55 protein-coding genes (1 of these 55 only partly in view) are annotated in these 55,416 nt (G+C 72.1%); 24 read left to right on the top strand and 31 right to left on the bottom strand.

The window, feature by feature from the left end; translation table 11 throughout:
• The 3 genes in view from AMY39116_RS0329630 to AMY39116_RS47650 are tightly spaced (at most 60 nt apart) and all read left to right on the top strand, a layout consistent with a single transcriptional unit that may run on beyond the window.
• Positions 1-64, top strand: the end of a protein-coding gene (locus AMY39116_RS0329630) for an McrC family protein (protein WP_235716246.1). Its footprint begins 1,085 nt before the window's first position; 64 of the gene's 1,149 nt are visible here — the last part of the coding sequence; the start codon falls outside the window, past its left edge; it ends in the stop codon at positions 62-64.
• A gap of 9 nt (positions 65-73) precedes the next feature.
• On the top strand, positions 74-1,144 hold the full coding sequence (locus AMY39116_RS47655) for a UvrD-helicase domain-containing protein (protein WP_020421236.1): 1,071 nt from the start codon (positions 74-76) through the stop codon (positions 1,142-1,144).
• 60 nt (positions 1,145-1,204) lie between these two features.
• Positions 1,205-2,203 carry a 3'-5' exonuclease gene (locus AMY39116_RS47650; RefSeq protein WP_235716245.1) on the top strand — a complete coding sequence of 333 codons (999 nt, stop codon included), beginning with the start codon at positions 1,205-1,207 and terminating at the stop codon, positions 2,201-2,203.
• Here the strand turns inward: AMY39116_RS47650 and AMY39116_RS0329620 are convergent.
• Positions 2,200-3,816, bottom strand: a complete 1,617-nt coding sequence (locus AMY39116_RS0329620; RefSeq protein ID WP_020421234.1) for an N-6 DNA methylase — start codon at positions 3,814-3,816, stop codon at positions 2,200-2,202. The two genes, AMY39116_RS47650 and AMY39116_RS0329620, sit on opposite strands and share 4 nt — an antisense overlap.
• 122 nt (positions 3,817-3,938) lie before the next feature.
• Entirely contained in the window at positions 3,939-4,601 is a 663-nt protein-coding gene (locus AMY39116_RS0329615) for a TetR/AcrR family transcriptional regulator (protein WP_020421233.1), read from the bottom strand.
• Positions 4,602-4,665: 64 nt separating this feature from the next.
• Here AMY39116_RS0329615 and AMY39116_RS0329610 point away from each other — a divergent pair, with 64 nt between their 5' ends.
• Positions 4,666-5,784 carry an NAD(P)/FAD-dependent oxidoreductase gene (locus AMY39116_RS0329610; RefSeq protein WP_020421232.1) on the top strand — a complete coding sequence of 373 codons (1,119 nt, stop codon included), beginning with the start codon at positions 4,666-4,668 and terminating at the stop codon, positions 5,782-5,784.
• A 3-nt stretch (positions 5,785-5,787) separates the two neighbouring features.
• On the opposite strand, the gene AMY39116_RS0329605 is transcribed toward AMY39116_RS0329610, so the two are convergent.
• Positions 5,788-6,162, bottom strand: coding sequence for a helix-turn-helix domain-containing protein (locus tag AMY39116_RS0329605; RefSeq protein ID WP_027936321.1), 375 nt, complete (start codon positions 6,160-6,162; stop codon positions 5,788-5,790).
• 80 nt (positions 6,163-6,242) lie between these two features.
• Here AMY39116_RS0329605 and AMY39116_RS0329600 point away from each other — a divergent pair, with 80 nt between their 5' ends.
• Both AMY39116_RS0329600 and AMY39116_RS0329595 read left to right on the top strand, forming a co-directional pair.
• On the top strand, positions 6,243-7,061 hold the full coding sequence (locus AMY39116_RS0329600) for an NAD(P)H-binding protein (RefSeq protein ID WP_020421230.1): 819 nt from the start codon (positions 6,243-6,245) through the stop codon (positions 7,059-7,061).
• Positions 7,058-7,873, top strand: a complete 816-nt coding sequence (locus AMY39116_RS0329595) for a haloalkane dehalogenase (RefSeq protein ID WP_020421229.1) — start codon at positions 7,058-7,060, stop codon at positions 7,871-7,873. Before AMY39116_RS0329600 ends, AMY39116_RS0329595 begins: the two co-directional genes overlap by 4 nt.
• A 38-nt stretch (positions 7,874-7,911) precedes the next feature.
• On the opposite strand, the gene AMY39116_RS0329590 is transcribed toward AMY39116_RS0329595, so the two are convergent.
• From AMY39116_RS0329590 to AMY39116_RS0329560, 7 genes are read right to left on the bottom strand one after another with little or no spacing between them, the layout of a single operon-like run.
• Positions 7,912-9,768: a sialidase family protein gene (locus AMY39116_RS0329590; protein ID WP_020421228.1), complete on the bottom strand. Its 1,857-nt coding sequence runs from the start codon at positions 9,766-9,768 to the stop codon at positions 7,912-7,914.
• 15 nt (positions 9,769-9,783) lie between these two features.
• Positions 9,784-11,757 (bottom strand): beta-galactosidase, encoded by a 1,974-nt coding sequence (locus AMY39116_RS0329585; protein ID WP_020421227.1) that lies wholly within the window; start codon positions 11,755-11,757, stop codon positions 9,784-9,786.
• Positions 11,754-12,677, bottom strand: a complete 924-nt coding sequence (locus tag AMY39116_RS0329580) for a dihydrodipicolinate synthase family protein (RefSeq protein ID WP_020421226.1) — start codon at positions 12,675-12,677, stop codon at positions 11,754-11,756. The genes AMY39116_RS0329585 and AMY39116_RS0329580 overlap by 4 nt, the downstream gene beginning before the upstream one ends.
• A complete protein-coding gene (locus AMY39116_RS0329575; RefSeq protein ID WP_020421225.1) occupies positions 12,674-13,630 on the bottom strand; it encodes an ABC transporter ATP-binding protein in 957 nt (318 codons plus the stop codon). Before AMY39116_RS0329575 ends, AMY39116_RS0329580 begins: the two co-directional genes overlap by 4 nt.
• Positions 13,627-15,603, bottom strand: coding sequence for a dipeptide/oligopeptide/nickel ABC transporter permease/ATP-binding protein (locus AMY39116_RS0329570; RefSeq protein ID WP_027936320.1), 1,977 nt, complete (start codon positions 15,601-15,603; stop codon positions 13,627-13,629). The genes AMY39116_RS0329575 and AMY39116_RS0329570 overlap by 4 nt, the downstream gene beginning before the upstream one ends.
• Positions 15,603-16,562, bottom strand: a complete 960-nt coding sequence (locus AMY39116_RS0329565) for an ABC transporter permease (RefSeq protein ID WP_020421223.1) — start codon at positions 16,560-16,562, stop codon at positions 15,603-15,605. The genes AMY39116_RS0329570 and AMY39116_RS0329565 overlap by 1 nt, the downstream gene beginning before the upstream one ends.
• A gap of 11 nt (positions 16,563-16,573) precedes the next feature.
• Entirely contained in the window at positions 16,574-18,175 is a 1,602-nt protein-coding gene (locus AMY39116_RS0329560) for an ABC transporter substrate-binding protein (protein ID WP_020421222.1), read from the bottom strand.
• A gap of 160 nt (positions 18,176-18,335) precedes the next feature.
• On the opposite strand from AMY39116_RS0329560, the gene AMY39116_RS0329555 reads away from it, so the two are divergent.
• Positions 18,336-19,046, top strand: a complete 711-nt coding sequence (locus tag AMY39116_RS0329555; RefSeq protein ID WP_020421221.1) for a FadR/GntR family transcriptional regulator — start codon at positions 18,336-18,338, stop codon at positions 19,044-19,046.
• Positions 19,047-19,328: 282 nt separating this feature from the next.
• On the opposite strand, the gene AMY39116_RS0329550 is transcribed toward AMY39116_RS0329555, so the two are convergent.
• Positions 19,329-20,294, bottom strand: a complete 966-nt coding sequence (locus tag AMY39116_RS0329550; protein ID WP_020421220.1) for an acetylxylan esterase — start codon at positions 20,292-20,294, stop codon at positions 19,329-19,331.
• A gap of 74 nt (positions 20,295-20,368) precedes the next feature.
• Positions 20,369-21,031, bottom strand: a complete 663-nt coding sequence (locus tag AMY39116_RS0329545; protein ID WP_020421219.1) for a TetR/AcrR family transcriptional regulator — start codon at positions 21,029-21,031, stop codon at positions 20,369-20,371.
• Positions 21,032-21,127: 96 nt separating this feature from the next.
• Here AMY39116_RS0329545 and AMY39116_RS0329540 point away from each other — a divergent pair, with 96 nt between their 5' ends.
• The 3 genes from AMY39116_RS0329540 to AMY39116_RS0329530 are packed head-to-tail and all read left to right on the top strand — an operon-like array spanning position 21,128 to position 24,761.
• Positions 21,128-21,613 carry a (2Fe-2S)-binding protein gene (locus AMY39116_RS0329540; RefSeq protein WP_020421218.1) on the top strand — a complete coding sequence of 162 codons (486 nt, stop codon included), beginning with the start codon at positions 21,128-21,130 and terminating at the stop codon, positions 21,611-21,613.
• The gene (locus AMY39116_RS0329535) at positions 21,610-22,602 is read left to right on the top strand and encodes a xanthine dehydrogenase family protein subunit M (RefSeq protein ID WP_020421217.1); all 993 of its coding nucleotides are present in this window, start codon (positions 21,610-21,612) and stop codon (positions 22,600-22,602) included. Before AMY39116_RS0329540 ends, AMY39116_RS0329535 begins: the two co-directional genes overlap by 4 nt.
• Positions 22,599-24,761, top strand: coding sequence for a xanthine dehydrogenase family protein molybdopterin-binding subunit (locus AMY39116_RS0329530; RefSeq protein ID WP_020421216.1), 2,163 nt, complete (start codon positions 22,599-22,601; stop codon positions 24,759-24,761). The genes AMY39116_RS0329535 and AMY39116_RS0329530 overlap by 4 nt, the downstream gene beginning before the upstream one ends.
• A gap of 50 nt (positions 24,762-24,811) precedes the next feature.
• Here the strand turns inward: AMY39116_RS0329530 and AMY39116_RS0329525 are convergent, their stop codons facing one another.
• On the bottom strand, positions 24,812-25,426 hold the full coding sequence (locus AMY39116_RS0329525; protein WP_020421215.1) for an RICIN domain-containing protein: 615 nt from the start codon (positions 25,424-25,426) through the stop codon (positions 24,812-24,814).
• Between the two features lie 191 nt (positions 25,427-25,617).
• Between AMY39116_RS0329525 and AMY39116_RS0329520 the strand changes: the two genes are divergently transcribed.
• A complete protein-coding gene (locus AMY39116_RS0329520; RefSeq protein WP_020421214.1) occupies positions 25,618-26,565 on the top strand; it encodes a helix-turn-helix transcriptional regulator in 948 nt (315 codons plus the stop codon).
• Between the two features lie 475 nt (positions 26,566-27,040).
• On the opposite strand, the gene AMY39116_RS0329515 is transcribed toward AMY39116_RS0329520, so the two are convergent.
• The 7 genes from AMY39116_RS0329515 to AMY39116_RS0329490 form a co-directional block, all read right to left on the bottom strand.
• Positions 27,041-28,639 carry a cation acetate symporter gene (locus AMY39116_RS0329515; RefSeq protein WP_020421213.1) on the bottom strand — a complete coding sequence of 533 codons (1,599 nt, stop codon included), beginning with the start codon at positions 28,637-28,639 and terminating at the stop codon, positions 27,041-27,043.
• Entirely contained in the window at positions 28,636-28,971 is a 336-nt protein-coding gene (locus tag AMY39116_RS0329510) for a DUF485 domain-containing protein (RefSeq protein ID WP_020421212.1), read from the bottom strand. The genes AMY39116_RS0329515 and AMY39116_RS0329510 overlap by 4 nt, the downstream gene beginning before the upstream one ends.
• A gap of 77 nt (positions 28,972-29,048) precedes the next feature.
• Positions 29,049-29,273 carry a hypothetical protein gene (locus AMY39116_RS48175; protein WP_020421211.1) on the bottom strand — a complete coding sequence of 75 codons (225 nt, stop codon included), beginning with the start codon at positions 29,271-29,273 and terminating at the stop codon, positions 29,049-29,051.
• 96 nt (positions 29,274-29,369) lie between these two features.
• On the bottom strand, positions 29,370-30,788 hold the full coding sequence (locus AMY39116_RS43830; protein ID WP_020421210.1) for a hypothetical protein: 1,419 nt from the start codon (positions 30,786-30,788) through the stop codon (positions 29,370-29,372).
• A gap of 600 nt (positions 30,789-31,388) precedes the next feature.
• Positions 31,389-31,733: a hypothetical protein gene (locus AMY39116_RS0329500; protein ID WP_020421209.1), complete on the bottom strand. Its 345-nt coding sequence runs from the start codon at positions 31,731-31,733 to the stop codon at positions 31,389-31,391.
• Positions 31,734-31,977: 244 nt separating this feature from the next.
• A complete protein-coding gene (locus AMY39116_RS0329495) occupies positions 31,978-32,742 on the bottom strand; it encodes a LytTR family DNA-binding domain-containing protein (protein WP_020421208.1) in 765 nt (254 codons plus the stop codon).
• Complete coding sequence (locus tag AMY39116_RS0329490) at positions 32,739-33,818, bottom strand: sensor histidine kinase (protein WP_369794356.1); 1,080 nt, start codon at positions 33,816-33,818, stop codon at positions 32,739-32,741. Before AMY39116_RS0329490 ends, AMY39116_RS0329495 begins: the two co-directional genes overlap by 4 nt.
• A gap of 227 nt (positions 33,819-34,045) precedes the next feature.
• Between AMY39116_RS0329490 and AMY39116_RS44840 the strand changes: the two genes are divergently transcribed.
• Both AMY39116_RS44840 and AMY39116_RS43820 read left to right on the top strand, forming a co-directional pair.
• Entirely contained in the window at positions 34,046-34,549 is a 504-nt protein-coding gene (locus tag AMY39116_RS44840; protein WP_020421206.1) for a hypothetical protein, read from the top strand.
• The gene (locus AMY39116_RS43820; RefSeq protein WP_020421205.1) at positions 34,546-35,373 is read left to right on the top strand and encodes an SAM-dependent methyltransferase; all 828 of its coding nucleotides are present in this window, start codon (positions 34,546-34,548) and stop codon (positions 35,371-35,373) included. Before AMY39116_RS44840 ends, AMY39116_RS43820 begins: the two co-directional genes overlap by 4 nt.
• Here AMY39116_RS43820 and AMY39116_RS0329475 read toward each other — a convergent pair.
• From AMY39116_RS0329475 to AMY39116_RS0329460, 4 genes are all read right to left on the bottom strand, one after another.
• On the bottom strand, positions 35,370-36,476 hold the full coding sequence (locus tag AMY39116_RS0329475) for a hypothetical protein (RefSeq protein WP_020421204.1): 1,107 nt from the start codon (positions 36,474-36,476) through the stop codon (positions 35,370-35,372). The two genes, AMY39116_RS43820 and AMY39116_RS0329475, sit on opposite strands and share 4 nt — an antisense overlap.
• A 63-nt stretch (positions 36,477-36,539) precedes the next feature.
• Positions 36,540-36,905 carry a hypothetical protein gene (locus AMY39116_RS0329470; RefSeq protein ID WP_157358742.1) on the bottom strand — a complete coding sequence of 122 codons (366 nt, stop codon included), beginning with the start codon at positions 36,903-36,905 and terminating at the stop codon, positions 36,540-36,542.
• Positions 36,906-36,940: 35 nt separating this feature from the next.
• Positions 36,941-38,125: an MFS transporter gene (locus AMY39116_RS0329465; protein ID WP_020421202.1), complete on the bottom strand. Its 1,185-nt coding sequence runs from the start codon at positions 38,123-38,125 to the stop codon at positions 36,941-36,943.
• A gap of 49 nt (positions 38,126-38,174) precedes the next feature.
• The gene (locus AMY39116_RS0329460) at positions 38,175-38,522 is read right to left on the bottom strand and encodes a helix-turn-helix domain-containing protein (protein ID WP_027936319.1); all 348 of its coding nucleotides are present in this window, start codon (positions 38,520-38,522) and stop codon (positions 38,175-38,177) included.
• 72 nt (positions 38,523-38,594) lie between these two features.
• Here AMY39116_RS0329460 and AMY39116_RS47015 point away from each other — a divergent pair, with 72 nt between their 5' ends.
• On the top strand, positions 38,595-39,596 hold the full coding sequence (locus AMY39116_RS47015; RefSeq protein WP_020421200.1) for a zinc-binding alcohol dehydrogenase family protein: 1,002 nt from the start codon (positions 38,595-38,597) through the stop codon (positions 39,594-39,596).
• 18 nt (positions 39,597-39,614) lie between these two features.
• Positions 39,615-40,154 (top strand): NADAR family protein, encoded by a 540-nt coding sequence (locus AMY39116_RS47010; protein ID WP_020421199.1) that lies wholly within the window; start codon positions 39,615-39,617, stop codon positions 40,152-40,154.
• A gap of 94 nt (positions 40,155-40,248) precedes the next feature.
• Here AMY39116_RS47010 and AMY39116_RS0329445 read toward each other — a convergent pair whose 3' ends face one another.
• From AMY39116_RS0329445 to AMY39116_RS0329420, 6 genes are read right to left on the bottom strand one after another with little or no spacing between them, the layout of a single operon-like run.
• A complete protein-coding gene (locus AMY39116_RS0329445; protein WP_020421198.1) occupies positions 40,249-41,388 on the bottom strand; it encodes a S9 family peptidase in 1,140 nt (379 codons plus the stop codon).
• A complete protein-coding gene (locus AMY39116_RS0329440) occupies positions 41,388-42,128 on the bottom strand; it encodes an SDR family NAD(P)-dependent oxidoreductase (protein WP_020421197.1) in 741 nt (246 codons plus the stop codon). The genes AMY39116_RS0329445 and AMY39116_RS0329440 overlap by 1 nt, the downstream gene beginning before the upstream one ends.
• Entirely contained in the window at positions 42,125-43,075 is a 951-nt protein-coding gene (locus AMY39116_RS0329435; RefSeq protein WP_020421196.1) for a fumarylacetoacetate hydrolase family protein, read from the bottom strand. Before AMY39116_RS0329435 ends, AMY39116_RS0329440 begins: the two co-directional genes overlap by 4 nt.
• Positions 43,076-43,085: 10 nt before the next feature.
• Positions 43,086-44,024, bottom strand: a complete 939-nt coding sequence (locus tag AMY39116_RS0329430; RefSeq protein WP_020421195.1) for a VOC family protein — start codon at positions 44,022-44,024, stop codon at positions 43,086-43,088.
• 13 nt (positions 44,025-44,037) lie between these two features.
• The gene (locus AMY39116_RS0329425) at positions 44,038-45,159 is read right to left on the bottom strand and encodes an FAD-dependent oxidoreductase (RefSeq protein WP_020421194.1); all 1,122 of its coding nucleotides are present in this window, start codon (positions 45,157-45,159) and stop codon (positions 44,038-44,040) included.
• Positions 45,160-45,167: 8 nt separating this feature from the next.
• The gene (locus tag AMY39116_RS0329420; protein WP_020421193.1) at positions 45,168-46,133 is read right to left on the bottom strand and encodes a cyclase family protein; all 966 of its coding nucleotides are present in this window, start codon (positions 46,131-46,133) and stop codon (positions 45,168-45,170) included.
• 107 nt (positions 46,134-46,240) lie between these two features.
• On the opposite strand from AMY39116_RS0329420, the gene AMY39116_RS0329415 reads away from it, so the two are divergent.
• The 7 genes from AMY39116_RS0329415 to AMY39116_RS0329385 all read left to right on the top strand — a co-directional run bounded on the left by AMY39116_RS0329415 (position 46,241) and on the right by AMY39116_RS0329385 (position 52,908).
• Positions 46,241-47,158, top strand: a complete 918-nt coding sequence (locus AMY39116_RS0329415; protein ID WP_020421192.1) for a LysR family transcriptional regulator — start codon at positions 46,241-46,243, stop codon at positions 47,156-47,158.
• Positions 47,159-47,172: 14 nt separating this feature from the next.
• Positions 47,173-47,655: a DUF3237 domain-containing protein gene (locus tag AMY39116_RS0329410; protein WP_020421191.1), complete on the top strand. Its 483-nt coding sequence runs from the start codon at positions 47,173-47,175 to the stop codon at positions 47,653-47,655.
• A 57-nt stretch (positions 47,656-47,712) separates the two neighbouring features.
• The gene (locus AMY39116_RS43815; RefSeq protein ID WP_020421190.1) at positions 47,713-48,024 is read left to right on the top strand and encodes a hypothetical protein; all 312 of its coding nucleotides are present in this window, start codon (positions 47,713-47,715) and stop codon (positions 48,022-48,024) included.
• A gap of 106 nt (positions 48,025-48,130) precedes the next feature.
• Positions 48,131-49,582 carry a CYTH and CHAD domain-containing protein gene (locus tag AMY39116_RS0329400; RefSeq protein WP_020421189.1) on the top strand — a complete coding sequence of 484 codons (1,452 nt, stop codon included), beginning with the start codon at positions 48,131-48,133 and terminating at the stop codon, positions 49,580-49,582.
• Between the two features lie 18 nt (positions 49,583-49,600).
• A complete protein-coding gene (locus AMY39116_RS0329395; protein WP_020421188.1) occupies positions 49,601-50,014 on the top strand; it encodes an MmcQ/YjbR family DNA-binding protein in 414 nt (137 codons plus the stop codon).
• A 7-nt stretch (positions 50,015-50,021) separates the two neighbouring features.
• Positions 50,022-51,632, top strand: a complete 1,611-nt coding sequence (locus AMY39116_RS0329390; RefSeq protein ID WP_020421187.1) for a LuxR C-terminal-related transcriptional regulator — start codon at positions 50,022-50,024, stop codon at positions 51,630-51,632.
• A 106-nt stretch (positions 51,633-51,738) separates the two neighbouring features.
• Positions 51,739-52,908 (top strand): NAD(P)/FAD-dependent oxidoreductase, encoded by a 1,170-nt coding sequence (locus AMY39116_RS0329385; protein ID WP_020421186.1) that lies wholly within the window; start codon positions 51,739-51,741, stop codon positions 52,906-52,908.
• Positions 52,909-52,988: 80 nt separating this feature from the next.
• Here AMY39116_RS0329385 and AMY39116_RS0329380 read toward each other — a convergent pair whose 3' ends face one another.
• Positions 52,989-53,765, bottom strand: coding sequence for an IclR family transcriptional regulator (locus tag AMY39116_RS0329380; RefSeq protein WP_027936316.1), 777 nt, complete (start codon positions 53,763-53,765; stop codon positions 52,989-52,991).
• A gap of 147 nt (positions 53,766-53,912) precedes the next feature.
• Between AMY39116_RS0329380 and AMY39116_RS0329375 the strand changes: the two genes are divergently transcribed.
• Together AMY39116_RS0329375 and AMY39116_RS0329370 are read left to right on the top strand one after the other, a co-directional pair.
• On the top strand, positions 53,913-54,629 hold the full coding sequence (locus AMY39116_RS0329375; RefSeq protein WP_020421184.1) for a CoA transferase subunit A: 717 nt from the start codon (positions 53,913-53,915) through the stop codon (positions 54,627-54,629).
• A gap of 2 nt (positions 54,630-54,631) precedes the next feature.
• Positions 54,632-55,273, top strand: coding sequence for a CoA transferase subunit B (locus tag AMY39116_RS0329370; RefSeq protein ID WP_037323002.1), 642 nt, complete (start codon positions 54,632-54,634; stop codon positions 55,271-55,273).
• Positions 55,274-55,416 lie beyond the last annotated feature (143 nt).

Genomic DNA, 55,416 nt, shown 5'->3' with positions numbered 1-55,416 from the left:
CCAGCCACCCGGTGACCTGCTGAGCAGCGTCGCACACCTGGCCCGCCGACTCATCGGGAAGTGAAGGACCACCATGCCGCAACTCGCCTTCGCCCACAGCTTCTGGGAGACGTACGACCTGCTGGACAAGCAGGTCAAAGCTGGAGTCCGCAAAGCGATGGGCAAATTCCAGCAGCTGTCCATCGCCGAGCTGTACGCGGACAAGGGCCTGCACCTGGAGTCGGTGGACAACGCACGCGACCCGCGCATGCGAACCATCCGCATCACCGACTTCTGGCGCGGCGTCGTCCTCGCCCCGGACGACGGAAGTGACATCTTCCTGCTGCTCAACGTCGTCCCGCACGACGACGCCTACTCCTGGGCGGCCAAGCGGCTCTACACCGTCAACACCGCGACCCGTGGGCTGGAGGTCCGAAACGTGGTCGCGATCGAACAGCTGACGCCCTCTCTGGAGGAGGTGGCCGCGAAGGCATCGGACCTCCTGTTCGCCCGCCACTCCGACACGGTCCTGCGTGCGCTCGGCATCGACGACCAGGTCCTCCGCGCGGCGCGAGCCATCGTCGACCAGGCCCAGCTGGAGGCCTTCGCCGGCGTGTTGCCCGAGGATCAGTTCGAGGTCCTGCAGTTCCTCGCCGAGGGCTTCACCCCCGAGGACGTCTACCGGGACGTCGTCGCGGAGCGCCTGGCAGCCACCAGCGGCGACAGCACGAGCGACAGCCTGGCGATCGCGATCGTCAACACGCCGAACCGGATCAAGCTTGTCACCGGCCCGGATGAACTCGCCGAGGCACTGGACAAGCCGTTCGCCGCGTGGCGAGTGTTCCTGCACCGGTCCCAGCGGCGCGTCGCCTACCGCACTTCCTACAGCGGGCCGGCCCAGGTCACCGGAGGACCGGGGACTGGAAAGACGGTCGTCGCCCTGCACCGCGTGAAGCACCTGCTGTCCCGCGCGTCCGACACCCGTGTGCTGCTCACTACCTACACCAACGCGTTGGCCGGAATGCTGCGGGAGAACCTGGCACTGTTGCTGGAGGACGACGAGCAGTTGGCCCGGGTTAACATCACGACGGTCGACGCGTTCGCGAACCGGGTGGTGCGTGAAGCTAACGGGCGGGCGCCGTCGCCGATCGGTGATGCGGACTAGCGGCAGATCTGGCGACGTCTCGTGCGCCGCCTTGACCTGCCGTGGACCGAGCAGTTCCTGATGCAGGAGTTCCGGCACGTGGTGTTGGCCCAAGGCATCGAGGACAAGGCCGGCTACCTCCGGGCCGAGCGACGCGGCCGTGGCTCCGCGCTGCGCATTTCGCAACGGGAGCGCCTGTGGCAGGCAATGAGCGCCTTCTTCACTGAACTCGCGGGGCGGACCACACATCTGCTGGTCTGCGCGGAAGCCGCGAAGCTCTTGTCGAGCCGGGACGTTACTGGACACCGGTACGACCACGTGGTGGTCGATGAAGCGCAGGACCTGCACCCTGCGCAGTGGCGGGTGCTGCGGGCGGCCGTGTCCGAAGGACCGGACGACCTGTTCATCACTGGCGATCCACATCAGCGGATCTACGACTCGCGGGTGTCGTTGCGGGCACTGGGAATCCCGGTCACCGGACGGAGCAGCAGGCTGCGTGTCAACTACCGCAGCACGGCTGAGATCCTCGGCTGGTCCACCGGCGTGATGGCCGACGTCCAGGTCGACCAGCTCAGCGGGGAGGGCGATGACAGCCTGATCGGCTACCGTTCGTTGCTGCACGGCACCCGGCCGCACATCGCGGGATACCCCGACGAGAACTCGGAGATCGACGCACTCGCCGAATGCGTGCGGGAATGGCTGGGGCAAGGCGTGCTGCCCCACGAGATCGCGGTGTGCACTCGGTTCAACATCCTCCTGGACAAGGTGCGTGACCGGCTGCGGGCCGATGACATCCCGGCGGTTCTGGTCAAGGATCGTCCGGCGGCCGGGACCGAGGGCGTGCGGCTGGCGACCATGCACGCGATGAAGGGGCTCGAGTTCCGCTGTGTCGCGGTCGTGGGCGTCACAGCCCGCGCGGTCCCTTTCGCCAAGGAGGTCACGCCCGTGGAAGTGGACCCGCAGCAGCATGCGAGCGACCTGCTCAAGGAGCGTTGCCTGCTGTTCGTCGCTTGCACCCGGGCCCGCGAACGCCTGTCCGTGTCGTGGAGTGGCGCGCCCAGCCCTTTCCTGCCCGCTTAATTCCCTGGTTCTGGGCGCAGCGCACCGAGGGTGAGACCGTCCCGGCCCAGAGATGTAGCGCGCTGCCCCAGTTTCGCCAGTTCCGCGAGCAACCGGTCGAACTCCTCGAACGCGCGGAACGCCGCGCCGTAACGACGTTGTTCGTCGACGCTCAGCTGGGGGATCCGGGAGCCGGTGACGTCGGTGCGGAAACTGCCGCTGCCACTGGTCGCGCGCTTGACGTTCGCGGCGCTGCTCAGAAAGCCGCGCAGGAAGTCGGTGTCCAGCCGGTCACTCGTCGAGGTCGCTCCGTCATCGGTCAGCGAGACCAGCCCGGCGCGCACGAGATCCGCCACCTTGATCGACGGGCCGTCGAGGGTACCCAGGCCCTTGCCGAGTTCGGGGAGCAGCTCACGCAGCTCGTGCAGCGTGGTCGCCACCGCCGCGCAGGCGGCTGCGTACTCGGCCAGGTGGTCGACATGCTGTGCGGCGACGTAGCGAGCCGGTGTGAGATCGACGTCCTCGTCCAGGAGGTCGATCAGTGGTACGTCCGTGATCTGGCTCGCGATGGGCTCGAGCGTCTCGTCCGGGTCGTTCGCCGAAAGATCCACCATCCGCACCGTGTCGCGCCCTGACTCGGCGTCGATCGGCCTGTCCAGCAGCCACAGCTGCACTGGCTGTGCATGAAGCGCCGCCATCCCCGGTGGCAAGGCGATGACCTCGGAAAGCGCGCCGCGGCGTATGAGCTCCGCTCGGATCCGACGGCCGGCCTTGCGATAAGCGACCGAGGGTGGCATCACCACCACTGCCCGGCCGCCTGGGGCAACGTGGGAATAGCAGTGCTGGAGCCAGGCCAGCTCGCCCTCGGCGCGGGTGGGAACGCCGAATTCCCAGCGGGCGTCCAGGAGCAGATCTTCGCGGCCCCAGTCCGCAGCGTTGACCGGCGGGTCGCAGACGACCAGTTCGGCGCGCAGCCGATCCCATTGGTCGTGCCGCAGTGAGTCACCGACTCGCACGGCGGCGTCCGGGTCGACGAGCTTCAGGCGCGCTCCGGCCAGGCGTGCTGCGGCCTTGTGGCATTCCTGCCCCGCCAGGGACGTGCCGGGAGTCGCGAACGCCAGGAGGAGCGAACCGATGCCACAGGCCGGATCGTAGACGGTTCCGGTCACCGGACCGGCGAAGTGGCTGATTGCGCGCACCAGGCGAGGTGTCGAGGTGTACTCGCCCGCGGACATCCGCTCGACGAGGGCTGTGAGGACTTCAGCCGGTGCGCGTTCTTCGAGCAGATCGTGGATGAGCGGGATGAGGTCCGGTTCGAGATCCTGGGCTGATCCGGTGGTCAGCAGTATCGAAACGTCTGCCAAGCCACGGACTATCTCACTGCCGTACCGGGTGCGCAGCGCGTGCCACAGCACCACTTCCGGCGAGGGATCGTCGCCCTTCCGGTGCCGGTCCAGCCAGGATCGGACCTCGGCAAGGTCGAACAGGGCGGTGCGGCCGGTACCACGCACAGGAGCCGGGAAGTCCTCGTATCGTTTGCGCCAGTTGGACACCGCAGCCCGTGTCACCTTCGCCAGCCGCGCGATCTCGGCAGGAGTGACCAGCGAAGCGGCGCTGGCCCGGGCGGCACTCATAAGCCGACAGTACACGCTCCAGGGCTTCAATGAGCGGATCTGCATGTTGACGGTGCAAACGAACGCTCAGGCTGCGAAGCAGACTGATGCGCGGCTCACGCCCGCTCGCGGTGCAAGGGTTTCTACGACGAGTGGCGGGTGGTGACGCCGGCCAGCACCAGATCGATTCCGGCGAGGAACTGTTCCCGGTCGTCGTGGTTGCGCATCTGCTTCGCGACGCCGCGGGTGAACGGGTAGGCCTCCGGGTCGAGGTTCTCCCAGCTCCTCGCCACCGTGTCGAGGAAGGCCTCCCGCGTCGTGCTGACTTCGGCTGTCGCGGTTTGGCCCGCGGTGCCGAGGATGTAGTGCACCAGCACCGACGTCGCGGTGAACCAGCTGTGTTCGGGGACCCCCAGTGCGCCGATCTGGCGTCCGATGGCCTCGAAGATCCGCGGCGCCACCGGGCCCCCGGGGTTGCGGGTCAGCTGCATCAACAGCTGCGTCGCGAGCCACGGGTGCTGCTCGATCGCGTCGAACAGGCCCAGCGCGACGGCGCGGATCTCCTCCTGGGGCGAACCCGCGGACGCGGCGGGGAGCGCCTCGGCGACGACCGCGTCCGTCGCCGTGGTCAGCAGCTCATCCTTGTTCGCCACGTGCCAGTAGATCGCGCCCGCGCCGGTGGCGAGCCGTTCGGTCAGCGTCCGGAACGTCAGCCCGGCCTCACCCGCCGCGTCCAGCAGCTCGACGGCCGCTTCGACGATCCGCTCCCGGGAGAGCGCCTCCGTGCGCCGGGTCCGTGGTGGCATGCCCCCATCTTGACATATCTGGAATGCCATTCCACGATGGAATGGCATTCCAAAAGGAGGGGACATGAACAACCATGTCACGATCGTGGGCGCGGGGCTGGGCGGTCTCACGCTCGCTCGCGTGCTGCACGTCCACGGCATCCCGGTGACGGTCTACGAAGCGGAGGCGTCCGCGGGGGCCCGCGCCCAAGGTGGGATGCTCGACATCCACGAGCACGACGGCCAGCCCGCCCTCCGCGCGGCGAACCTGTTCGACGAGTTCCGCGGCATCATCCTGGAGGGCCGCGAGGCGACCAGGGTCCTCGCGCCGGACGGTGCGGTCCTGCTCGACCAGCCCGACGACGGCACCGCCGGGCGCCCGGAGGTCCAGCGCGGCGAGCTGCGGCGGATCCTGCTCGACTCGCTCCCGGAAGGCACCGTCCGCTGGGGGCACAAGGTCACCGGCGTCCGCGCCCTCGGCGACGGCCACCACGAGGTCGCTTTCGCCAACGGTGGCACCGTCGTCACGAGCCTGCTGGTCGGCGCAGACGGCGCGTGGTCACGCGTGCGGCCGCTGGTCTCCGGCGCGGTGCCGCGGTATGTGGGCCGGTCGTTCGTCGAGACCTATCTGTTCGACGCTGACAGCCGGCACCCCGCCGCCGCGCGGGCCGTCGGCGGTGGGGCGCTGATGGCGCTCGTGCCGGGCAAGGGGATCACGGCGCACCGCGAAACGGGCGGGACGCTGCACACCTACGTGGCGCTCACCAAACCACAGGAGTGGTTCGCGGAGATCGATTTCAGTGATTCCGCCGCCGCCCTCGCGCGGGTCGCGCGGGAGTTCGACGGCTGGGCGCCGGAACTCACCTCACTGATCACCGACAGCGACACCGCGCCGGTCCTGCGCCCGCTCAACGCCCTGCCGATCGGGCACAAGTGGGACCGGGTGCCGGGCGTGACCTTGCTCGGCGACGCGGCCCACCTGTCGGCCCCGTCCGGCGACGGCGCGAACCTGGCCATGTTCGATGGCGCCGAGCTCGGCAAGGCCATCGCCGCCCATCCCGGCGACCCCGAGGCGGCACTGGCGGAATACGAGCAGGCGCTGTTCCCGCGCAGCACGGCGGCGGCTCTCGAAGGCAGCCACACGCACGAAATGCTCTTCGACGAAAACGCGCCGCACAGCGTGATCAGCTTCCTGACGGCCTGAGGCTCAGGGGCGCTTCTTCTGCTGCGCGTCGTACTCGGCGCGGGCCTGCTCGACCTTCTCCAGGTTCGGCGACCACTCCGCGAGGGTGGCGAACAGCGGCGCCAGGCTGCGGCCCAGGTCGCTGATCTCGTACTCCACCCGCGGCGGGACCTCGGCGTGGTAGGTGCGCACCACGAGCCCGTCGCGCTCCAGTTGGCGCAGCCGCTGTGTCAGGACCTTCGGGGTGATCGTCGTGATGCGGCGGGACAGCTCCACGAAACGTTGCCTGCCGTGCTCGTTCAGCGTCCACAGGATCGGCGTGGTCCACCGGCTGAACACGAGGTCGACCACGGGCGCGATCGGGCAGGCCAGCTCGGGACTGACTGTGGTTTCGGTCACCGGACCCACTACTTTCCTCTAGGTACCTACTAGCCCCACGACAGTAGCGTCGCTCCCACACGAAGAGAACGGGAGCGAAAATGTTCGTGGTGACCGGAGCTACCGGCAACGTCGGGCGGCCGCTGGTGCAAGCGCTCGTCAAGACCGGCGAGGCCGTGACGGCGGTGTCGCGCAAGGAAGAACACCTGCCCGGGGTGCGGCACGTGCGGGCGGACCTGACCGAACCGGAGACGCTCAAGCCCGCGCTCGACGGGGCGTCGACACTGTTCCTGCTCACCTCGCCGGACTTCCTCGCGGCCGGCGGGGACCTCGCCGGCGTCCTGGGAACAGCGAAGGCCGGCGGCGTGCGACGGGTCGTGTTGTTGTCGTCCCAGGGGGTGGCGACCGGGCGGCACGCGCCAGAACTGGAGGACGCGGTCGTCGGCTCCGGCCTGGAGTGGACCCTACTGCGGCCCGGCGGCTTCCACTCCAACGCGTTCGCCTGGGCGGAAACGGTGCGCACCCGGCGGACGGTCGAGGCGCCGTTCGGGGACGTCGCCCTGCCGACCGTCGATCCGGTGGACATCGCCGAGGTGGCCGCCGCGGCGATGCGTGAGGACGGGCACGCCGGCCGGGCCTACACGATCACCGGGCCCGAGCCCGTCACGCCGCGGCAGCAGGCGGCAGCGATCGCCGACGCGCTGGGCGAGCCGGTGCGCTTCGCCGAGCTGAGCCGGGCGGAGGCGCGGACGCGGATGCTGCGGGCCATGCCCGAGCCGGTCGTGGAGTCCACACTGGACATCCTCGGCGCGCCGAAACCGGAGGAGCAGCGGGTCAGCGAGGACGTCGAGCGCGTCCTGCGGCGCCCGGCGCGCAGCTTCGCCGAGTGGGCCGGCGCGAACGCGGCGGTGTTCAAGTGATCCTGCACCACCGCGAGACCGGCGACGGCCAGCCGATCGTCTTCCTGCACGGCAACCCCGCCTCGTCCCACCTGTGGCGGCACATCATGCCGGCGGTCGGCCCGGGCCGGAAACTGGCGCCCGACCTGATCGGCATGGGCGAATCCGCGAAACCGGACATCGGCTACACCTTCGACGACCATGCCCGCTACCTCGACGCCTGGTTCGAGCACCTCGGGCTGGACGACGTGGTCCTGGTCGGCCACGACTGGGGCGGCGCGCTCGCCTTCGACTGGGCCGCCCGCCACCCCGGCCGGGTGCGGGGCATCGCGGTCACCGAGACGATCGTGAAACCCATGTCCTGGGACGAGTTCCCGGACGCGGGCGCCGAGATATTCCGGGCGCTCAAAACCCCGGGCGTCGGGGAGAAGATGATGCTGGACGACAACATCTTCCTGGAGTCGATGACGCTCGGCGCGGAGGACCGCGTGGCCTACCTACGGCCCTACCCGACCCGCGAGAGCCGCGTGCCGCTGTTGCGGTGGGCTCGGTCGATGCCGCTGGGCGGGGAGCCTGCCGACGTCGTCGCCCGTGTCGAGCACTACGACAAGTGGCTCGCGGCCAGCGCGGACGTGCCGAAGCTGCTCGTGACGTTCCGGCCCGGCTTCGACACGATGATGGACGACCGGATGATCGCGTGGTGCGCGGAGAACATCGCGGCTCTCGACATCGTCCACCACGATCTCCCCGCCGGGCACCACACCCCGGAGGACCAGCCCGCGGCGATCGCCGCGACGTTGTCCGCCTGGCTGGACCGGCACGGGCTGCGGTGAAGTCCCGGCCCCGTCGCACGGGGCCGGGACTCCGCGACTCAGAACGGCAGCCGCAGCACCAGGGCGTCCCGCACCGGGGCGTTCGCCCGGACGGCGTCCAGTTCGGACGGTGACAGTGCCTTGCGGTAGAGCCGGACGTCGTCCAGCGCGCCGTTCAGTCCCATGCCGCCGTCGAGGCGGCGGCCGAGCCAGAACTGGAACGACACCCGCTCCGTCACCGAACCGGCCGCCGCCGGGCCGGCCGCCACCTGCACGCCGTCGACGAACAGCAGCAACTGGCCGCCGGTGCGCTGCAGCGCCACGTGGTGCCACTGCTGATCGTTGAACGCGCCCGCCGACGTCACCTGCTTGGTGCCCGCAGTGGTGGTCATTGACCCGATCAGCCGGTTCGCCCCCGGCTCACCGCGCAGCCAGATCTGCGGCGCGGTCGAGCCCATGCCGCCCATCCAGAAGAACACCTGGTTGCTCGTCGACGCGCCGTACCGCACCCAGCCGGTCCACGTGAAGTCACCGTCGCCGACCACCTGCGCGCTGTCGTAGGGCACGCGCACGAAGTCGTCCACGCCGTCCAGCGAGAGCGCGCTGCCGTAGCGGCCTGCCGTGGACACCGGGCCGCCCACGAGGTAGGCGTCCGACCGTTCGCCGGACACGTCCCGCGTGGTCGGGCCGGCCGAGTTGCGCCAGCCCAGCACGTCCTCGGTGAAGCGGGCGAAGCGGATCTCGTCGCGCGCGTCGACCGGGCCGCCCTCGTACATCAGGCCGATCTCGGTGGTGCGCGCGGACCGGTCGCTGATCTGGACCATGTCCGAGTAGCCGGACCACTCGTCGGTCACCCGGCTGCCCTGCTCGGCGTTCTCCCAGCTCCGGCCGCCGTCGTAGGAGGAGCGGATCATCATCCACCGGCGCCGGTCGGTGTCCGACGGCGACGCGAACAGGATCCGGTCCGGCCCCGGCCGGTCCAGCCGCAGCAGCGAGCCCTGCACGATCGGCGTGACCAGGTCGGGGATCGTCCGGAACGGCTGGCTGAACGTCTCCCCGCCGTCGCGGCTGATCGCGTAGTCGCGGTTGCCGATGTCGGTGCCGCCCTGTTCGCGGCCGCCGGCGTAGATCGAGCCGTCGGCCAGTTCGACGACGCTGATCTCCTGGGGCCGTTGCGAGTATGCGCTCTTCGGCGGGAACGAATAGGTGTCCACCGCGCCGATGTGCCAGGTCTGGCCGTGGTCGTCGCTGTAGACGAGCGCGCCGTGGTTGGCCACCACGTCGGTGCCCTCGGCGGTTTCGGCGTTCACGCCGAACACCAGCCGCCCGCGGTGCGGCCCCTTGGTGAGCTGGATGCCGTGCACCGGGCCGGAGGCGTACCAGGCGTTCCACTCCGGCCTGCTGGCCTGGGCGCTGATGTCCACCGGCGTGGACCAGGTGAGCCCGTCGTCGTCGCTGTACTGCACGTGCGGGGTCCGCGCGCACGGCACCTCGCAGTTCTTGCCGCCGGTGAGACCCGCGTTGTAGGTGGAGATCAGCACGATCCGGCCGGTCTGCTGGTCGACGATCGGGACCGGGTTGCCGTGTGTGTCGCCGTCGCCGGAGTTGATGACTTCCAGCGGCGACCAGGTCCGGCCGCCGTCGGTGGAGCGCTTGAGGACGAGGTCGATGTCACCGGCGTCGCCGCAGTCGTTGACCCGGCCCTCGGCGAACGCGAGGAGGGTGCCGGCGGTGCTCTTGACGATCGCGGGGATGCGGAAGCAGAAGTAGCCCTGCTCCTGCTTGGGGTTGAACAGCGACTGCTGGTCGAAGCCCGGTCTGGCGGTGTCGGCGGAGGCGGTGACCCCGCCGCCGAGCAGACTGGCGAACAGCACCGCCACGAGCGGGACCGCGCGCCACGCTGCGAACGATCTCATGTGCCTTCCCTTCGGTCAGTGAATCCGGAGGACTGCGACGCCGCGCGGTGGCAACGTGTGCCGGGCCGAGGGCGCCGAACCGGTGAGCAGGTCGGGGGCCGGTTCTCCCAGGTCCACCGCGACCGCATCCGTGTTGTGGTTGAGCAGGAACAGGAACTGCCGGTCCGCGGCTTCCCGTCGGACCGCCTGGACCCCGGCGGGCAGCCCGGGCAGGACCGGTCGCACGCCCGCTTCCGCGGCCACCCGGTCGGCCAGCTCGCGCATCCCGGCCGGGTCCAGCCGCGTGCCGAGGTACCAGGCGACACCCGCGCCGTAGGCGTGGCGGGTCACCGCGGGGAAACCGGCCAGGTCACCGCCGTCGAAGGTCACGACAGCCTCCGCGCCGCGCAGCTCCACGGCTTCCGACCACAGGCTGCCGGTCCACTCCGGACTCAGCGGCACCGAGGTGCCCGGCGCCAGCGGCCAGAACTCCTCCACCGCCACCCCGAGCGCCTCCCGCAGCGGGGCAACCGGGTAGCCGCCGAGGTGGGCCCGGTCGCACGAGTCGACGATGCCGGAGAAGAACGACACCACCAGGTGCCCGCCGCCCTCGACGTAGCGGCGCAGGCCCTCGGCGGTGTCCGCATCGAGCAGGTACAGGTTCGGCACCACGACCAGCCGGTACCCGGACAGGCGATCGGGGCGCACCACGTCGCAGGAGATGCCGGCGTCGAAGAACGGCGCGTAGTGCGCCAGGTGCGCGTCGAGCTGCGCCACGTCCGCCGACGGGTGCGCGTCCAGCTCCAGTGCCCACCAGCTGTTCCAGTCGTGCAGGAACGCCACGTCCGATCGCACCCGGGTGCCCTCGACGTCGGCCAGCGCCGCGAGGTCCTGCCCGAGCGCCCGCGCCTCGGCGAACACCCGGGTGTCCGCGCCGGCGTGCGGCACCATCGCCGAGTGGAACTTCTCCGCGCCACCCCGGCTCTGCCGCCACTGGAAGAACATCGCGGCGTCCGCGCCGCGCGCCACGGCCTGCAGCACGCCCTGCCGCATCACGCCGGGGGCCTTGGCGCCGTTGTGCTTGCGCCAGTTCACCGCGCTCGGCGCGTGCTCCAGCAGCATCCACGGCTGCCCGTTCTTCAGCGACCGCACGACGTCGTACCCGAACGCCGCCTCGACGTGCCCCCGCGGGTCGTAGGGCTCGGGGTAGGAGTCCAGCGACACCACGTCCTCGTGCGGCTCCCACGCGTGCCAGTCCAGCGCCTTCTGCACCAGCCCGACGAAGTTGGTGGTGAGCGGGACCTCCGGCGTGACCCGGCGCAGGACCTCCGCCTCCACGCGGTAGCACGCCAGCGACGCGTCCGAGGAGAACCGCTGGTAGTCCAGCTGCTGCGCGGGGTTGCGGAACGACGGCGCCACCCGCGGCGGCTGGATCTCCGCCCAGTCCGAGTAGCCCTGCGACCAGAACGTCGTCGACCACGCCGCGTTCAGGGCGTCCAGCGTGCCGTACCGCTCGCGCAACCAGGACCGGAAGTCCTCGGCGGAGGTGTCGCAGTAGCACGCCCGGATGTGGCAGCCGTACTCGTTGCCGACGTGCCAGATGTGCAGCGCCGGGTGGTCGCCGTACCGGTTCGCGAGCTGCTCCACCAGCCGCGCGGCGTGCTCGCGGAACACCCGGCTGGACGGGCAGAACTGCTGCCGCGAACCCGGCGAGAGCCGTGTCCCGTCCTCGCGCACAGGCAGCACCTCGGGGTGGCGGTGGGTCAGCCACGGCGGTGGTGAGGCGGTCATCGTCGCCAGCGCGACCTGGATGCCGGCGGCCGCGAGCTTGTCCATCACCGTGTCGACCCAGCCGAAGTCGTACTCGCCCGGCCGCGGCTCGACCTTCGCCCAGGAGAAGACGCCGAGCGTCACCAGCGTGACCCCGGCCTCGGTCATCAGCTTGACGTCCTCGTCCCAGACGTCCTCGGCCCAGTGCTCGGGGTTGTAGTCCGCGCCGTAGTGGATCACAGCAGGCCCGCCTCCGTGAGCGCGCCCTTGATGCGCAACAGCTCCTCGTCGTTGAGCGGCAGCTGCGGCGGCGCCATCACCGAGTTGTCGATGAACCCGCGCATCTTCATCGCCGCCTTGAACGCGCCGAGCCCGGCCGAGCCACGGCCCATCCGCTCCGGCGGCGCGGCATGCGTGATGTCGTACAGCCGCATGAGCCGGTCCTGTTCCCGCCGTGCCGTGGCGAGATCGCCCGCCCGCACGCGGTCCCAGATCGTCACGTACCCGGCGGGGTCCACATTGGCCAGTCCGGGCACCGCGCCGTCCGCGCCCATCTGCAGCGCGAGGTCCACCACCAGCTCGGACCCGGTGAACACGGCGAACTCCGACAGCCCGCGCTCCCGGCGGCCCAGCAGCAGCGCGCCGAACCCGGCCTCGTCGCCGCTGGAGTCCTTCAGCCCGGCCAGCACGCCGTCCTCGGCCAGCCGCAGGACCATCTCCCGGTCCAGCTTCGAGTGCACCGCGACCGGAATGTCGTAGGCGAAGATCGGCAGCGAGGCCTGCGCGTGCAGCAGCCGGAAGTGCTGTTCGATCTCCGCCGTGTGCGTGCGGGTGTAGTAGGGCGCGGTGATGACCAGCGCGTCCGCGCCCGCATCCTCGGCGACCCGGATGTGCTCGGCGACCCGCAGCGTCGTCATGTCGATGCACCCGGCGAGCACCGGGACCCGGCCGCCGACGTGCGCCACCGCCGTCTCGATCACCACCCGGCGCTGCCGGTCCGGCAGGAACGCCACCTCGCTGGACGAGCCCAGCACGAACACCCCGTGCACACCGGCGTCCAGCTGGACGTCCAGGTGCCGGCGCAGCGAGTCCACGTCGATGGTGAAGTCGTCCCGGAACGGGGTGCACAACGGGGGGATGATGCCGGTGAATCGAGTCATCGCACGCTCACTTCGAGTTCGGGGTGGATGCAGTGGTAGGTGTGCCCGTCGCCGGCGTCGGCGGCCGGGGGCACCGCCCCGGCGCACTCGTCCGTCGCTTTCGGACAGCGGGTGCGGAAGGCGCACCCGCTCGGCGGGCTGACCGCGGACGGCACCGGCCCGGTCAGGACTATCGGTTCGATCGGGTTCAGCAGGCTCGGCGTGGCGGAGAACAGCGCCCGCGTGTACGGGTGCCGCGCGTCGCCGGGGATCGCCGTTGCCGGGGCGTCCTCGACGATGCGGCCCAGGTACATCGTGACGATGCGGTCGCTCATCTTGCGCACGGTCTGGATGTCGTGCGACACGAAGATCATCGCCAGGCCCAGCCGGTCCCGCAGGTCGAGCAGCAGGTTGAGGATCTGCGCGCGCACCGACACGTCCAGCGCCGAGGTCGGCTCGTCGGCGACCAGCAGCGACGGCTCCAGCGCCAGCGCACGCGCGATCGCCACGCGCTGCCGCTGGCCGCCGGACAGCTGCCCGGGCACCGCGTCCGCGACGCTGGGCGGCAGGCCGACCAGCTCCATCAGCTCGCGCACCCGCTCGGCCCGCTGCGCCGGGGTGCCGACGCGGTGCACGTCGAGCGGGTCCCGCACGATGCGGGCGATCGACATCCGGCGGTTCAGCGCGGTCGACGGGTCCTGGAAGATCATGCCGATGTCGCGGCCGAACTCGCGCTGGTCGGCCACCGGTTCGCCGTGGTAACGCACGACGCCCCTGGTCGGCTTCTGCAGCCCGACGACCACCTTCGCCAGCGTGGTCTTGCCGCACCCGGACTCGCCGACCACGCCGATCGTCTCGCCGGGCCGCACGGTCAGCGTCGCGTCCGTCAGCGCGTGCACGGAGTCGTGCCCGAACAGCCCGGACGAGCGGATCTTGTGCACCACGTGCACCCGGTCCAGTTCCAGCAGGGTCATGCCGGCGCTCCCTTCACCAGGACCTCCGGTTCCGCCACCGGTTCGGCGGGGTGGTGGCACGCGACGAGGTGGTCCATCCCGGTGCCCTCGACCACCGGCGGGTCGGTGCGGCAGTGCGCTCGCGCCGCCGGGCAGCGGTCGGAAAACCGGCAGCCGGGCGCGAAGTCCGCCGGGGCCGGGACGACGCCCTTGATCTGGGTGAGCCGGGCGTCGTTCTCCTCCAGCGACAACACCGCGCTGAGCAGGCCGCGCGTGTAGTGGTGCCGCGGCGCGCCGACGACCTGCGCGGTCGTGCCCGCCTCGGCGACCTGCCCGCCATACATCACTACCACGCGATCGGCCACATCGGACACCAGCGCCAGGTCGTGCGACACCAGCACCAGCGCGAAGCCCAGCTCCTCCTGCAGGCGCAGCAGCAGCGAGATGACCTGCGCCTGCACGGTCACGTCCAGCGCGGTGGTCGGCTCGTCGGCCACGATCAGCTTGGGGCTGCGGGACAACGCCATCGCGATCAGCACCCGCTGCCGCTGCCCGCCGGACAGCTCGTGCGGGTAGGCGCGCAGCGTGCGGTCCGGGTCGAGGTTGACCAGCTCCACCAGCTCGCGCGGGGTGCGGGTGCCGCCGCGGCGGGTGAACTGCTTGAGCTGCGCCTGGATCGTCATCGCCGGGTTCAGCGAGCTGAGCGCGTCCTGGTAGATCATCGCGATGTCGTGCCCGAGGTGCCGGCGCCGCGCGGACGGTTTCATCGTGAGCAGGTCTTCGCCGTCGAAGCGGATCCGGCCGGACAGCCGCGCGGTCCGCGGCTGCAGCCCGACGATCGACAGCGCGGTCAGCGACTTGCCGCAGCCCGATTCCCCGATCAGGCCGAGCACCTCGCCCGAGCGCACGGTGAACGAGACGTCGTCGACGACGTTGACGCCGTTGTGCCGCTCCGGGAACGCGATCGTCAGCCCCTCGACGGAGAGCAGGGTGTCGCGCCCGGTCAGCGCGCGGGCGCGGCGGGACAACCGTTCGCCCACCTCGCGCAGACCGCGGATCGGCAGCACCGGCGCGACGTTCTCGGCCGCCTCCTCGGCGACGACCGCCTTGGCGACCTCCGCCGCCTTCGCGGTGCGGGACGACGGCGCCGCCCACGCGTCCGAGATCCCTTCGGACAGCACGTTCAGCGCCAGCACCGTGAACAGGATCATCAGGCCCGGGAACAACGTGGCCCACCAGCCGTCGTTGAGCACCATGTCCTTGCCGTCGGCGAGCACCGAGCCCCACGACGGGTCGGGCGGCTGGATGCCGGCGCCGATGAACGACAGCGACGCCTCGAACACGATCGCGTCGGCCACCATCACCGTGCAGAACACCAGGATCGGCGCGGCGCAGTTCACCGCGACGTGCTTGACCAGGATGAAGAACCGGCGCGCGCCGATGATGTGCTCGGCCGCGACGTAGTCCTCGCTGTACTGCGCCAGCACGTTCGCCCGCACCACGCGCGCCACCGGCGGCACGTTGACGAACGCGATCGCCAGGATCAGCACCCCGATGCCGCGGCCGAACACCGCGACGAGCACGGCCGCGAGCGCGATGCCGGGGAAGGCCATCAGCACGTCCAGCACGCGCATGACCACCGAGTCCACCCCGCGCCGGGAGGTGGCCGCGAGCGCCCCGATCAGCGCGCCGCAGACCAGCGCCAGCGCGGCGGCGCCGAGCCCGATCGCGAGCGACCAGCGGGCGCCGTGCACCACGCGGGAGAGGATGTCGCGGCCGGACTGGTCGGTGCCGAACCAGTGCGCGGCGTTCGGCCCGGTGACCTCGGTGCCCAGCGCGTAGGGGTCCTTGACCAGCAGCGGGCCGATGAGCGCCACCAGCGCGAGCACGGCCAGCACCCCGATCGAGATCCACGACGCGGTGTTGAACCGGCGGAACCGGATGCCGGGCCGGGACAGGCGCTGCGTGAGCCCGGGCCGGTACAGCTGCCGCATCACGACCGGCTCCGCAGGCGCGGGTTCACGATCAGGTACAGCACGTCGACGATCAGGTTGACCAGGACGAACCCGACCGCGATGGTGATCACGAAGCCCTGGACCTTCGCGGTGTCGCCGTCCTTGACGGCCTGGATCATGTTCTGTCCCATCCCGGGCAGCGCGAACATCGTCTCGATCACGACGGCGCCGCCCAGCAGGTAGCCGACCCGCAGGCCGAGCACGGTGAGGGGGTTGATCAGCGCGTTGCGCAGCACGTTGCGGCCGACGACCACCACCGGCGGCAGGCCGCCGCCGCGCGCGGTGCGGACGTAGTCCTTGTCCAGCTCCTCGACCATCGAGGTGCGGATGATGCGCGTCAGCTGCGCGGCGACCGGCAGCGCGAGCGAGATCGCGGGCAGCGCCAGCGAGTTGAGCCAGCCGCCGAACGAGTCGGCCGGGCTGACGTACCCGCTGGTGGGGAACAGGCCCTCGCCCACCGCGAGCCACTGGACGAGCAGCACCGCGATCCAGAACGCGGGCGCGGCGACGCCGGCCAGCGTGACGATCCGGATCAGCTGGTCCGGCCAGCGGTCGCGGAACAGCGCCGAGGTCACGCCGAGCACGAGCCCGGCGACGATCGCGATCAGCAGGCCCAGCAGGGTGAGCTGCACGGTCAGCGGCAGCGCGGTGGCGATGACCTGCCCGACCGGCTCCTTCGTGATCACGCTGGTGCCGAAGTCGCCCTGCAGCAGGTGCCAGACGAAGTGCACATACTGCAGCGGGAGCGGGTCGAGCAGGCCGTTCTCCTGCCGGAACTGCTGGAGCTGTTCCGGCGTGGGGTTGGCGTCGCCGAGCGCGGCCACCGCCGTGTCCACGGGGGAGAACTGCATGACGATGAAGACGAACAGGACCACCCCGAGCACCAGCGGGATCAGGGCGAGGATGCGGGCGAGCAGCATCCGCACGACGACGGCCATGGCAGCGCCCCTCAGACCGGCTTGGCCTGGTTGAGGTAGATGCCCGGGTAGCCCTGCGCCCGCACGCCGGTGATCTTCTGCGCGTTCCACGCCGTGCCGAGCTGGGTGAACACCACGGGGTAGATGACGGCGTGCTCGGAGATCAGGTCCAGCAGCTGCTTGGTGAGCTGCGCGCGGCGCGTCTCGTCGGTCTCCGCGGCGGCCTGGTTCTGCAGGTCCAGCAGGGCCTGCGACTCCGGGCCGGTCCACCGGGCGTAGGTGGTCATCAGCACCGACGTCTTGTCGTAGTAGTAGCGGGTCAGCAGGTCCGGGTCGTTGCCGAACTGCAGCGGGTTGTTGGTGGTGGCGACGACCTCGAAGTCCTTGCCGCTGTCCAGTTTCGAGAACAGCGCCTTGGTGTCCTGCGAGTCCAGCGTGGTGGTCACGCCGATCGCGTCCCAGCCCTCCTTGATGACCTTCACGCAGTCCGAGACGAGCGAGGTGTTGGTGGTGGACAGGGTGATCGCCAGGTTGGTGACGCCGGCCTGCTGGAGCAGTTGCCTGGCCTTGTCCGGGTTGTAGGCGAAGTCGTTGGCGGCCGGCTGGGACGCGGGCAGCTTCGGGTTGATGAACGAGGTCGCCGCCGTGCCCGCGCCCTGCAGGCCGATCTGGATCATCTTCTGCTTGTCGATGGCGTAGTGCAGGGCCTGCCGCACGAGCTTGTTGTCGAACGGCGCGTGCGCGGTGTTGAACATCAGGAACAGGTTGTTGCCGCCGTCGGCGAATTCGACGCTGCGGCCGGACTTGCGCAGCTGTTCGGCGTTGGCGGCCGGGATGTTCTCCACGATCTGCGCCTCCGGGTTGGCCCCGGAGATGGCCGCGACGCGCGGCGCGGCGTCCACGATCGACTTCCACAGCATGGACTGGTAGGCCGCCGGGCGCGGGCCGTTGTACTCGGCGAACTTCTCGAAGCGGGTGTAGGACAGCGGGGCCTGCTCGACGACCTTGTACGGGCCGGAGCCGACGACCTTGCCGCCCGCGGCGTCCTTCCACTTGCCCTCGAAGACGTGCTTGGGGCAGATCTTGGCGGTCTGGATTCGCTTGAGGGCGTACGGGAACGGGTGCTTGAGCACGAACTCGACGGAGTTCTCGCCGGTCTTGCGCACTTCGGCGAGCCAGTCCGCGAAGAAGCTGTGGACCAGCACCTTTTCGTTGGGGTCGAGCACGCGGGCGTAGGTGAAGACGACGTCGTCGGCGGTCACCGGGGTGCCGTCGTGCCACTTGGCGCCGTCGCGCAGCTCGAACTTCAGGCTGGTGCCGGTGAGGTCGGCCGGGAGCGCCTTGGCCAGGCCGGGGAACGGGTCGCGGGTGATCGGGTCGCCCTCGACCAGCGATTCGTAGCAGTGCAGGTTGGCGGCCATCGAGAAGGCGGATGCCGTCTGCAGCGGGTCCCAGGTCTGGTTGTTGCCGTAGCCGATGACCGCGGTGAGCGTGCCGGTGGAGCTGCCCGTGGTGTTGGTGGATGCCGGTCCGCCACAGGCCCCCAGGGTGACCGAGAAGGCCGCGGCCGTGCCGGCGAGTCCGGTGTACCGCAGGAAATCGCGGCGGCTGAGGCCGGACAGGCTGTGCGACATGACGTCTCCTGACTTGTGCGTCGTTGATCAGGCCGGAGCATGGAAGTAGGACGTAGGACGTCCTGCGACCGGGTGACTGTAAACAGCGGCGCGTCCCGTGGTCAAGGGGTCTGACGTAGGATGTCCGGAAATCCGGCGGTCAGCAGGCGGGGAGTTGGATGTGGCACGCCCTCAGCTCGGCGACGAGATCAGCAAACGGATCATCGACCTGATCATCGAGCGGGACCTCCCGCCGGGGTCGCCGATGCCGACCGAGCTGGACCTGATGGCCGACATCGGGGTGAGCCGCAATTCGATCCGCGAGGCGATCCGGGCGTTGCGGGCGCTGGGGATCGTCGAGGTGCGGCACGGGTACGGGACGTTCGTCGGCTCGGCCGGTTCGGAGGCGCTGCGGACGTGGCTGCTGTTCCGCACCCGGACGCCCGGGGCGGGGACGACGGGCCGGTTGCGGGACCTGCTCGAGGTGCGGGAGATGCTGGAGACCGAGCTGACGCGCCGGGTGGCGCGGCGGCACCGGCCGGAGCTGATCGCGGCGCTGGAGTCGTGTGTGGCGCGGATGCGCAAGGGCCCGGACAGCGCGGCCGCCGACCGCGAGTTCCACGACCTGATCTGCGCCGAGGCCGGTTTCGACCTGGCCCGCGAGCTGACGCGCCTGTTCTGGGACGTGTACCGGGCGGCGGAGGCCGAGCTGGGCGGCCCGGCCGGCTCGGCGAGCTCCACGGCGAAGCGTCACCAGGCGATCGTGGATGCCTTGGTGGCGGGGGATGCCGATGCTGCTGAGGAGGCCGTGCACCGGCACTTCGACGAGGTGCGAAAGCGCGCGAAGGCCGGCAAGTACGGGGGATTCGGGGTGGCGGCGCCGGTTGATTAGAGGGCGCTACGTGGGTTTCTGCGCTGCGCGCGGCTGGAAGCGCCGGCCTCGCTTCGCTACGCCCGGATAGCCCCTTCCGAACCCGATCTTGAATTGTTCGGTTGCCGAGACACCGCGTCAAGGCGGGAAAGCGTGCCTTGACCCGGTGGCTCGGCAACCGATTTGGCTGGGGATCGGGTTGCGGGAGGGGACTGGTCGGTGGGGTTGTTGCTTTTCGTTGCCGGCTGCCCGATGCGAGTCGGCAACGAAGTGAAGCCGACGCAGTAGAAACGCGCGTAGCGCCTACAAAATCCGCCTCAACCAGGAGGCCTGCTCGGCGACTTGAGCCCCCTGCCCTCCTTCGTGCTCGTTCCACTCCCACACCCGGATCTCCCCATCCCCGCCCCACCGGTTGAACGCCGCGAACACCGTCGACGGAGGGCAAACCGGATCCCGCAGCGCCACGCTGAACAACGCAGGCGCCGAAGCCCGCGGAGCCAGCACGGCCCCGTCGAAATACCGCAGCGTGGCAAACGCCTCCCCGGCCCGGTGCCGGTGCGCCGCCAGCCACGTCACCAGCTCCAGGTACGGCCCCTCGGAAGCGATCTCCGCCCCGCGCCGGAAGTGGCACAGGAAGGGCACGTCCGGCATCGCGGCCGCGACTCCGGGCGCGAGCGCCGCCGCGGCGATCGTGATTCCGCCGCCCTGGCTGCCGCCTGCCACCACGATCCGGTCCGCGTCCACCGACGGGTGCGCCCGCGCCGCCGCCACCGCGCGCACCGCGTCGACGTACACCCGCCGGTAGAAGTACTGCTCCGGGTCCAGGATCCCGAGTGTCATGAAACCTGGCACGTGCGGCCCGGCCGACCACGAGTCGCCCGTCGCGCCGGGCACCGCCTTCCCGCCCTGGCCGCGCGTGTCCACCACCAGGTGTGCGTACCCGAACGCCGACCACGTCAGGTAATCGTGCGGCAGGCCGCGCCCCAGGTTGTACCCCAGGTACTGCACCACGCACGGCAACTTCGCCGGCCGGTCCCGCGGCAGCAGCAGCCACGCCGAGATCCGCTGTCCCGCCGCGCCGGTGAACGACGCGTCGAACACCTCCACCGTCCGCAGCAAAGTCTCCTGTGGACGGAACACCGGGTCCAGCGGTGACCGGTCCGCCTCGGCCAGCGCGGTGGCCCAGAAGGCGTCCAGGTCGGTGGGTTCGTCCAGAGGCGGCCGGTATTCGGACAGCTCCGACAGCGGCAGGTCGTACAGCGTCGTCACGCTGGGGACCCTAGCGCCGGAAACCGCCGCCGACGAGGGGTTCAGCCGATTCTGTCCACACCGGACAAAAAAGGTCAGTCCCGGCCCTCACGCAGCGTCGGCAGCCCCGCCGCCAGGGCCCGCAGCATCCGCTTCGCCGTGGGGGCGAACTGGATGCACAACGCGGCGATCACCGGGTCCTCCGCGTACAGCTTTGCCATCACCGGCGGCGGGTTGGCCGCCGGGTACAGCAGCGCGGCGAGACCGGCCGCCGCGCCGACCAGTTCGCCCGCCTCGTCCTCGGTCAGGTCCGGCCGCGCCCGCGCGACGGCGGACGACACCTTCGCCAGCGCCTCGGCTGTCCGTAGCTTGAAGGCACGCGCCGCCTCGACGGTCACGTTGTGCTCCAGCGTGATCGAGCTGTGCGAGAGCAGGTCGCAGAACAGGGGACGCTCCTCGAGCGTCTCCACCAGCGCGTCGAACACGCCGTCGGGCGAGGGGGCCGCGGCGATGCGCTCCAGCGCAGCCGTCTCCCAGTCGTGGAACTCCTGCGCCGCCAGTTCGAGGTAGATCTCCTCGCGGGTGGCGAAGTAGCGCGCCAGGTTGGACTTCGCGAGCCCGACCGCGGCCGCGACGCTGCCCAGGCTGACGTTGCGCACGCCCGAGGTGAGCGCGAGCTCCCGCGCCGCCGCGAGGATCGCCTCGCGTCGCTGCTGCTTGTGCTCCGGGCGTCGCGCGCGGAGGAACTCTTTCGACATCGCCGGATCATTCTACGACCCGCGATTAGAGGACGCTGTTCTCTTGTTAAGAGGACGGTGTCCTGCTAGCTTCGGGAGAAACCGGGAGGAGCAGACATGGTCGAGGTGTCACTGCGGGTCAACGGATCCGCGCAACGGCTGGACGTCCCGCCCCAGGTCAGCCTGCTCGACGCGCTGCGCGAGGAGCTGGGTCTGACGGGCACGAAAAAGGGCTGCGACCAGGGCGCGTGCGGCGCGTGCACCGTGCTGGCCGACGGCGACCGCATCAACTCCTGCCTCGCGCTGGCGGTGCAGTACGACGGGCGGGAGATCACCACGGTCGAGGGGCTCGGCCACCCGCTGCAGGAGGCGTTCGTCCGCGCCGACGGCCTGCAGTGCGGCTACTGCACGCCGGGCCAGCTGTGCTCGGCGGTGGGCATGCTCGCCGAGCACAAGGAGGGCGCGCCGAGCGCCGTCACCGAGCACCTGACCACCTCGCCGGAGCTGAGCGACGAGGAGATCCGCGAGCGGATGAGCGGCAACCTGTGCCGCTGCGGCGCCTACAACGGCATCGTCGACGCGATCCGGGAGGTCGCGGAATGAGATCGTTCACCTACGTCAGCGCCCCGGACGTGCCCGCCGCGCTCGCGGCCGTCGCGGACGGCGACGCCAAGTTCCTCGGCGGCGGCACGAACCTCGTCGACCTGATGCGCGAGGGCATCGAACAGCCGGCCACCGTGGTCGACGTCAGCCGCCTGCCGCTGACCGCCGTCGAGGAGCTGCCCGGCGGCGGCGTCCGCATCGGCGCCCTCGTGCGCAACAGCCGCCTCGCCGCCCACCCGGTCATCCGCGCCAGGTACCCGGTGCTGGCGCACGCGATCCTGCACGGCGCCTCGGCCCAGCTGCGCAACATGGCGACCGTCGGCGGCAACCTGATGCAGCGCACCCGCTGCCTCTACTTCTACGACGACGCCGCGCCGTGCAACAAGCGCACACCCGGCAGCGGCTGCGGCGCCCTCGACGGGTTCGCCCGCTCCACGGCCGTTCTCGGCGTGAGCGACCACTGCATCGCCACCCACCCCTCCGACATGGCCGTCGCGCTGGCGATGCTCGACGCCGTCGTCGAGGTCGAGAGCACCCGCGGCACCCGGCGGATCCCCATCGCCGACTTCCACCGCGCGCCCGGCGACACCCCGCACGTCGAAACGGCGCTGGCGCCCGACGAGCTGATCACCGCGGTCGAGCTGCCGCCGGTGCCGGTGGCCGCGAACTCCCGGTACCGCAAGGTGCGCGACCGCGCGTCGTACGCGTTCGCCCTGGTCTCGGTCGCCGCCGCGCTGCGCGTCGAGGACGGGGAGATCGCCGAGGCACGCGTGGCGCTCGGCGGCGTCGCGACGAAGCCGTGGCGCGCGGCCGAGGCCGAGCGGCTCCTGGTCGGCGCGCCGGCCACCGACGACACCTTCCGCCGCGCCGCCGAAGCCGAACTCGCGCCCGCGATCACCCGGGAAGCCAACGCGTTCAAGGTCGGCCTGGCCGTCCGCACGACCGTGGCGACCCTGCGTCAGCTGGCCACCGGGGGAGGTGCGGCATGAGCGTCATCGGCGCCCCGCTGGACCGCCGCGACGGCCCGGCCAAGACGACCGGCGCGGCGCGGTTCGCGGCCGAGCACCTCCGCCCCGGCCTCACGCACGCCGCGCTGGTGCACGCCACGATCAGCCGCGGCCGCGTCACCCGCCTCGACACCACGGCGGCGAGCGCGGTGCCCGGCGTCATCACCGTCCTGACCCACCACAACGCGCCCCCGCTCAAGCCGGCGCCCAAGGTGAACCCGCTCAACCTCAGCACGCTGGTGTCCGGCACCTCGGTGAACTACCTGCAGGACGACGAGGTCCACTTCGACGGGCAGCCGGTCGCCGTGGTGGTGGCGGAAACCTCGGCCGCGGCGAAGGAAGCGGCGGCGCTCGTGCGCGTGGAGTACACGCTGCTGCCCTCCACTGTGGACTTCGAGTCGATGGCGCCGCACGCGAAGAAGCAGCCGTACAGCCCGGTCTCCCCGGGCGAGGCGAAGAAGGGCGACGCGGAGAAGGCGTTCGGCGAGGCGCCGGTGACCGTGGACCACCGGTACACCACGCCGCCGCACCAGCACAACGCGATCGAACCGCACGCCACCATCGCGGAGTGGGACGGCGACCGCCTCACCGTGCACGAATCGACCCAGTCCATCGACTGGTGCCGCAACCACCTCGCCGTCCGCTTCGGCGTGCCCGTCGCCGACGTGCGGGTGATCGCGCCGTTCGTCGGCGGCGGTTTCGGCGGCAAGGCCATGGTCTGGCCGGGCACGGTCCTCGCCGCGCTGGCCGCCCGCGCGACCGGACGGCCGGTGCGGCTCGTGCTGACCCGCGAGGACGTGTACCGCACGGTCGGCGGCCGGACGCCGTCGATCCAGCGCGTCGCGCTCGGCGCGGACCGGGACGGCTCGCTGACCGCGCTGATCCACACCAGCGTGACCCGCACCGGCCGCGTCGGCGGCGCGCCCGAGCAGGTCACCTCGCAGTCGCGGCACCTCTACGGCGCGGACAACATCCTCATCCAGGCGAGCACGGTCGAGCTGGACCTGGTGCCGAACACGTCGATGCGCGCGCCCGGCGAGTCGATCGGCACGTTCGCGGTCGAGTCGGCGGTCGACGAGCTGGCCGCCGAGTTCGGCATGGACCCGATCGAGCTGCGGATGCGCAACGAACCCGAGCGCAACCCCTTGGACGGCAAGGAGTTCACCCACCGCAGGCTGCGGGAGGTCTACGAAGCCGGCGCGTCGCGGTTCGGCTGGCGGGACCGGGCGCCGGAGCCCGGCGCGACGCGCGACGGCCGGTGGCTGGTCGGGATGGGGGTCGCCACGGCCTACCACCCGGCGTGGCTGTTCACCGCCAACGTGACGCTGCGGCTGTCGGCCGACGGCACGGTCCTCCTGCGCTGCGGCTTCCAGGACATGGGCATGGGCGCGGCGACGGCGCAGGCGCAGATCACCGCGGACGCGCTCGGCGTGCCGGTCGACGCGGTGCGCGTCGAGTACGGCGACTCGGCGCTGCCGGTGGCGCCCACCGCGGGCGGTTCGACGCAGACCGCGAGCGTGGCGGCCAGCGTGCTCGAAGCGGCCGAGAAGCTGAAGCGGCGCCTGCCGAAGGGGTCCGGGGACCTGGTGGCGGCCGTGCGGCGGGCGGGAGTGCCGCACGTGGAGGTCTCGGTCGGGTCGGACAGCCGCTTCGGCCGCCTCGCCGGTCAAGCCCGGCTCATCGGCCGGTTCGTGCGCGACCGGCGGCGGGTGCGGGCCGCGACCGGGGCGCAGTTCTGCGAGGTGCGCGTCGACCCGGACACCGGCGAGGTGCGGATCTCGCGGTGGCTCGGGGTGTTCGACATCGGCACGGTGGTCAACGCGAAGACCGCGGCGAGCCAGCTGCGCGGCGGGATCGTGATGGGCATCGGCATGGCCCTGTCCGAGGAGACCCTGGTGGACCCGCGCACCGGGCGGATCATGAACCCCAGCCTGGCCGAGTACCACGTGCCCGTGCACGCCGACGTGCCACGCATCGAAGTGTCCACACTGGACGACCCGGACCCCACGACGCCGCTGGGCATCGTCGGCGCCGGGGAGGTGGGTATCACGGGAGTGGCGGCGGCCGTGGCGAACGCGGTGTTCCACGCGACGGGTAAACGGGTGCGCCACCTGCCGATCACGCTGGACAAACTGCTCTGACCGGACGAACGCCGGGCGCCGGCAACCGGCGCCCGGCGTTCACGGGAGCGTCAGAACCACCACTGGTTCTGCGCGCCCGCCACGTACTGCCACAGCTGCACGACCGTGCCGTTGCGGTAGCTGGTGTTCAGGTCGGCGTCGAGGTACCGGCCGCTCTGCACGTTCTGCAGCCGCAGGTAGCCCTCGGGGATCTCGTTGACGGCGAACCACTGGTTCTTCGCGCCGGCCACGTAGTCCCACAGCTGCACGACGGTGCCGTTGCGGTTGATCGTGTTCAGGTCGGCGTCGAGGTAGCGGCCGCTGTAGGCGTTCTGGAACCGGTAGTAGCCCTCCGGGATCTGCCGGATGTACCAGGCCTGCTGAGCCGCGTATTCGTCACACGCCCACAGCTGCACCTTGGTGCCGTTGCGGTTGATGGTGTTGAGGTCGGCGTCCAGGCAGCGGCCCGGGTCCGAGGCCGGGCCGAGCAGGTAGGCCTGCTCCTCGGCCATCGTGTTGACGCCGCCCTTGACCTGGTTCGGGTGCGCCGGGCGCAGCACCAGCCCGTCCAGCGACGTGACCGGCTCGCCTGCCTGCTGGGCCGCGCCCGCGCTCGGCGCCACGAACAGCGAGAGCAGGCCGGCCAGCAGTGCCGCGGCCGCGAACGGCCGCTTCAGTCTTCTCATGGGTTCCCCATTCCGTGACGGGGCGCGGAATCCTCCGGCCGCACCCCGGAGTCTGGATCTTCGCCGCGGGGGCGCTCCGGAGTCGACCACATTTCCCGGACGCTCAACAACGCTGTTCAACGGTGTAACGGACCGGTATCGCGAACGATCTCTCCAGTGCGGCCACAGTTTTTTCGCGGAGAGGATCGCCGGTGCGCCTGGAGCTGAAATCGCGCGACCTGACCCGCGTGGGGCTGTGCAACGCCGCCGATCCGTGCTGGGAGCTGGCGAGCAGCGTGCGGCTGCTGCGGGACGAGGAGGTGGCGTTCGGCTGGTGGCGACGCCGGGTCCAGGGCCGGCTGCCGGAGTCGTTCCCGGTGCTGCGGTGGCTGTACACCTCGGGGGAGGTGCCGGAGTTCCTGCTGCCCGCGGGCGGTGACCTGGCGTCCGGGCTCGCGGCGGTGCTGGGCACGCCGCCGGACCGGGTGCGGGCCGCGCTGGCGGCGCTGCCGGAGCCGCGTGGACTGCCGCCGTGGGCCGCGGCCTTGCGGTCCGGCTCGGACGCCGCGCTGTCTCGGCTGGTGCAGGCGTTGCGGGAGTACTTCATGGTCGCGCTGGCGCCGCACTGGGACACCGTGCGGGCGCGGGTCGAAGTGGACCGGCAGGCGCGGATCCAGGCGCTGGCCGACGGCGGGGTGGACGGTCTGCTGGCCACGCTGCGCCCGGTGCTGCGGTGGGAGCCGCCGTACCTGGTGACGGGCGTGGCGAGCCCCGGCACGCCGCGGCGGACGGCCGGGGTGCTGCTGGTGCCCACCTACTTCACGGTGCAGCCGTGGATCGTGCCCGGCTCGACGGGCCCCGTGCGCCTGGGATACCCCGCGGCGGCCGAAGACCCGCGCGTCCGCCGTGCCCCGCACGCCACCCCACGCGCCCTGGCGGCGCTGCTGGGCCCGACCCGCGCGGCGGCGATGGTCCTGGCGGCGGCCGGGTGCAGCACCTCGGACCTCGCGGCGCGCCTGGGAGTGACCCCGTCAGCGGCGAGCAAGCACATGTCGGTGCTGCGGGCGGCCGGCCTGATCGCGAGCCACCGCAACCGCAACACGGTGCGTCATTCACTGACCCCACTGGGAATGGCGTTGGTGGACGGCGCTTCGACGTGAAGGTGGCCCGGCACTGGCGATGGCATTCCGGGCGGAATGGCCCGCCCGGCGTAAGCGGGCCACGACGTCCGGCAGCGGTGGTGGAACGCCCGGGAGGGGCGGTGGGTGCGGCGTTGAGGCGCGCAGTGGGATTGCAACCAGGCCCGGCCCGCCTGGGGCCGGACCGTCGTGTGGCACTTGCCGTGGGCGGCGCGTCGGCGTGAGCGAGCCCCGGCGCCAGGGCAGCGGCGCGGTTCCGCCGAATGGCACTTGCCGGGTGCGACGGCGCTTCGGCTTGGGGGTGGCCTGGCACTGCGGCGATGGTGCTCGGGCTTGGCGGGGCGCCGCTGGATGGGGCGGCGCGTCGGTGCGGGTTGAGGCGCGGGGAGGGATCGCGCGTGGCCACCGTGTGGCACTTGCCGTGGAGGGCGCTTCGGCATGAGCGAGCCCCGGCGCCAGGGCAGCGGCGCCGGGGCTCGGGGAGAAGGCGGGGCGGCTAGTGCGCCGTCGCCTTCTCGGCGCCGGCGCCGGTCAGCGAGCGGACCTCCATCTCCGCGTGCTTGCGCTCGTCGTGTTCCTTCGACAGCAACGTGCCGACGATGCCGAGCAGGAACGACGCCGGAATGGACACCAGGCCCGGGTTCTGCAGCGGGAACCAGTCGAAGTTCGCGTTCGGCAGCATCGACTTCGACGTCCCGGACACGGCGGGCGAGAACACGATCAGCGTGATCGTGATCGCCAGGCCGCCGTAGATGCTCCACAGCGCACCCGAGGTGTTGAACCGCTTCCAGAACAGCGAGTACAGGATCGTCGGCAGGTTCGCCGACGCCGCCACCGCGAACGCCAGCGCCACCAGGAACGCGACGTTCTGGTTCTTCGCCAGGATGCCGCCGACGATCGCGACCGCGCCGATCACCACGGCGGTGATCCGGGCGACCCGCACCTCGCCGTTGGGGTCGTCCACCTTGCCCTTCTTGATCACGTTCGCGTAGATGTCGTGCGCGAACGACGCCGACGCGGTGATCGTCAGCCCTGCCACCACGGCGAGGATCGTCGCGAAGGCGACCGCGGCGATGAACCCGAGCAGCACCGGCCCGCCCAGTTCCAGCGCCAGCAGCGGCGCCGCCGCGTTCTCCGAACCCGGCGCCTTGCGGATCACGTCCGCGCCGACGAGCGCGTTCGCGCCGTAGCCGAGCACCAGCGTGAACAGGTAGAACAGGCCGATGAGCGCGATCGCCCACACGACGGAACGACGGGCTTCCTTCGCGGTCGGCACGGTGTAGAACCGCATCAGCACGTGCGGCAGACCGGCCGTGCCGAGCACCAGCGCCAGGCCCAGCGACAGGAAGTCGATCTTGGACGTGCCGGTCGCGCCGTAGCGGGCGCCCGGGTTCAGCACCGCCTCACTGGAGCGGTCCACCGCGCCCTGCAGCAGCGCGGACAGGTTGAGCCCGTACTTGCCCAGCACCCACACGGTCATCAGCGCGGCGCCCGCGATCAGCAGGACCGCCTTGATGATCTGCACCCAGGTGGTGCCCTTCATGCCGCCGACGAGCACGTAGATGATCATCACGACACCCACGACCGCGATGACCACCGACTGCCCGACCCCGCTGGACACGCCCAGCAGCAACGAAACCAGCACACCGGCGCCGGCCATCTGCGCCAGCAGGTAGAAGAAGCTCACCGCGAGCGTGGACGTCGCCGCCGCCGCGCGGACGGGCCGCTGCCGCATCCGGAACGCCAGCACGTCGCCCATCGTGAACTTGCCGGTGTTGCGCAGCAGTTCCGCGACCAGCAGCAGCGCGACCAGCCACGCCACCAGGAAGCCGATGGAGTACAGGAACCCGTCGTAGCCGTACACCGCGATGGCGCCGGCGATGCCGAGGAACGACGCGGCCGACAGGTAGTCACCGGCGATCGCGACGCCGTTCTGCGGCCCGGTGAACGCGCGCCCGGCCGCGTAGTAGTCCGACGCGGTCTTGGTGTTCCGGCTGGCGCGCAGCACGATCACCAGTGTGACGGCCACGAACAGGCCGAAGATGCTGATGTTGAGCGCGGGGCTGCTGCCCGCGACTCCCGCGGCGAGGTTCATCGCGCGCCTCCCTCGACGTCCTCACGGATGCGGTCGGCGATCGGGTCCAGCTTCCGGTTGGCGAAGCGGACGTACAGGCCGGTGATCAGGAACGTGGACACGAACTGCAGCAGTCCCAGCAGCAGTCCGACGTTGAAGTTGCCGATCAGCTTGGTCGACATGAACCCGTGCGCGTAGTCGGCGAGCAGGACGTAGAGCAGGTACCAGCCCAGGAACAACGCGGTCATCGGGAAGACGAAGCCCCGCAGCCTTCGGCGCAGCTGCGCGAATTCGGGGCTGGAGTGGACCTTCGTCCACTCCTCGTGGCCGAGATCGTGCTCGGTGGCCGCCACTGGAGACCTCCTTGTCGTGTGGTGGCGGACACGTTAGGAGGTCACGACGTGCGACGCCGTGGCGTGGCGACCAACCGTCAGCGGGCGCGACGAACGGTCGACAAGCGGTCGCGGAAACCGGTCGAACGGCGGCGCGGAGCGGCCTGCCGCGGCGGGTTCTCGTCCAGGTGCAGCCGCAACATGGCGGTGATCGCCCAGGCAGGCGGCCGCCCGCGCAGGGACACCACCACCATCGTGCCGAAAGCCAGCGGAACCGACCAGGGCGCGGGCTGGGCGAGCAGGATCGCGAGCACGCCGTGCACGTCCGCACCGGCCAGTGTCGCGAGGATCGCCCCGGACGTCGCGAGCAGTCCGGTGAGGACCCCGGCGATCGCGCCGCGCGCGGTCAGCCGCGACCATCAGATGCCGAGCACGAGCAGCGGGCAGAACGTGGACGCCGCGACCGTGAACCCCCACGTGACGAGCACGCCCGCGTCGAGGTGCACGGCGAACAGCGCGAGCAGCACGACCGCGGCCGCGGCGGCGACGACGGTGCCGCGCAGCCGGGCCAGCCCGCCCGGCGCGAGGTCGTGCGCGATCGCGCCGGACACCGCCAGCAGCAGGCCCAGCGACGTGGCGAGGAACGCGGCGAAGGCGCCCGCGGTGAGCAGGCCCGTGAACAACGTGCCCGCCCAGCCGGTGTCGACCTGCATCGGCAGCGCGACGACCGCGGTGTCGGTGGCACCGGACAGGTACAGGTGCGGCACCAGGACCCGGCCGAGCACGCCGTAGACGCCGGGGAACACGTAGAACGCGGACAGCAGCGCCACGGTGAGGGCGGCGGTGCGGCGGGCGGCGCGGCCGTCGGGGCTGGTGTGGAAGCGCATGATGACGTGCGGCAGGCCCATGGTGCCGAGCACGATCGCGACCAGCACGGCGAGCGTGCCGAGCAGCGGGTGGCCTTCGTTGTTCAGGTTGAGCAGCGGCCGTTCCCAGCCCGCGGCGCCCGGCGGGGCGGTGCCTGGCAGCTGTGGGACCGGCTGTCCGGCGAGGAAGACGAGTTCCTCGCCCGCGGCGAAGGTGTGCGGGCCGGGGGCGAGGGTGACCGGTGTGCCGTCGGGCTCCCTGGCCTGGATGGGCTGGGCGGCCTCCAGGGTGACGTCGACGCGGAAGACCACGCGGGTGTCCTGGCGCAGCTGGGTGAATTCGGCGGGGTGCAGGGCCTCGTCGCGGGCGGCGGCGCCGGCCGTGATCGCCAGCCACAGCGCGGGGACGGCGAACAGGACGACCTTCAGCACGAACTGGAAGGCCTGCACGTAGGTCGCCGCGCGCATGCCGCCGAGCGCGAGCGTGGTGGCGACGGCGGCCCCGGCGAGGACGACGCCGACCCAGTAGGGCGTGCCGCTGACCACGCTCAGCACCAGGCCGGACGTGCGGAACTGCGGCACGAGGTAGAGCGCGCCGATGACCAGCACGACGACGGCGGCGAGCCTGCGCAGCGCCGGCGAGGCGAGCCGGGCCTCGGCGAAGTCGGGCACGGTGAGCGCCCCGGAGCGGCGCATGGGCGCGGCGACGAGGACGAGCATGGCGATGTAGCCGGCCGTGAAGCCGACCGGATACCAGAGCGCGCCGACCCCGTCCTTGACGACGAGCCCGGCGACGCCGAGGAACGAGGCCGCGGAGAGGTACTCGCCCGACACGGCGGCCGAGTTGAGCAGTGGGGTGACCCGCCGGGAGGCGACGAGGAAGTCGGAGGTGGTGCGCATGGCGGCGACCCCGCGCAGCCCGATGAAGAGCGTGACGAGGACGACCGGGGCGACCGCGAAGAGACCGACCATCAGGGCTGCCCGGTTGGTTCGGCGCGGGACGGGTGCGGGGCGGCCGTGGTGGGACCGACCATCAGCGCCGCTCGGCCTGTTCGGTGCGGGGCCAGTGCGCGGGAGTGCTGGGCAGCGGGTTTCGGGGCGGCCGCGAGGAGATCGATCATCAGGGCTGCTCGGTTAGTCGGGCGCGGGGCCGATGCCTGGGCGTGCTGGGCGGCGGGGTGCGGGGCGAGTGCGGAGTGGCTGTTCATCTGCGCCGCTCGGTTTGTTCGGTGCGGGGCCAGTGCGCGGGAGTGGCGGGCAGCGGGGTTCGGGGCGGTGGCGAGGGGATCGATCATCAGGGCCGCTCGGATTGTTCGGCGCGGGGTCAGCGGGCGGGAGTGGCGGGCAGCGGGGTTCGGGGCGGCCGCGGGGAAATCGATCATCAGAGCTGCTCGGTTCGTTCGGCGCGGGACAGGTGCCCGGGGGTGCTGGCCGCGAAGTGGCTGACCGTCAGCGCCGCTCGGTTTGTTCGCTGCAGGAGCAGTGCTCGTGCGTGCTGGGCGGGTGCGCGGTGGTCGGCCATCAGCGCTGTTTGGCTTGTTCGGCGTGAGGCGAGTGCGGAGTGGCCGGCCATCAACGTTTTTCGGCTCGTTCGGCGCGGCGCAGGTGCCAGTGCCCGAGCCCGATGAGCAGCGGGTACGGCACCACCGCCAGCACCAGCCAGGAAACCGGCACCCCCGCCAGGCGGGCGTGGTCGAGCGCGGGCCAGACCGCGAACAGGACCGGCAGCCCCGCGAGGACCGCGAAGAGCAGCAGCAGCGCGGCGACCGCCCGGCGGCGTTGCAGGCGGTAGTTCTGCAGGGCGCGCTCGGCGTCGGCCGCTTCGAGCCGCGGCGGGCGCCAGCGTCCGCGCTGCCTACGACGCGCATGGGCGAGCCGGGTCTGCGGACTCATCACCGCGACGCGGCGGTTGGGCATTCAGCACCTCCCCGCGGGGTAGCGGCCAGTACCCCGGCCTTGCACCTGTGTTGTGAGGGCATCTGGGAACCGTGGCCGAGTTGCGCGGCAGCCGCCGGGCACCTGCCCGGTCGCCGGGCGGGGAGCTCCGCCGGGCGGTGGGTGTTGCGGGGCGCGGAGGTGCCGCCGCGCTGTGGGCGCCGCCCCGGCGTCGCGGTCCCGGGATCCACAGCGCGACCCGGGAGCACCCGCCAAGCGTTCACCATCACCGCCCCCGCTGGTTCAGCTCGCTGCGCTGCGCCGCGCGCAACAGGCGTTCCCGCAGCTCCCGGGCGTGCCGCCGGCTCACCGGGACGTCCCCGGCCGCCGTGTGCGCCAGCAGCCCGCCCACGGAGTCGCTTCGCAGCTCGCGCACCGCGTCCAACGCCACCAGGTAACCGCGGTGCACCCGCACGAACCCGCTGCCCTCCCAGTACTCCGCGAGCCGCGAGATCGGCATCCGCACCACATGCACCCCGCCGCGGGTGTGCAGCTTGACGTAGTCGCCCTGCGCCTCGACGAACAGCACCTCGCTGCGCCGCACGTACCGCGTCCGCCCCCGCGACTCGACCGGCAGCGCGGCGAGCGCGTCGGCCAGTCCGGGCGACCTCGGCGCGCCGGCGGGCAGCATCCGCAACACCTTCCCCAGGGCAGCCGACAGCCGTTCCGCGCGCACCGGTTTCAGCAGGTAGTCCACCGCGCCGATGCCGTACGCCGTCACCGCGTGCCCGTCGTGCGCCGTCACGAACACGATCACCGGCGGTTCGCTCAGCTTCGCCAGCAGGCCGGCCAGCTCCAGCCCGTCCAGGCCGGGCATCGAGATGTCCAGGAACACCGCGTCGAACCGCTCGCTCTGGATCATCCGCAGCGCGGTCAGCGCGTCACCGGCGCCGGTCACCTCCGCCACCTCGGGCGCCTCCCGCAGCAGCTGGCAGATGTCCTCCAGCGCGGGCGGCACGTCGTCCACCGCGAGCACGCGCAACCCGGTCACGGCAGGACCACCCCGGGCTGGAACATCGGCACCCGCACCACGACGCGGGTGCCCGCGCCCGGCGCGGTCTCCACGACCAGGCCGTACCAGGGGCCGTACACACTGCGCAGCCGCCGGTCGACGTTGGCCAGCCCAACGCGTTCACCGTCGCCGGACAGCACCGCTTCGGCGTCCGCGGGCGGCATGCCGACGCCGTCGTCCTCCACGCTGATCACGCAGTCGTTCCCTTCCGCCTCGCCGCGCACCGAGACCGTGCCGGGCCTGCCGAGCGGCTCGATCCCGTGCCGGATGGCATTTTCGACCAGCGGCTGCAGCACCAGGTACGGCACCGGCACGGCGAGCACGTCCGGCGCGACGCGGATCTGCACGCGCAGCCGGTCGCCGAGGACGGCTCGCTGCAGCGCGAGGTAGGTCTCGATGGCGTGGAACTCGTCCGCGAGCGCGGTGTACTCGCCGTGCCTGGCGAGACTGTGCCGGATGTAGTCGGCGAAGTCGAGCATCAGTTCGCGGGAGCGGTCGGGGTCGGAGCGGACCAGCGACGCGATGACGGTGAGCGCGTTGTAGACGAAGTGCGGGGAGATCTCCGCGCGCAGCGCCCGCAGTTCCGACTGCGCCGCCAGCTCCGCGGAGGCCTCCAGCTTGCCCCGTTCGAGCGCGGATGCGACCAGCCGGGCGACCTCCTGCACGGCTTTGCGCGACGCCTCGCCCTCGACGACGAGCACCCCGGCGAGCTCGTCGTCGACGTCGAGGGGCACCGCCCGCAGCGGCGCCTTCCCGGCCGGTGTCTCACTGTGCAGGACGGCGGAGACGAGTTCGCGGGCCGCGTCTTCGTCGGACGGGTGACCGGCCCAGGTGGTCGCGCCGGAGAGGTCGGCCAGCCCGGCCGCGGGCACGCCGAGCAGGGACCGGACGCCCTTCACCGCCGCCCGCGCGCCCGGCCCGGACAGCCCGTCGGCGAGGTGCCCGGCGACGCCCCGCGCGGCGGCGAGCACGTCGGCGGCGTCCGGGGCGCGCCGGGCACGCCACAGGGCGCGCACGCCCGTCGGCTCCTCCTCGGCGACCACCGTTCCTCCCATCGACCACGATGAGTGCCGGTCGATAGTACGGGGCGGACCTGCCCCGCACGGGGGTTGGCGGTGGCGGTGCTCCTGGTATAGAAAGAGGTGAGCCCGTCCCCGCGATCATGGGGTGTGGCAGCCGTGACCCCTCGCCGAACGGGATCCTGCTGTGCCGGGCTTCGTCCACCCCCTCCGCGACCGCCCCCACCTGGGACCGCTCCGGCCGCACGCGATCGAGGGCCGGGATGTCGACGCCCATCCGTGAGCGCGCGCCGATCACGCGTTCGGTGGTCGTGTCCGCCGCCCTGGAGCTGACCCGCAGGCAGGGCCTGTCCGGCTGGACGATGCGGGACCTGGCTGCCGCGGTCGGCGCGCGCACCAACGTGATCCGGTACCACGTCGGCAACCGGGCGGACGTCGAGGCGGCCGTCGTGGCGGACGTGTGCGCCGGGATCAGCCTCCCCGCGCACGGCGAGTGGGCGGGCTGGATCCGCGCGCTCGCCCGCCGGATGCGCGCCGTCTTCGACCGGTACCCGGGCGTCGGTGCGGTGGCGGCCACCGGAACCGGCCCGGCCGCTCCGCTGCTGGAGGCCGTCGCGGCGCGCCTCGCCGACGCCGGCTTCGGCGCGGAGAGCGGGCTGGCGGCCCGTGCGGTACTGGTGGAGATCTGCATGTCCCGAGAGGTGGGGCTGGACCTGCTGATCGCCGGGCTCACCGCCCGGCTGGCCGGACTGGGAGGTGACCGGTGACGTACGGGCCACGGTGCACGACGGATCGCGCGACCTGCGGCGGCGTCTACGACATCCACCTCGGCGGCAGCGGCTACACCCGCCACGACCGCGAAGCGGCGCGCCGGATGGTCGCCGAGTTCCCCGCCGGGCAGCGGGACGTGCCGGAACGGGCGGCCCGGTTCAACCGCCAGTTCCTGGTGCGGTCCGTCGGCTACGCCCTCGACCAGGGGATCCGGCAGTTCCTCGACCTCGGCTGCGGGTTACCGCGGTGGGGCAACGTGCACGAGGTCGCGCAGCCCCGCCACCCGGACGCCCGCGTCGTCTACGTCGACTACGAGCTGGGGCCGGTGGAGGAGTACCGGAAGCTGTTGTCCGGCAACGGGAACACGCACGTCCTGCACGCCGACCTGCGTGAGCCGGAACGCGTGCTGGACCAGGCCGCGGAGCGGCTGGACCTGGGCGAGCCGGTGTGGCTCGGGATGCTGTGCGTGCTGTCGTTCGTCCGCCTCTGCCACGGCGAGGACCTCTACGACGTCGTGCGCCAGTACACCGACCGGCTGGCCCCCGGCAGCTGCTTCACCCTGTCCATCGGGTGCGGCGAGGACATGCCCGCCGAGTCGCTGCCGCCGTTCTACCTGCTCTCCGAGGTCTACGAACGCGAACTGGGCACGCCGTACGTGCTGCGCAACGTGTCCCAGGTCGAGCGGTTCTTCGACGGGTTGTCCCTGGTCACGCCGGTGACCTACCTGACGGACTGCCTCGCCGAACCGGGACGGCAGGTCAGCTACACCGACTGGGCCAAACGCGCGATGCGTGGCGCGGTCGCGCGGGTGCCGGGTTAGACCGCGGCGAGACGGCACACCACGTGCCGCGCCGGGCCGTCGCTCGCGGCGCCGCCGACCGCAATCACGTCGAACTCCCGCCACACCTCCGCGGACAGCGTCGCCAGCCGCAGGCGTTGCGGGCCCACCACGTGGTCCGGGTCCGCGGCCGCGGCGTTGAGCAGTTTCGACATGGCGGGGACGTCGAACGGGTGCACCAGCTTGCGGATGTGGTGGTCCGACGGCACCGCGAGGTTGAGCGCGTCGAACAGGGCGTTGGCCGATTCCAGTTCCTCCAGCACGCGGTCGACCACGACCACCGGATCCCGCGACGCCAGGAGCAGCGCGCGGACCAGCGGCCCGGGCGCCGGGACGGGGACGTTCTCGCGCGCCCCGGCGTCCCGCGTGACCAGGCCGCGGAACCAGCCCGGGCGGTCCGGATCCGCCCGGCCGGCGAGCCGCAGCGCGACCGGTTCGCCGGACGCGCGGTGCTGAGCCTTGTAGCTGCACAGGTACAGTTCGCCGGCGCGGTCGCGCAGCAGCGCGTCGCGGAACTCCCGGACCGCGGGCCGCCAGGAGTCCATCACCAGGTTGTTCAGGTAGTACGTGCCGTCCCACCAGCGGCCGTGCGGGAAGCGGGGCTGGGCGTCCGCGGGGGCGGAGCGGTCCTCCGGCGGCGCCAGCCCGTACAGCTCGAAGGTCTCGTCGCTCCACGCGACGACGTTGCGGTGGTCGGTGCCACCCTCGGTGATGCGCCATTCCCAGCTGCCCACGACCGGCGGGGGGTGGTCGGCCCAGTCGGCGGAGGCCTCGATGTAGCAGGCGAGCGCGCCGACGACCGCGGCGGAGACGGGCGCCCGGACCGGCCGGACGCGGACCTGCCACTCGCGGCCCGCGTAAGCGACGCGCGCCGCGTCGGCGGGGCGGCCCGTCCGGACGGCCTGGTCCAGGCGCTGCCGCAGCAGGTACTGGGCGACGCGGTGGTCGAGCGCGTTGCGCGGCGCGACCCCGTGGTAGCTCGCGTTCCCCATCGCGAGCAGGAGACCCACCTTCGGCCCGTGCCGGGCGTCGACGAGGATCCACTGCGCGTGCGCCGGATCCTGCTGGTGGCGAGCGGGCCTCATGGCCTGGACGCTACCCGCGGTCACGCCGCCCGGCCAGTGGCCGGGCGAGCGCGCCGTCCGTCCTCATCGGACCACGTAGAACGTCTTCGTGTAGGTGTTTTCCGGGCAGGTGATCGACACGGTGTGCGCGCCCCGCTTCGCCTTCGGCGACACCGTCGCCGACCAGTGCGTCGGCTCGCCGGTGGGCGTGAAGTTCAGCAGCACGTCGGACTCGGGGAGCGCCACCGCGTTGAGGCAGTTGGCTTCCACGTCCACCACGTCCCCGCGGTGGACCACCTCCGGCACCACGTTCACCCACCCGCACGAGCCGGTCGAGCCGGGGTTCGGGTCGCAGTCCACCGGCGCCGCCGCGTTCGCGGCAGGTGCCGCGAACAATGCCAGCCCGATCGCCCCGGCCGCCGTACCCATGAGAATTCCCTTGATGCGCATGCCCTGTCCTCCCTGTCGTGGGCCTACGCACCTCCTCACGCGGCGGGAGAATCCGAGGTTGCCCGCCCGTGCAGGAAAACCAGGACCACGGAAACCACCAGGCCGAGGGCGCCGGCGAGGACGAAGGTGTTGCCGAGGCCCACGCCGTCCACCACCGGCTGCGCCAGCAGCGGCGAGGCGAACTGGCCGAGGAACAACGCGGACGTCAGCATCCCGAGCGCGCGGGTGCGGGCCGCGGGGTCGACCGAGGCGACCACCCAACCGTTCATCACCGGATTCTGCAGGCCGATGCCGACGCCCGTGACGAGCATGCCGAGTGCCGCCATCCAGATGCCGCCCGCGAGGCCGAGCACGACCAGCCCGGCCGCGTAGGCGGCGAAGAGCACGGCGGCGAGGACGCGGAAGTCCCACCGGGCCCGCAGCCGCCGGAAGTTCAGGCCGACCAGCGTCATGACGAGGTTCAGCGCGGCCATCAGCACGCCGACGACGACCGGGCCGGCGCCGGTGACCGCGCCCAGCCAGAACGGCGCCTGCGTGGGCACCGTGTAGAAGACGACCACGCCGAGGAACATCAGGGCGTACAGGCCGAACAACCGCGGTGTCCGTTGTGGACCGCCGGGCGCGGGCGGGGATTTCGGCGCCTCGGGCACGAACCGCAGGACCAGCACGACCATCGGCACCGCCAGCAGGTACACCGCGAACGGCCCGCGCCAGCTCAGGTCGGCCAGCACCCCGCCGAGCAGCAGTGCGACGACGCCGCCGAAGCCCATCGCGGCGCCCTGCAGCCCCAGCACCCGGCCGTGCTCGGTGGCCGGGTAGTGGTCGGCCAGCAGCGCCGTCGAGGTGACCATGATGGCCGCGATGCCGACGCCGAGCAGGGCGCGGCCGGCCAGCAGCCCGGGCAGCCAGTCGAGCACCAGGCCCGACCCGCCGCCGACGACGTAGAGCGCCAGCCCGGCGGTGAGCACCCGGACCCGCCCGGCGCGGCCGCTCAGCCGGGCGAGCACCGGCGCGGCGAGCATGATCGCGAGCCCGGGGAGGGTGAGGACGAGGCGGACCAGCAGCGCGGCGTTCGGGGTGGCCGCGAAGTGCTGTTCCATGCCCGGCAGCGCCGGGGTGATGGTGGCACTGGCCATGATCGTCATCGTGCTGACGCCGAGCAGCGTGAGAAGGAGTGTCCTGGGTGGCATCCGCACCGCGGTCGCCGTCGCATCCGTCATGGCCACGACGTTAGAAGTTCGAGCTAACTCGAGGTCAAGCGCGCTTTTCTCAGGCGGGCTGCGGAAAGCGGTCGATGTTGTCCTCCACCCAGGTGCGCAGCGCGGCCAGCGGGACGGCCGCGTCGGCGCCGAGCGGGGTCAGCCGGTACTCCACCCGCAGCGGCACGTCCGGGAACACCTCGCGCTCGATCAGCGCGTGCGACTCGAGCTTGCGCAGCGTCTGGGTCAGCACCTTCGGGCTGATGCCCTGCAGCCGAGCCCGCAGCGCGCCGAACCGCTGTGGGCCGCCCTCCAGTGCGCCCAGCACGAGCGCGCTCCACTTGTTCGCCAGCAGGTCGAGCATGTCCCGGCACGGGCACGCGGCGGCGTAGACGTCCTTCGGACCACAGGTCTGCACGCTGCGATGGTACCCGATGGGAACTTGTACGCCTTGCAGGTAACTACTACCTTCCTACTACCGTCACCGGGTATGACGACCATGCGCGCGGTTGCCTACCGCAAGTCCCTGCCCATTACCGATCCCGCCGCATTCGAGGACGTCGAACTGCCGGTCCCGGAGCCGGGGCCGCACGACCTCCTGGTGCGCGTCGAGGCGGTGTCGGTCAACCCCGTCGACACGAAGGTGCGCGCCGGCTCCGACCCGGGCGGCGAGCCGCGGGTGCTCGGCTTCGACGCGGCCGGCGTGGTGACCGCGACCGGCGCCGAGGTGACCCTCTTCCAGCCCGGTGACGAGGTCTACTACGCGGGCACGATCGACCGGCCGGGCACGAACGCCGAGTACCACGTCGTCGACGAGCGCATCGTGGGCCCGAAGCCGCGGAGCCTGTCGTTCGCGCAGGCCGCGGCGCTGCCGCTGACCACCATCACCGCGTACGAGACGCTGCACGACCGGTTCCGGGTCGGCCCGGACAGCACCGGCACGCTGCTGGTCCTCGCCGGCGCGGGCGGGGTCGGGTCGATCCTGATCCAGCTGGCGCGGGCGCTGACCGGGCTGACCGTGGTGGCGACCGCGTCCCGGCCGGAGTCGCGGGAGTGGGTGCGCTCGATGGGCGCCCACCACGTGGCCGACCACCGGGACCTGGTCGCGAGCGTGCGGGAGGTGGCGCCGGACGGCGTGGACTACGTGTTCTCGCCGAACACCGCCGGCCGGATCGAGGAGTTCGCCGAGCTGCTGCGGCCGGGTGGCGCGATCACCGCGATCGACGAGCCGCCGGGGCTGGAGTTGTTGCCGCTCAAGGGGAAGAGCATCAGCTTCCACTGGGAGCTCATGTTCACCCGGCCGCTGCACGGCTGGGACCTGATCGCCCAGCACAACCTGCTCGCGCACGTCGCCGAACTGGTCGACGCGGGTACCGTCCGGACCACGCTGACGACCGAGCTGAAGCCGATCAACGCTTCGACGGTGCGGCAGGCGCACGAGCAGACGGAGACCGGGCGGACCGTCGGAAAGACGGTGATCTCCGGCTTCTGATCGGCGATACTGCCGGTTGTGCGAGCGGAGTTGATCGAACGGGTGCGGCGGGGCGAGCGGGTCAAGTACCTGTTCTTCTGGGGCCACCGGCCGGAGCCGGACGGCAGTGCGGGGCGCGGGTGCCTGAGCCAGTGGTGGCCGGCGCCGTTCACCGTGGACGGGCGCGAGTTCGCCACGGCGGAGCACTACATGATGTGGCGCAAGGCGCAGCTGTTCGGCGACTCGGCGGTGGCCGAGGAGGTGCTGCGCGCCCCGCACCCCGGGCGAGCGAAGGAGCTGGGCCGCCAGGTGGCGGGCTTCGAGCCGGCCCGCTGGGAGGCGTCCCGGTACGACATCGTGGTCGCCGGATCGGTCGCGAAGTTCGGCCAGAACCCGGAGCTGGGGCGGTTCTTGTGGGGCACGGGTTCGCGGGTGCTGGTGGAGGCCAGCCCGGTGGATGCGATCTGGGGTATCGGCGTCGCGGCGGACGATCCGCGCGCCGGGGAGCCGGAGCGGTGGCCGGGGCTGAACCTGCTGGGCTTCGCGCTGATGGACGCGCGGGCGCGGTTGGCAGGTTGACCGGGTGCGGGTCGCGCGGCCCGGCGGTGGAGGCACGGGCGCGCCTTTCCGCTCGGTGGTGTCCCCGCCCTGTGGCGGGGACACCACCATTCGGTCAGCGACCCTCGAACACGTCGGCCACCCAGTCGGCCACGTAGCTGCTCACGTGGGGCAGGTGGTCCAGCCCGATGTGCTCCGTCGCGCCCTCGGCGGCGCTGAAGATCCGCAGGTCGCGCCGGGGGCTGGCGGTGGCCTGCTCGTACGACCGGTGCGCGTACGCCAGCGGGATCTGCCGGTCGTTCTCGCCGTGGCAGATGAGGAACGGGACGTCGATCTTCTCCACCACGCCGTCCAGGTTGACGGCGTCCGCGAAGTCGATGAACTCCGTCAGGTCGTCGTGGCCCCACACCCACAGCACGTGCTCCCAGTAGTGCGGCACCGGCCGCTCGCCCTCGCGCTCCAGCCGCCGCCGCTGGACGGCTCCCCAGTCGTGGTTCGCGCCCCACGCCACCACCAGCGCGAGCCGCTTCTCGAAGGCGGCGGCGCGGGGCGCGTAGTAGCCGCCCAGCGACCAGCCCGCCAGGCCGATCCGCGGGGAGTCCACATCGGACCTGCCGACCAGGTAGTCCACGCACGCCGACGCCCACGCCTCGGTGTCCACGCGCGCCGTCAGGCCCTGCAGCCGCAACGCCTCGCCGGAACCGGGGCAGTCCACCATCAGGCACGAGATCCCGCGCGCCGCCAGCTCCTCCCAGTGCCCGGAGGAGTACATGTGCTCCTTCGTCGAGTCCAGCCCGTTCCACATGATCATCACCGGCGCCGGACCGTCGACCGGCGCCGCGCTGAAGTACGCGGGCAGCGTTGTGCCCTCGTACGGGATCTCGACCCGCGACACCCCGGGCGCAAATGCCTTTTCCTGCAACGAAAGCACCCGCCGGTAGGTGTCCAGCCTGCCCGGCGCCGAGGCGCTCTGCATCCGCTCGGCCTGGCACAGGTAGTTCGTCGCCCGCGCGTACAGCTGCCGCGCGGTGCGGGTGTGCCCCGCCGCCTCCGCTTCCTCCGCCTGCCCCACGAGCTGGTCGGTCAGCGCGGTCCACGCCGCCAGGAAGTCGGCCGTCCCGGCGTCCTCACCGCGCTGCGCGGCCTCCTTGATCGGGCGGCACGCGCGGTCGACCTCGTCGATCAGTCCGCCGCTGTTCAGCGTCGCCACGACGCCCAGGTTCCAGACGTAGTTGCCGGGGAAGTACTCGAACATCAGATACCCTTCAGAAGTCTGTCACTGATCGATTTCACGCCACCGTGCGCGGTCAGGCCGCCGTCGACCGGGATCTCCGCGCCCGTGATGAACGACGCCTCGTCCGAAAGCAGGAACACCACCAGCGGCGCGACCTCGTCGACGGTTCCGGTGCGCCCCAGCGGGGTTTCGGCGATGTTCGCGTCCCGGAAGGCCGCCGCGGCCGACGCGGTCATCGGTGTCTCGATGTAGCCCGGGTGCACGGCGTTGACCCGGATCCCGCGCGAGCCCAGCTCCAGGCACGCCGCCCGCGTCAGCCCGCGCAACGACCACTTGCTCGCCGTGTACGCCACCGGGTAGTGGCCGGTCAGCGCCGCCACCGACCCGACCGTCACGATCGACCCGCCCGCGGGCATCAGCGGCAGCACCGCCTGGATCGCCCGCACCACCCCGCCGACGTTCACGTCGTGCACCCGCGCCAGGTCGGCCGGGTCGACCTCGTCCAGCCGCGCCCGCCAGGTGACCCCGGCGTTCGCGACCAGCCCGTCCACCCGCTCCAGCCGGGACGCCAGCGCGGCCCAGCCCGCCGAGTCGGTGACGTCGAGCTGCACGTACTCGACCCCGGGCAACGGCTCCACCGGCGAGGCGCCCAGGTCGACGCCGATCACCCGGGCGCCCTCCTCGGCGAGCAGCCGCGCCTCCGCCGCGCCCTGCCCCTGCCCGGCGCCGGTCACCACGACGACCTTGCCGGCGACCCTCATCGCTTGCGCTTCCGCGGCCGGGGCCGCGCGGCCCGCACCGGGGGCAGCTCGACCCCGGCGACGACGGTGTTGCGGATCGTCCCGATGCCCTCGACGGTCATCTCCACGACGTCGCCCGGCGCCAGCGGCGGCAGCTCGCGGCCGCGGCCCCACAGTTCGGCGAGGCAGCCGCCGTTGCCGCAGGTCCCGGAGCCCAGCACGTCCCCGGCCCGGACCCAGGTGCCGCGCGAGGCGTAGGAAACGAGCTCCTCGAACGGCCAGCCCATGTTGGACAGCAGGTCCTGGCCGATCTCCGTGCCGTTCACCGACACCCGCAGGTCGAGCTCCAGGAACCCGTCACCGTCGCGATAGGACTCCAGCTCGTCGGCCGTGACCAGCCACGGCCCGAGCGTCGTCGCCGAGTCCTTGCCCTTCGTCGGGCCGAGCTGCACCCTCATCTCGCGCCGCTGCAGGTCACGGGCCGACCAGTCGTTCAGCACCGTGTAGCCGAAAATCTCCACCTCGTCCGGCGCCAGCGACGACCCGTCCCGCCCGACCACGGCTGCGACCTCCAACTCGAAGTCGAACAGCCGCGAGCCCGGCGGCACCGGCACGTCGTCGAACGCGCCGAGCAGCGCGTACGGGTTGGTGAAGTAGAACGTGGGCGCCTCGTACCACTCCGGCACGACCCCGGCCCCGCCGGAGACGCTCGCGACCACGCCCTCCACGTGCTCCTCGAACGCGACGAAGTCCCGGACCGTCGGCGGTTCCAACGGCGGCAGCAACCGCACGCGATCCAGCGGCACGGACGGTCCACTCAGGACCGCCGAACCGGCCTCCAGCGCGGCCGGCAGCCCGGACCGCACCAGGCCGAGCACCGTCACGTCCGGCGGCAGCGGGTGGATGCCGTCGCCGTCGACGACACCGGCCCGCACCTCGCCGTCCAGCGAGTAGGTGGCGAAACGCATCAGGACCTCCTCACACCGGCGGGGCGACGAACAGCCCTTTGTCCGGGTCGTTGAACGACTTCTGGGCCACGAACTCGTTCATCGCGTTCGCCGTGCCCCACTGGTCGGACACCTCGGGGTCGCTGAAGTCGTACAGGTGCGGGTGCCAGGTGTCCTCGTCGATCAGCTCCAGCTCGGTGGTGTACTCCATCGTGTTGCCGTGCGGGTCGAGGAAGTAGCTGAACGTGTTGTTCCCGGCCAGGTGGCGGCCCGGACCCCAGATCTTCTCCACCCCGGCGCGCAGCAGCCGCCCGGTGCCGCGCATGTACTCGTCCAGGCCGCGCATCTCGAACGACACGTGGTGCAGCGACGGGTGCGGGCAGCGGGCGATGGCCATGCTGTGGTGCCACGAGTTCACCCGCATGAACCACATCATCTCGCCCATCCGCGGGTGCATCAGGATGTCGGAGAGCCGGAACCCGAGGTGCTTCTCGTAGAACGCGCGGGTGCCCTCCGGGTCGGCGGAGTTGATCACGACGTGCGACAGCCGCACCGGGATCGACTCGCCCTCCTCGACCTTGCGGTGGGCGCGGACGGCGACGTCGGCGCTGATCTCGATCGTGCGGCCCTCGTTGTCGAAGAACCGGAAGCCGTAACCGCCGCCGGGGGTGTCGATGGCGCCGGGCTCGCTGACCAGCCGCACGCCGGAGGACGCCAATCGCGCGGCGAGGGTGTCCACATCGGACGGGGTGGCGGCGCCGAACGAGATCAGGTCGATGCGCTTGTCGTCGGCCTGGCGCAGCCGGATCACGTACTGCTCGGGCGATCCCTCGGCGGCCAGGAACGCGATGCCGGAGTCGGTGTGCTCGGTGGTCAGGCCCCACGCTCCGGTGAAGAAGTCCTGCTGCCGGGCCAGGTCCGGCACCGCGAGGTCGACGTGGCGCAGGTGGGTGATGAGTCGGTCGGTCATGGGTCCTCCTGGATCAGGCGGGCTGGGTGACGAGTGCGGCGACGCGGCCCATCAGGCCCGGCACGTCGCCCTGTTCGTGGTCGAGGAGCCACTGGCCGAGCTGGTTGGACGCGTCGACGACGGCCTTGGCCCGCTCGTAGCGGCGGTCGGTGAAGGCCTGCCACAGCGTGTCGTCCAGCGCGTCGGCGGCGAGCAGCAGTTCGGTGAGGACGGCGGCGTCCTCCAGGGCCTGCGCGCCGCCCTGCGCGAGGGTGGGCGGGCAGGAGTGCGCGGCGTCGCCGATGAGCACGACGCGGCCCCGGTTCCACGGCGGCGGCAGCACGTGGGTCTCGAACCAGGTGTAGTTGACGCGGGACGGGTCGGTCAGCGTCTCCCGGATCTCGTCCCACGGGCCGTGGTAGGCCGCGGCCAGCTCGCGCATCGTGGCGAGCCGCTCGTCCGGGGTGAGCGCGGAGCGGTCCTGCGCGTCCTCGACGACGTAGGCGTAGAGCGAGTTCTCCCCGGTGGGGCAGTAGCCGGCGATGTAGCACGGGCCGCCGTAGAACAGGTCGGTGCGCGTGACGGACGCCGGGCGCGGCCCGAACGCGCGCCAGATGCCCATGCCGGTGGCGCGGGTCTCGAGTTCGACGCCGAGCATGCGGCGCACCGACGAGCGGATGCCGTCGGCGCCGACGACCAGGTCGTAGCGCCCGGACGAGCCGTCGGAGAACACCACGCTGCCGTCGGTCTCCAGTTCGGTGACGGTGACGCCGAAGCGGGTCTTCACACCGGTTTCGGCCGCGCGCTCCAGCAGGATCCGCGCCAGCGCCGGGCGCGGCATGCCCATCGTGGCCGGCAGATCCGGCCCGCCCGTGCGGGCGTCCGGGATCTCCACGAGCAGGGTGCCCGCGGGGTCGGGCGCGCGCAGGCCGAGGCTGTCGAAACCGAACCCCTCGGCGCGCACCCGTTCCCACACGCCCAGGTTCCGCAGCTCCCGCAAAGCGTTGCCCTGCAAGGTGATCCCGGATCCGATGGCGGCGATGTCGGGCTTGAGCTCGACCAGGTCGACCGCGACGCCGTGCGCGGCGAGGCCGATCGCGGTGGCGGTCCCGGCGAGGCCGCTGCCGACCACCAGGACGTTGTTCACGGCTGGCATGGCAACTCCTACTTGACGGCGACGGGTGCGACCGGGGCGCCGACCGCGCCGGTCACCGGGATGGGGTCGGCGGCGAGGAAGAACTCGTACACGCCGTCGGCGGCGCAGTCCGCGGCGAGCGCGTCGAGGTCCCACATCTCGCCGAGGAACAGGCCGATGTGCGGGATGCAGACCTGGTGCAGCGGCTGGAACGCGACGTCGAACTCGTTGGGCCGCACCTCGAAACCCCAGGTGTCGGTGGCGATCCCGGCGATCTCGGTGCCGTGCAGCCAGTCCGCGGTGGTGAAGGACAGGCCGGGCGCGTCGCCACCGGCGTAGTCGCCCCAGCCCTCACGCCGGGCGCGGGTGAGCCGGCCGGTCCGCACCAGCAGCAGGTCGCCGCGGCCGACGCGGGCGGTCTCGCCCTGTGCGGCGATGGTGGCCTCCAGGTGCTCGACGGTGATCGCGAACCCGTCCGGCAGCTCGCCGTCCTCACCGATCGCGCGCCCGACGTCGAGCAGCACGCCACGGCCGGCGATCCGGCCCGCGGTGGTCTCGATGCCGGTCACCTGGTCGCCCTCGCTGGTCACGACGTCGCCGGCGCGGCGGCCGTTGTAGGCGGTGCCGTGGTCGAAGATGTGGCCGAGGCCGTCCCACTGCGTCGAGGCCTGCAGCGGCATGAACACGACGTCGTCCGCGCCGCCGAGGCCGTGCGGGAAACCCTGGCCGCGTTCGGCGTCCAGGCCGGTGTCGAGCATCGTGTGCACCGGGTTGGTGCGGCGGCGCCAGCCCTTCTGCGGGCCGTCGGCCTCGAACCGCTGCGCGAGCGAGAAGCTCTTGCCCTGCCGGACGAGCGCGGCGCCTTCGCGGCGCTTGGCCTCGTCCAGGAAGTTCAGCGTGCCGAGGACGTCCCCGGCTCCCCAGCGGCCCCAGTTGGAGCACCGCTTGGCCGCGGCGGCGATCGCGCCTTCGGGATCGGTGCGGTCGTGGATCACGTCGGTTCCTCCTTGAGCGACGAGTCCACTGTCGGGCACCGCTGCGGTATCAGGGAAGACGAAATCGGTTATGGGAGGTATCAGCCTGGCTGATGTAGCCTGCGCTGGTGAACCTCGCGAGCCTGGACCTGAACCTGCTGGTCGCGCTGCACGCGCTGCTGCAGGAGCGCAGCGTCACGCGCGCGGCCGAACGGATGGGTCTGAGCCAGCCCGCGGTGTCCGCGCACCTGGGCAAGCTGCGCCGGCACTTCGGCGACGACCTGCTGATCCGGGTCGGCAACTCCTACCGGCTGACCCCGCTCGCGGTGCAGCTCAAGGAACGGGTGCGCGTCGCGATCTCCGGGGTGGAACGGGTGTTCGCCGCCGAACCGGACTTCGACCCGGCGTCCTCGGCGCGCGAGTTCTCGCTGCTGATCAGCGACTACGGCGTCGCGGTGCTGGGGGCGGAGATCGCCGCGCTGCTCGCCGCCGAGGCGCCCGGCACCCGGTTGCGGCTGACCGCGAACACCCCGTCGCTGGTCGAGCAGGCGGCGCAGGCCCTGGTCAACCACGACCTGCTGCTGATGCCGCACGGGTTCATCACCGACCTGCCCTACCGCGAGCTGTACCTGGACGACTGGGTGTGCCTCGTGTCGCGGGACAACCCGGACGTCGGCGAGGAGCTGACCGTCGAGCAGTTGAAGACGATGCCGTGGGTGGTCACCTACCACGGGCCGACGGCGTCCACTCCGGCCGCGCGTCAGATGCGGATGCTCGGCATCGAGCCGAACGTGCAGGTGGTGACGGAGACGTTCCTGACCGTGCCGAGCCTGGTCCGCGGCACCGGCCGGGTCGCGTTGCTGCAGCGCCGGCTCGCCGCCGGGGTGCCCGCCGAGCTGGGGGTGCGCGCGCTGCCGTGCCCGCTGGAGATCGGCCCGCTGCGCGAGGCGATGTGGTGGCACCCGCTGTACGACGACGATCCCGAGCACCGGTACCTGCGGGACCTCGTCCTCCGCGCGACGGCTGTTCTGGATCAGAATCCCTGATAGTTTGCCGGGTCATGGCGACCCCGTACGAGCCACCGCGACCCGGTCTGGAGTTCCTCGCCAGGGCGGAGGTGACGCTGGACGAGGTGCTCGACCTGGGCGGCACCCCGCACGGCCGTCGCCGGGTCGTGCCGATCACCGGCGGCCGCGTCGACGGCCCGCGGCTGTCCGCCGACGTCCTGCCCGGCGGCGCGGACTGGCAGATCCTGCAGACCGGCGGCTGGGTGCGCGTCGAGGCGCGCTACACCGCCCGCACCGACGACGGTTTGCTGGTGTCGATCATCAGCCGGGGCGTGCGGCACGGGCCGCCGGAGGTGATGACCGCGTTGCTCGCCGGACAGTGCCCGGACCCGTCCACGTACCGCTTCCGCACCGCGATCACCTTCGAGACGGCCGAGGACTCGCCGGAGCACGCGTGGCTCAACCACGTGGTCGCGGTGAGCTCGGCGCTGCGCCGCCCGGACGCGGTGGTGCTGGACGTGTACGCGATCTGCTGAACGGGCAGGCGGGTTGCGGTAGGCGGGTAGCGTCCGGCGCGACGGGAGGAGGGGCGGTTGGACAGGGAAGCGCTGGCTGAGCTGCTCGACCGGCCGTCCGCGGCCTGCCGCGCCGCGCGGCTCGCTCTGCGGCGGGGCGGGGAGTACCGGGTCTGGGACGAGAGTCCAGTGCCCGCCTACCGATTGGCGAGTACCTACCGGTCACGGCTGCGCAACACCGAGCGGCGTGGCGTCGAGACCTTGGATCTGCGGGACACCGTCGAGGCCCTCGATCAGCTCGGCAACGAGCAGCTGGCGCTCGGGCAGGTCGTTGCCCCGACGGCGTGTGGGCTTTCGTCCTGTTCCTGCGGCCCGGCTGCGCGGAGCTGATCGCCTGCACCGGCGTCCGCCGGCGGTAGGCGAGGTTCCTGCCAATGGCCGCTCCGCTGGTGCCGCACGCGGGTTTTCGCCGGTCGTCGCCCGGGAACTCCTCGCCATGGGCGCCAAGACGGTCACCGAGCGGGAGCGGAAGTTCGACTTCGACGACGGCCGGCCGGTGCCGCGGCTGGCCGGGGTGGGTCCGGTGGCGGAGCAGTCCCCGCCGAGGGAGTCCCGGCTCGACAACACCTACTACGACACCCGCGACCTCCGCCTGGCCCGCGCCGGCGTGACCCTGCGCCGCCGCACCGGTGGGGACGACGCGGGCTGGCACCTCAAGCGCCCGGCGACCGCCGGGGCCCGCGAGGAGACCCAGCTGCCGCCGGGCGACCAGCTGCCGCCGGAACTCGCCGACGCCGCGCGCGAGTGGACCGGTGGTGCGGACCTCGTCGAGATCGCGCGCCTCCGCGTCGACCGCTTCACCCACGACCTCACCGACGCCGACGGGCGGCGGCTGGCCGTGCTGACCGACGACCACGTCCACGGCGAGCGCGCCGGCGACCAGGCGCACCTGGACCACTGGCGCGAACTCGAGGTCGAACTCGACGACGCGGAACCGGAACTCCTCGACACTCTCACCGAAGCCCTCGTCGCGGGCGGGGTGCGGCCCGCGCACTGGCCGTCGAAGCTACGGCGCCTGCTCGCCGCCGACCTGGCCGCCGACGACGAGCCGGGCAACGCCGGGGCGACCGTCATGACCTACGTGCGCACCCAGGTCGAGGCGATCCGGCGGCACGACGAGGGCGTCCGGCGCGGCGACGACGACGCGGTGCACCAGTTGCGCGTCGCGATGCGGCGGCTGCGGAGCGCGTTGCGCGGTTACCGGCGCCTCTTCGTGCGTGACCGGGCCAAGGCGCTGGCGGACGAACTCAAGTGGGCCGGCCGGGTGCTGTCCCCGGCGCGGGACGGTGAGGTCCGCCGCGAAACCCTGCTCGCCGAGCTCGCGAACCTCCCGCGCGAGCCGCAAACCGAGCACGCCCGCCGCACACTCGTGTCGCTTTTGGACGAAGCAGCCGAGCGGGACCGGCAGGCGCTGCTCGCCGAACTGACCGGCGAGCGCTACGCCCGGCTGCTGGGCGCGCTCGACGAGTGGGTGGCCGACCCGCCGTTGACGACCGCCGCCGAGTCCGGGCGCCGCGAGCTGCGCAAGGCCCTCCGGCGCGCGAACCGGCGGTTGACGGCCGCGGCGGAGGCGGTGCGCGACGCGCGCGACCCCGACTCCGCCCTGCACGAGGTGCGCAAGAAGGCGAAGGCGGCGCGGTACGCGGCCGATGTGGCGAAACCGTTGCTGGGCAAGCGGGTGCGCTCGTGGCGGCGGGCGGTCAAGGAGGTGCAGAGCGAGCTGGGCGAGTACCACGACCTGGTAAGCGCGGGCGAGCTCCTCCGGCAGCGAACGGGGGATTCGGTGACCGACGCGTTCGTGTTCGGGCGCCTGTACGAGCGTGGCCACGCCCGCCGCGCCGCCCTGCGCGAGAGCTTCGAGCGGCGGAAGCTGCCGGGCGCGCCGTGAGAGCGGTACCGTTCGACGATGGCGACTGTCGGCGACGTGGCACGGCTGGTTTCCGAGCTGCCGGAGGTGACCGAGGGGGAGCGGCACGGTCACCAGACGTGGTTCGTCGCCGGTAAGGCGTTCGCCTGGGTGCGGCCGTTCAGCAAGGCCGACCTCCGCCGGTTCGGCGACGAGACTCCGCCGGACGGGCCGATCCTCGCGATCCGCGTGGACGACCTCGGCGAGAAGGAAGCAGTCCTCGCGGCGAATCCCGACGCCTTCTTCACCATCCCGCACTTCGACGGCTACGCGGCGGTGCTCGTCCAGTTGCGGAAGGTGTCCCGCACCGCGCTGCGCGACGCGCTCACCGACGGGTGGCTCGCCGTCGCGCCCGCGAAGCTGCGCGGCCGCCTGACCGACGGGCCTGGTGACAAGGACATCGCGGGCGTTTAATGACCCGGTGGACACGCGCGTCCTGCTCGAACGGGCCGGCGCGGCTTACGACCGGCGGGCCTGGGCCGACGCCTGCGACACCCTGGCCGCCGCCGACCGGGAAACCCCGCTCGCGCTGCCGGACCTGGAGCGGCTCGGCGAGCTGGCGCTGTTGCTGGGCCGCCCGGACGAGGCCGCCGACGCGTTCCGCCGCTGCTACGAGCAGCACGTGCACGCCGGCGCGATCGGCCGGGCCGTGCGGTGCGCCTTCTGGCTGCGCGAAGTGTGCGCGTTCCAGGGCGAGTTCTCCCGCGCGCAGGGCTGGATGGCGCGGGCGGCGCGGCTGCTGGCGCACGACCCGGACTGCGCGCAGCGCGGCTACCTGCTGATCGGCGAGGCCGAGCGGCAGACCGGGGACGCCGCGTTCGCCACCGCCGCGGAAGCCGTCGAGCTGGGGAACCGGTGCGGCGACCGGGATCTGGTGACCATCGGGGTGCAGGTCCAGGGCCGCGCCCGGCTCGCGCAGGGCCGCGTCGAGGAGGGGCTCGCGCTGCTGGACGAGGCGATGCTCGACATCGCCGCGGGCGCGTGTTCCTCCCAGGTGACCGGGTGGATGTACTGCAGCATGATCGCCGCCTGCCGCGATGTGCACGAGCTGGGCCGCGCCCGCGAGTGGACCGCCGCGGTGAACGCCTGGTGCGACGCGATGCCGCAGTTCACCGGCGCCTACTCGGGCATCTGCCGCGTGCACCGCTCGGAGCTGCTGCAGCTCGTCGGCGACTGGCCGGACGCGGTCCGGGAGGCGCGGACGGCGTGCGCGCGGCTGGACCAGCGGTACGGGCACGTGGTCGCGGGCATGGCCTACTACCAGCTCGCCGAGATCCACCGGCTGCGCGGCGAGTTCGCCGACGCCGAGCGCTCGTACCGGCGGGCCGGCGAGAGCGGGTGGGAGGTCCAGCCGGGCCTGGCGCTGCTCCGCCTGGCACAGGGCCGCGCCGACACGGCGGACGTGTCCCTGCGCCGCGCGCTGGCCGAGGCCGAGGACGACATCAGCCGGTCCCGCCTGCTGCCCGCGCAGGTGGAAGCCGCGATCGGCAACGGCGACCCGGAGTGCGCCCGGGCGGCGGCGGCCGAGCTGACCGCGATCGCAGGCCGGTTCCACACGCCCGCCCTGCGTGCGCTGGCGTCGGGCGCGACCGGCGCGGCGCACCTCGCCGCGGGTGACGAGTCCGCGGCGCTGCCGCCGTTGCGGACCGCGTTGCGGTTGTGGTGCGAACTGGACGCGCCCTACGAGGCGGCGCGGACCCGGTGCCTCGTCGGGCTGGCCTGCCGCGCGCTCGGCGACGAGGACGCCGCCGAGGTGGAGCTGGACGCGGCCGCGGAGGTGTTCGCGCGGCTCGGCGCCGAACCGGACCTGGCCCGCGTGCGCGACGCCCGCCGCGGCGCGTCGCTGCTGAGCCCGCGGGAGACCGAGGTGCTGCGGTTGCTCGCCGCCGGCGCGACCAACCGCGGTATCGCGCGGGAGCTGGTGCTGAGCGAGAAGACCGTGGCGCGGCACGTCAGCAACATCTTCGCCAAGCTCGGGGTGGGTTCACGGACCGCGGCGGCGGCGTACGCGTTCCAGCACCGGATCGGCTGACTGGGCAGAACTACCCATGCCCGGCGGCGGGAATTGGGTCGTTCGCCCGAAGTTCCCGTGGCGCGCCGCGGCCTAGCGTCGGTCTCCTCGAAACAGGAGGTGGACGATGAGGTTCGACACGGTGGTCATCGGCGGTGGGCAGGCCGGGCTCTCGGCCGGGTACCACCTGGCCCGCGACGGCAGGCGGTTCGTGATTCTCGACGCGCACGAGCGGATCGGCGACTCGTGGCGGCGGCACTGGGATTCGCTGCGGCTGTTCAGCCCGGCGCGCTACGACGGGCTACCCGGGATGCGGTTCCCCGCGCCACCCGGCAGTTTCCCCACGCGGGACGAGATGGCCGACTACCTGGAGGCCTACGCGCGGCGGTTCGACCTGCCGGTGCGCTGCGGCACGCGGGTGGACCGGCTGTCGCAAGAGGACGGAGAGTTCGTGGTGACCGCGGGCGATGAGCGGTTCGAGGCCGCGAACGTGGTGGTCGCCTCGGGGGTGTGGGGCGTCCCGCGTGTCCCGGCTTTCGCGGGCGAGTTGAGCCCGGAGATCTGCCAGATGCACTCGAGCGAGTACCGGAACCCTTCGCAGCTGCGGCCAGGGCCGGTGCTGGTGGTCGGAGCGAGCCACTCCGGCGCGGACATCGCCTACGAGGTGGCCCGCGAGCACCCGACGATCCTGTCCGGCACGGACACCGGTGAGATCCCGTTCTACTTCGAAAGCCGTGTCGCGTCGGTGGCGCTGCGGGTGCTGTGGTTCGCCGCGACCCGGGTCCTGACCGTGAACCGGTCGGTGGGCCGCAAGCTGCGCGAGGAGGTGCGCGGGCACGGCGGGCCGTTGATCCGGGTCAAGAAGGAGGACCTGCGCAAGGCCGGTGTGGAGCGGGTCGTCGACAAGACAACCGGCGTCCGGGACGGCATGCCCGTGCTGGCGGACGGGCGGGTGCTCGATGTCGCGAACGTGGTGTGGTGCACCGGTTTCCGCCCCGACTACGGCTGGATCGACCTGCCCGTCACCGGCGAGGACGGCTACCCCGAGCAGGAGCGCGGCGTGACGCCGGTGCCCGGCCTGTACTTCGTCGGGTTGCCGTTCCTGCACTCGTTCAGCTCGATGCTGGTGGGCGGAGCGGGCCGCGACGCCGAGTACGTGGTCCGCCACCTGGCCCGGCGCGCGCCCGAGGTGTCCGCGGCCGGCCTGACGACGCTCGGGATGGACCACCAGGCGCACGGAAACCTGACCGAGGCGCGACGGCTGTACCAGCGGGCGCTGCGCACGCTGGACCGGTGACGCGCGGCTGAGGCCTGGCAGGGGCGGCTCATCAAGGGCCGCCCCTGCCGACCTGCGACACCCGGACACCGGCGCCCGCGTCAGAGCCCGCCGCGTTGCCGGTCCGCGCGCAGCGTCGTCGTCAGGGCGTGGGCCTCCTTGAGCAGCAGCGCGCCCAGTTGCGCGCGCCGCGGCTCGCGGAAGCGGGACTCCACCCCGGTCAGCGTCAGCGCCCACGCCGGCTCCCCGGCCGAGCCGAACACCGCCGCCGCCATGCCCCAGCTGCCCTCGACCACCAGGCCCGGGTTGACGGCGTACCCCCGCTCCCGCGTCTCGGCGATCCGTTCCCGCAGCGGCCCCGGCGCGTGCGCCTCGCCCCACCGCTCCGTCAGGTCGACCCGCGCCAGGTAGTCGTCGATCTCCCGGTCGGACAGCAGCGACAGCACGACGAGCCCGGCCGAGACCACGCCCAGTGGGAACCGCGCGCCCTCGTACAGCACGAACGACCGGATCGGGAAGTCGCCGTCCTCGCGCAGGAGGCACACCGTCTCGTCGCCGCGCCGGGCGGAGAAGAACGCGCTCTCCCCGGTCGCCGCCGCGAGCCTGTGCACGCTCGCCCGCGCGTGCTGCGTCACGTCGTAGCGCGCGGCCGCCGACTCGCCCAGCAGGTACAGCTCCGGGCCCAGGTACCAGCGGCCGTTGCGCTGGTCGCGGTCGACGAACCCCTCGTCGGCCAGCGCCGCCAGCAGCCGGTGGACCGTCGGACGGGCGAGCCCGGTCAGCCGCGACACGTCGGAGGTCGACGCGCCGGGCTCGCCGGCCGCGGACAGCGCGCGAAGCACCAGCGCGGCCCGGCCGATCAGGTGGGCGGGCGGCATGTCCCCATGGTACGTCCACTCAGTGAACGCCATGCCTCGAGTCGTTCACCTGACGAGAGATCCAGAAGGCGCGCTTGACCGGGTTTCCCCAGGTCGTCTTGACTGCGGGCAGGTGCTCATCCCACGGACGCTCGAAGGAGAGTTCACGTGTCCAAGGTGTTCGGCGCGGCCGCCGACGCGATGGCAGGCGCGCTGCGAGACGGCATGACGATCGCGGTCGGCGGCTTCGGTCTGTCCGGCATCCCCTACGACCTGATCGAGGTCGTCCGCGAAGCCGGGGTCAGCGACCTGACGATCGTGTCGAACAACATGGGTGTGGACGGCAAGGGCCTCGGGCTGCTGCTGGAGAACAAGCAGGTCCGCAAGGTGATCGCGTCCTACGTCGGGGAGAACAAGCTGTTCGCGCAGCAGTACCTGGACGGTTCGGTCGAGGTCGAGTTCGCGCCGCAGGGCACGCTGGCCGAGCGGATGCGCGCGGGCGGCGCGGGCATCCCGGCGTTCTACACGAAGACGGGCGTGGGCACGCCCGTTGCCGAGGGCAAGCCGCACGCCGAGTTCGACGGCGAGACCTACGTGCAGGAGCGCGGCATCGTCGCCGACCTGGCGCTGGTGCACGCGCACACCGCCGACCGGGAGGGCAACCTCGTGTACCGGATGGCGGCCCGCAACTTCAACCCGGTGGTCGCCACCTGCGGCCGGGTGACCGTGGTGGAGACCGAGGTCCTGCTCGACGGCTACGTCGACCCGGACCTGGTGATCACCCCCGGCGTGTTCGTGGACCGCCTGGTGGTCGCCACGCCGCGGGAGAAGGAGATCGAAAAGCGCACGGTGCGCCCGCGGGCGCTCGCCGGGACGGAGGCGTGACCATGGGCTGGAGCCGCGACGAGATGGCCGCGCTGGCGGCGGCGGAACTGCGCGACGGGGACTACGTGAACCTCGGCATCGGCATCCCCACGCTGGTGGCGAACCACATCCCGGACGGCGTCCGGGTGACCCTGCAGAGCGAGAACGGCATCCTCGGCCTCGGCCCGTTCCCGTTCGAGGGCGAGGAGGATGCCGACCTGATCAACGCGGGCAAGCAGACGGTGACCGTCCAGCCCGGCGCGAGCTTCTTCGACTCGGCGACGTCGTTCGCCATGATCCGCGGCGGGCACATCGACCTCGCGATCCTCGGCGCGCTGCAGGTGGCCGCCAACGGCGACCTGGCGAACTGGACCGTGCCCGGCGCGCTGGTGAAGGGCATGGGCGGCGCGATGGACCTGGTCGCGGGCACCAAGCGGATCATCGTGATCACCGACCACGTGGCGAAGGACGGCAGCCCCAAGATCGTCGAGACGTGCACGCTGCCCCTGACCGGCGCGGGCGTGGTGGACCGGATCATCACCGACCTCGCGGTGCTGGACGTGACACCGGAGGGCCTCCGCCTGGTGCGCCTCGCGCCGGGCGTCACGGAGGAGGAGCTGCGGGAGAAGACGGGCGCGAAGGTGCTGGAGCCGGTGGCGGGGTAGGACTCCGCACGGGTGGGCCGTTGGTTGCCGGTCCCACCCGCTCGCGGCGCGCCTTGCGGCGGCGCGGAGCCGTGGCGCTGCTTGCCCGGAGGGCCGCCGGGGCGGCCCGCCCGGCGGCGATGCCGCCCACGAGCGGCGCGTTC

The organism is Amycolatopsis sp. ATCC 39116, assembly GCF_000231075.2.
Taxonomy (GTDB): Bacteria; Actinomycetota; Actinomycetes; order Mycobacteriales; family Pseudonocardiaceae; genus Amycolatopsis_E; species Amycolatopsis_E tucumanensis.
The sequence above is the reverse complement of the archived record's forward strand: the minus strand, read 5'-3'. Positions and strand labels throughout refer to the sequence as shown.

Coding starts and splice junctions, on each gene's coding strand:
- AMY39116_RS0329370 (WP_037323002.1), top strand. CDS start 54,632: ATGGGCTGGAGCCGCGACGAGATGGCCGCGCTGGCGGCGGCGGAACTG.
- AMY39116_RS0329515 (WP_020421213.1), bottom strand. CDS start 28,639: ATGAACCTCGCCGCGGGAGTCGCGGGCAGCAGCCCCGCGCTCAACATC.
- AMY39116_RS0329490 (WP_369794356.1), bottom strand. CDS start 33,818: ATGGGAGGAACGGTGGTCGCCGAGGAGGAGCCGACGGGCGTGCGCGCC.
- AMY39116_RS0329435 (WP_020421196.1), bottom strand. CDS start 43,075: ATGCGTTTCGCCACCTACTCGCTGGACGGCGAGGTGCGGGCCGGTGTC.
- AMY39116_RS0329600 (WP_020421230.1), top strand. CDS start 6,243: ATGTTCGTGGTGACCGGAGCTACCGGCAACGTCGGGCGGCCGCTGGTG.
- AMY39116_RS47015 (WP_020421200.1), top strand. CDS start 38,595: ATGACGACCATGCGCGCGGTTGCCTACCGCAAGTCCCTGCCCATTACC.
- AMY39116_RS44840 (WP_020421206.1), top strand. CDS start 34,046: ATGTCGACGCCCATCCGTGAGCGCGCGCCGATCACGCGTTCGGTGGTC.
- AMY39116_RS0329620 (WP_020421234.1), bottom strand. CDS start 3,816: ATGAGTGCCGCCCGGGCCAGCGCCGCTTCGCTGGTCACTCCTGCCGAG.
- AMY39116_RS0329530 (WP_020421216.1), top strand. CDS start 22,599: ATGAGCGTCATCGGCGCCCCGCTGGACCGCCGCGACGGCCCGGCCAAG.
- AMY39116_RS0329410 (WP_020421191.1), top strand. CDS start 47,173: ATGGCGACCCCGTACGAGCCACCGCGACCCGGTCTGGAGTTCCTCGCC.
- AMY39116_RS0329565 (WP_020421223.1), bottom strand. CDS start 16,562: ATGGCCGTCGTCGTGCGGATGCTGCTCGCCCGCATCCTCGCCCTGATC.
- AMY39116_RS0329615 (WP_020421233.1), bottom strand. CDS start 4,601: ATGCCACCACGGACCCGGCGCACGGAGGCGCTCTCCCGGGAGCGGATC.
- AMY39116_RS0329465 (WP_020421202.1), bottom strand. CDS start 38,125: ATGACGGATGCGACGGCGACCGCGGTGCGGATGCCACCCAGGACACTC.
- AMY39116_RS0329560 (WP_020421222.1), bottom strand. CDS start 18,175: ATGTCGCACAGCCTGTCCGGCCTCAGCCGCCGCGATTTCCTGCGGTAC.
- AMY39116_RS0329545 (WP_020421219.1), bottom strand. CDS start 21,031: ATGTCGAAAGAGTTCCTCCGCGCGCGACGCCCGGAGCACAAGCAGCAG.
- AMY39116_RS0329525 (WP_020421215.1), bottom strand. CDS start 25,426: ATGAGAAGACTGAAGCGGCCGTTCGCGGCCGCGGCACTGCTGGCCGGC.
- AMY39116_RS0329570 (WP_027936320.1), bottom strand. CDS start 15,603: ATGCGGCAGCTGTACCGGCCCGGGCTCACGCAGCGCCTGTCCCGGCCC.
- AMY39116_RS0329580 (WP_020421226.1), bottom strand. CDS start 12,677: ATGACTCGATTCACCGGCATCATCCCCCCGTTGTGCACCCCGTTCCGG.
- AMY39116_RS0329430 (WP_020421195.1), bottom strand. CDS start 44,024: ATGACCGACCGACTCATCACCCACCTGCGCCACGTCGACCTCGCGGTG.
- AMY39116_RS0329380 (WP_027936316.1), bottom strand. CDS start 53,765: ATGCCGCCCGCCCACCTGATCGGCCGGGCCGCGCTGGTGCTTCGCGCG.
- AMY39116_RS0329470 (WP_157358742.1), bottom strand. CDS start 36,905: ATGCGCATCAAGGGAATTCTCATGGGTACGGCGGCCGGGGCGATCGGG.
- AMY39116_RS0329500 (WP_020421209.1), bottom strand. CDS start 31,733: ATGCCCAACCGCCGCGTCGCGGTGATGAGTCCGCAGACCCGGCTCGCC.
- AMY39116_RS0329575 (WP_020421225.1), bottom strand. CDS start 13,630: ATGACCCTGCTGGAACTGGACCGGGTGCACGTGGTGCACAAGATCCGC.
- AMY39116_RS0329425 (WP_020421194.1), bottom strand. CDS start 45,159: ATGCCAGCCGTGAACAACGTCCTGGTGGTCGGCAGCGGCCTCGCCGGG.
- AMY39116_RS0329610 (WP_020421232.1), top strand. CDS start 4,666: ATGAACAACCATGTCACGATCGTGGGCGCGGGGCTGGGCGGTCTCACG.
- AMY39116_RS0329395 (WP_020421188.1), top strand. CDS start 49,601: ATGGCGACTGTCGGCGACGTGGCACGGCTGGTTTCCGAGCTGCCGGAG.
- AMY39116_RS0329445 (WP_020421198.1), bottom strand. CDS start 41,388: ATGTTCGAGTACTTCCCCGGCAACTACGTCTGGAACCTGGGCGTCGTG.
- AMY39116_RS0329440 (WP_020421197.1), bottom strand. CDS start 42,128: ATGAGGGTCGCCGGCAAGGTCGTCGTGGTGACCGGCGCCGGGCAGGGG.
- AMY39116_RS0329385 (WP_020421186.1), top strand. CDS start 51,739: ATGAGGTTCGACACGGTGGTCATCGGCGGTGGGCAGGCCGGGCTCTCG.
- AMY39116_RS0329475 (WP_020421204.1), bottom strand. CDS start 36,476: ATGAGGCCCGCTCGCCACCAGCAGGATCCGGCGCACGCGCAGTGGATC.
- AMY39116_RS0329400 (WP_020421189.1), top strand. CDS start 48,131: ATGGGCGCCAAGACGGTCACCGAGCGGGAGCGGAAGTTCGACTTCGAC.
- AMY39116_RS47650 (WP_235716245.1), top strand. CDS start 1,205: ATGCAGGAGTTCCGGCACGTGGTGTTGGCCCAAGGCATCGAGGACAAG.
- AMY39116_RS47655 (WP_020421236.1), top strand. CDS start 74: ATGCCGCAACTCGCCTTCGCCCACAGCTTCTGGGAGACGTACGACCTG.
- AMY39116_RS0329535 (WP_020421217.1), top strand. CDS start 21,610: ATGAGATCGTTCACCTACGTCAGCGCCCCGGACGTGCCCGCCGCGCTC.
- AMY39116_RS0329590 (WP_020421228.1), bottom strand. CDS start 9,768: ATGAGATCGTTCGCAGCGTGGCGCGCGGTCCCGCTCGTGGCGGTGCTG.
- AMY39116_RS0329540 (WP_020421218.1), top strand. CDS start 21,128: ATGGTCGAGGTGTCACTGCGGGTCAACGGATCCGCGCAACGGCTGGAC.
- AMY39116_RS43830 (WP_020421210.1), bottom strand. CDS start 30,788: ATGGTCGGTCTCTTCGCGGTCGCCCCGGTCGTCCTCGTCACGCTCTTC.